Annotated in this window: 39 protein-coding genes, 2 tRNA genes and 3 pseudogenes (1 of these 44 running past the window's edge); 18 read left to right on the forward strand and 26 right to left on the reverse strand. The window is 44.2% G+C overall.

Going from position 1 to position 42,226, the window contains the following annotated elements; translation table 11 throughout:
- Positions 1–1,027, forward strand: partial view of a glycoside hydrolase family 1 protein gene (locus QOS01_RS01440; protein WP_283620771.1) — the 3' portion only. Its footprint begins 449 nt before the window's first position; 1,027 of the gene's 1,476 nt are visible here — the last part of the coding sequence; the start codon falls outside the window, past its left edge; the stop codon is at positions 1,025–1,027.
- 151 nt (positions 1,028–1,178) lie between these two features.
- Here the strand turns inward: QOS01_RS01440 and QOS01_RS01445 are convergent, their stop codons facing one another.
- Entirely contained in the window at positions 1,179–2,546 is a 1,368-nt protein-coding gene (locus QOS01_RS01445) for a sugar porter family MFS transporter (protein ID WP_283620772.1), read from the reverse strand.
- 293 nt (positions 2,547–2,839) lie between these two features.
- Between QOS01_RS01445 and QOS01_RS01450 the strand changes: the two genes are divergently transcribed.
- The 3 genes from QOS01_RS01450 (at position 2,840) to QOS01_RS01460 (ending at position 7,489) form a co-directional block, all read left to right on the forward strand.
- On the forward strand, positions 2,840–3,751 hold the full coding sequence (locus QOS01_RS01450) for an AraC family transcriptional regulator (RefSeq protein ID WP_283620773.1): 912 nt from the start codon (positions 2,840–2,842) through the stop codon (positions 3,749–3,751).
- A 196-nt stretch (positions 3,752–3,947) separates the two neighbouring features.
- Positions 3,948–5,414: an MFS transporter gene (locus QOS01_RS01455; RefSeq protein WP_283620774.1), complete on the forward strand. Its 1,467-nt coding sequence runs from the start codon at positions 3,948–3,950 to the stop codon at positions 5,412–5,414.
- Between the two features lie 32 nt (positions 5,415–5,446).
- The gene (locus tag QOS01_RS01460; protein ID WP_283620775.1) at positions 5,447–7,489 is read left to right on the forward strand and encodes a right-handed parallel beta-helix repeat-containing protein; all 2,043 of its coding nucleotides are present in this window, start codon (positions 5,447–5,449) and stop codon (positions 7,487–7,489) included.
- Between the two features lie 64 nt (positions 7,490–7,553).
- Here QOS01_RS01460 and QOS01_RS01465 read toward each other — a convergent pair whose 3' ends face one another.
- Complete coding sequence (locus QOS01_RS01465) at positions 7,554–8,708, reverse strand: ROK family transcriptional regulator (protein ID WP_283620776.1); 1,155 nt, start codon at positions 8,706–8,708, stop codon at positions 7,554–7,556.
- Positions 8,709–8,924: 216 nt separating this feature from the next.
- On the opposite strand from QOS01_RS01465, the gene xylA reads away from it, so the two are divergent.
- Positions 8,925–10,274: a xylose isomerase gene (gene xylA / locus QOS01_RS01470; protein WP_222259232.1), complete on the forward strand. Its 1,350-nt coding sequence runs from the start codon at positions 8,925–8,927 to the stop codon at positions 10,272–10,274.
- A 177-nt stretch (positions 10,275–10,451) separates the two neighbouring features.
- Positions 10,452–11,960: a xylulokinase gene (gene xylB / locus QOS01_RS01475; protein ID WP_283620777.1), complete on the forward strand. Its 1,509-nt coding sequence runs from the start codon at positions 10,452–10,454 to the stop codon at positions 11,958–11,960.
- A 196-nt stretch (positions 11,961–12,156) separates the two neighbouring features.
- On the opposite strand, the gene QOS01_RS01480 is transcribed toward xylB, so the two are convergent.
- Entirely contained in the window at positions 12,157–12,654 is a 498-nt protein-coding gene (locus QOS01_RS01480) for a DUF1440 domain-containing protein (RefSeq protein WP_283620778.1), read from the reverse strand.
- 148 nt (positions 12,655–12,802) lie between these two features.
- Here QOS01_RS01480 and QOS01_RS01485 point away from each other — a divergent pair, with 148 nt between their 5' ends.
- Complete coding sequence (locus QOS01_RS01485; protein ID WP_283620779.1) at positions 12,803–15,010, forward strand: glycoside hydrolase family 3 C-terminal domain-containing protein; 2,208 nt, start codon at positions 12,803–12,805, stop codon at positions 15,008–15,010.
- A gap of 68 nt (positions 15,011–15,078) precedes the next feature.
- On the opposite strand, the gene QOS01_RS01490 is transcribed toward QOS01_RS01485, so the two are convergent.
- A complete protein-coding gene (locus QOS01_RS01490; protein ID WP_283620780.1) occupies positions 15,079–16,437 on the reverse strand; it encodes an SLC45 family MFS transporter in 1,359 nt (452 codons plus the stop codon).
- Positions 16,438–16,452: 15 nt separating this feature from the next.
- A complete protein-coding gene (locus tag QOS01_RS01495) occupies positions 16,453–18,507 on the reverse strand; it encodes a glycoside hydrolase family 31 protein (RefSeq protein WP_283620781.1) in 2,055 nt (684 codons plus the stop codon).
- 206 nt (positions 18,508–18,713) lie between these two features.
- On the opposite strand from QOS01_RS01495, the gene QOS01_RS01500 reads away from it, so the two are divergent.
- Complete coding sequence (locus QOS01_RS01500) at positions 18,714–19,634, forward strand: helix-turn-helix domain-containing protein (protein WP_283620782.1); 921 nt, start codon at positions 18,714–18,716, stop codon at positions 19,632–19,634.
- A 50-nt stretch (positions 19,635–19,684) separates the two neighbouring features.
- Here the strand turns inward: QOS01_RS01500 and QOS01_RS01505 are convergent, their stop codons facing one another.
- Complete coding sequence (locus QOS01_RS01505) at positions 19,685–20,596, reverse strand: EamA family transporter (RefSeq protein ID WP_283620783.1); 912 nt, start codon at positions 20,594–20,596, stop codon at positions 19,685–19,687.
- A gap of 93 nt (positions 20,597–20,689) precedes the next feature.
- Entirely contained in the window at positions 20,690–21,394 is a 705-nt protein-coding gene (locus tag QOS01_RS01510) for a matrixin family metalloprotease (RefSeq protein ID WP_408612408.1), read from the reverse strand.
- A 168-nt stretch (positions 21,395–21,562) separates the two neighbouring features.
- Between QOS01_RS01510 and QOS01_RS01515 the strand changes: the two genes are divergently transcribed.
- The 5 genes from QOS01_RS01515 (at position 21,563) to QOS01_RS01535 (ending at position 23,695) form a co-directional block, all read left to right on the forward strand.
- Positions 21,563–22,042: a DUF7679 family protein gene (locus QOS01_RS01515; protein WP_283620785.1), complete on the forward strand. Its 480-nt coding sequence runs from the start codon at positions 21,563–21,565 to the stop codon at positions 22,040–22,042.
- Between the two features lie 71 nt (positions 22,043–22,113).
- Positions 22,114–22,186: transfer RNA gene (locus QOS01_RS01520), tRNA-Gln, on the forward strand.
- A 121-nt stretch (positions 22,187–22,307) separates the two neighbouring features.
- Positions 22,308–23,171 carry an NAD(P)-dependent oxidoreductase gene (locus QOS01_RS01525; RefSeq protein ID WP_283620786.1) on the forward strand — a complete coding sequence of 288 codons (864 nt, stop codon included), beginning with the start codon at positions 22,308–22,310 and terminating at the stop codon, positions 23,169–23,171.
- Between the two features lie 57 nt (positions 23,172–23,228).
- Positions 23,229–23,558, forward strand: coding sequence for a hypothetical protein (locus QOS01_RS01530; protein WP_283620787.1), 330 nt, complete (start codon positions 23,229–23,231; stop codon positions 23,556–23,558).
- Between the two features lie 64 nt (positions 23,559–23,622).
- Positions 23,623–23,695, forward strand: a tRNA-Glu gene (locus QOS01_RS01535).
- 394 nt (positions 23,696–24,089) lie between these two features.
- Here QOS01_RS01535 and QOS01_RS01540 read toward each other — a convergent pair.
- The 14 genes from QOS01_RS01540 to QOS01_RS01605 form a co-directional block, all read right to left on the reverse strand.
- Complete coding sequence (locus tag QOS01_RS01540; protein WP_283620788.1) at positions 24,090–24,506, reverse strand: hypothetical protein; 417 nt, start codon at positions 24,504–24,506, stop codon at positions 24,090–24,092.
- A 381-nt stretch (positions 24,507–24,887) separates the two neighbouring features.
- A complete protein-coding gene (locus QOS01_RS01545) occupies positions 24,888–25,190 on the reverse strand; it encodes a head-tail connector protein (protein ID WP_283620789.1) in 303 nt (100 codons plus the stop codon).
- A gap of 84 nt (positions 25,191–25,274) precedes the next feature.
- Positions 25,275–26,834 carry a phage major capsid protein gene (locus tag QOS01_RS01550; protein WP_408612409.1) on the reverse strand — a complete coding sequence of 520 codons (1,560 nt, stop codon included), beginning with the start codon at positions 26,832–26,834 and terminating at the stop codon, positions 25,275–25,277.
- Complete coding sequence (locus QOS01_RS01555) at positions 26,809–27,942, reverse strand: phage portal protein (RefSeq protein ID WP_283620790.1); 1,134 nt, start codon at positions 27,940–27,942, stop codon at positions 26,809–26,811. Before QOS01_RS01555 ends, QOS01_RS01550 begins: the two co-directional genes overlap by 26 nt.
- A 19-nt stretch (positions 27,943–27,961) precedes the next feature.
- On the reverse strand, positions 27,962–29,665 hold the full coding sequence (locus QOS01_RS01560; protein ID WP_283620791.1) for a terminase large subunit: 1,704 nt from the start codon (positions 29,663–29,665) through the stop codon (positions 27,962–27,964).
- The gene (locus QOS01_RS01565) at positions 29,662–30,144 is read right to left on the reverse strand and encodes a phage terminase small subunit P27 family (protein WP_283620792.1); all 483 of its coding nucleotides are present in this window, start codon (positions 30,142–30,144) and stop codon (positions 29,662–29,664) included. The genes QOS01_RS01560 and QOS01_RS01565 overlap by 4 nt, the downstream gene beginning before the upstream one ends.
- A gap of 335 nt (positions 30,145–30,479) precedes the next feature.
- Positions 30,480–30,920 (reverse strand): HNH endonuclease, encoded by a 441-nt coding sequence (locus QOS01_RS01570; RefSeq protein WP_283620793.1) that lies wholly within the window; start codon positions 30,918–30,920, stop codon positions 30,480–30,482.
- Positions 30,921–30,971: 51 nt separating this feature from the next.
- Positions 30,972–31,292 carry a phage head closure protein gene (locus QOS01_RS01575; RefSeq protein ID WP_283620794.1) on the reverse strand — a complete coding sequence of 107 codons (321 nt, stop codon included), beginning with the start codon at positions 31,290–31,292 and terminating at the stop codon, positions 30,972–30,974.
- Positions 31,293–31,315: 23 nt separating this feature from the next.
- Positions 31,316–31,501: a sporulation protein Cse60 gene (locus QOS01_RS01580; RefSeq protein WP_283620795.1), complete on the reverse strand. Its 186-nt coding sequence runs from the start codon at positions 31,499–31,501 to the stop codon at positions 31,316–31,318.
- 275 nt (positions 31,502–31,776) lie between these two features.
- Entirely contained in the window at positions 31,777–33,420 is a 1,644-nt protein-coding gene (locus tag QOS01_RS01585; protein ID WP_283620796.1) for a virulence-associated E family protein, read from the reverse strand.
- On the reverse strand, positions 33,421–34,440 hold the full coding sequence (locus QOS01_RS01590) for a phage NrS-1 polymerase family protein (protein WP_283620797.1): 1,020 nt from the start codon (positions 34,438–34,440) through the stop codon (positions 33,421–33,423).
- Positions 34,433–34,693, reverse strand: coding sequence for a hypothetical protein (locus tag QOS01_RS01595; RefSeq protein WP_283620798.1), 261 nt, complete (start codon positions 34,691–34,693; stop codon positions 34,433–34,435). The genes QOS01_RS01590 and QOS01_RS01595 overlap by 8 nt, the downstream gene beginning before the upstream one ends.
- Positions 34,694–34,910: 217 nt before the next feature.
- Positions 34,911–35,039, reverse strand: a complete 129-nt coding sequence (locus QOS01_RS01600) for a hypothetical protein (protein ID WP_283620799.1) — start codon at positions 35,037–35,039, stop codon at positions 34,911–34,913.
- A 39-nt stretch (positions 35,040–35,078) separates the two neighbouring features.
- A complete protein-coding gene (locus QOS01_RS01605; RefSeq protein ID WP_283620800.1) occupies positions 35,079–35,351 on the reverse strand; it encodes a helix-turn-helix domain-containing protein in 273 nt (90 codons plus the stop codon).
- Positions 35,352–35,516: 165 nt separating this feature from the next.
- Between QOS01_RS01605 and QOS01_RS01610 the strand changes: the two genes are divergently transcribed.
- The 5 genes and pseudogenes from QOS01_RS01610 to QOS01_RS10785 form a co-directional block, all read left to right on the forward strand.
- On the forward strand, positions 35,517–36,164 hold the full coding sequence (locus QOS01_RS01610; RefSeq protein WP_283620801.1) for a helix-turn-helix domain-containing protein: 648 nt from the start codon (positions 35,517–35,519) through the stop codon (positions 36,162–36,164).
- A gap of 307 nt (positions 36,165–36,471) precedes the next feature.
- Positions 36,472–37,563, forward strand: a complete 1,092-nt coding sequence (locus tag QOS01_RS01615; RefSeq protein ID WP_283620802.1) for a tyrosine-type recombinase/integrase — start codon at positions 36,472–36,474, stop codon at positions 37,561–37,563.
- Between the two features lie 947 nt (positions 37,564–38,510).
- Positions 38,511–38,657, forward strand: a pseudogene (locus QOS01_RS01620) (ATP-binding protein); the annotation flags it as partial.
- A 61-nt stretch (positions 38,658–38,718) separates the two neighbouring features.
- Positions 38,719–38,886 (forward strand): annotated as a pseudogene (locus tag QOS01_RS01625) (transposase); the annotation flags it as partial.
- Positions 38,887–38,933: 47 nt separating this feature from the next.
- Positions 38,934–39,044: pseudogene (locus QOS01_RS10785) on the forward strand (IS30 family transposase); the annotation flags it as partial.
- A gap of 30 nt (positions 39,045–39,074) precedes the next feature.
- Here QOS01_RS10785 and QOS01_RS01630 read toward each other — a convergent pair.
- The 5 genes from QOS01_RS01630 to QOS01_RS01650 all read right to left on the reverse strand — a co-directional run bounded on the left by QOS01_RS01630 (position 39,075) and on the right by QOS01_RS01650 (position 42,117).
- On the reverse strand, positions 39,075–40,121 hold the full coding sequence (locus QOS01_RS01630) for a hypothetical protein (RefSeq protein ID WP_283620803.1): 1,047 nt from the start codon (positions 40,119–40,121) through the stop codon (positions 39,075–39,077).
- 361 nt (positions 40,122–40,482) lie between these two features.
- Complete coding sequence (locus QOS01_RS01635) at positions 40,483–40,707, reverse strand: hypothetical protein (RefSeq protein ID WP_283620804.1); 225 nt, start codon at positions 40,705–40,707, stop codon at positions 40,483–40,485.
- 154 nt (positions 40,708–40,861) lie between these two features.
- Positions 40,862–41,293, reverse strand: coding sequence for a hypothetical protein (locus QOS01_RS01640; RefSeq protein WP_283620805.1), 432 nt, complete (start codon positions 41,291–41,293; stop codon positions 40,862–40,864).
- Positions 41,294–41,327: 34 nt separating this feature from the next.
- Positions 41,328–41,903 carry a Fic family protein gene (locus tag QOS01_RS01645; protein ID WP_283620806.1) on the reverse strand — a complete coding sequence of 192 codons (576 nt, stop codon included), beginning with the start codon at positions 41,901–41,903 and terminating at the stop codon, positions 41,328–41,330.
- Entirely contained in the window at positions 41,893–42,117 is a 225-nt protein-coding gene (locus QOS01_RS01650; RefSeq protein ID WP_283620807.1) for a hypothetical protein, read from the reverse strand. The genes QOS01_RS01645 and QOS01_RS01650 overlap by 11 nt, the downstream gene beginning before the upstream one ends.
- Positions 42,118–42,226: the final 109 nt, after the last annotated feature.

Consider the following 42,226-nt stretch of genomic DNA (forward strand, 5'->3'; position numbering starts at 1 on the left):
GCCCGTTGGTCTCACCCTAAAGTACAATGGTTGGGCCAGCCGGGAGGCAATTACCGACTTCACGCGTTATACAGCCACTGTCTTTAAGCGCTACAAGGGTAAGGTTAAATACTGGATGACCTTCAACGAGATCAATACCGGCACCACTGGCTTCCACGCCACCGGAGCCCTTGAAGATGGGTTAAAAACCACTGATGAGAAGCTCCAGTTGCGTTATCAGGCCCTCCATCACCAATTTGTAGCGAGCGCACTAGCAACCAAGCAGCTCCACGAAATTATTCCGGGGGCTAAGATGGGCTGCATGCTGGCCCGGATGCAAACCTATCCGGCAACCTGTAACCCCGCTGACGTGATCATGGCCCAAAAGGTGGACCAGCTCAACCTCTTCTTCACCGACGTTCAGGTGCGGGGAGAATATCCGGAATACATGAATCGCTACTTCGGTGAACACCATATTGTCATTAAGATGCTGGCTGGTGATCAGGAGCTGCTGAAGAGGTACCCAGTTGACTACCTCAGCCTGAGTTACTACATGTCGAGTGCAACGGCTGCCAAGGCAGGTCATGACGCGACAGCAGAGGCTACTGGTAACCAGTACGCAGTGCGGAACAAGTACCTAAAGCAGACACCGTGGGGATGGCAAATCGATCCCCAGGGTCTGCGGGTGGCCCTAAACACCCTCTGGGACCGTTACCGGGTACCATTGTTTGTCGTGGAAAACGGCATGGGCACCTATGATAAGTTTAGTGATGATGGCAAAATTCATGATTCATACCGGGTCGACTACCTGCGGGCCCACATCGAACAGATGAAGGAGGCCGTTAAGGATGGGGTTGACCTGATGGGCTACCTGACCTGGGCACCAATTGATCTAGTTTCCTTCTCCACCTCCCAGATGAGCAAGCGGTACGGCTTCGTCTATGTTGACTTGGACGACAATGGCCAGGGGACCCTGAAGCGGACGCCGAAGGATTCATTCTACTGGTATAAGAAGGTTATTGCCACTAATGGTGAAGACCTCAAATAGTAAAGGATAAGAAAAGATAAATCGACCGCTAGTATTCGGCAAGCCCGGGTACTAGCGGTCGATTTGTGTATATAATTCCTGGAAGGGATAGGTATAAAAAAGCACCGCCATTCATAAGAATGCAGGTGCTTTACTTATTATCGAATTGAATTTAGTTATTAGCCTTTTGCCGCTTAGCAGCTTGGTCACGCAGCCATTGTTCGATACTTTCCAGGGACTTACCTTGGGTTTCGAAGACCTTGGAGTGGACGAACCAGATGGCCAACAGGCAGAAGACACCGTAACCGATGAACAGGGTCCCCTTACCAAAGGCACTTAATAGTGGTGGGAAGGTTAGGGAAACGATCATGTTAGCAGTCCAGTTAACACCGGCGGAGAAGGAATTACCTAAACCACGGATGTTCAGTGGGAACATTTCACCAATCATTGTCCACATGATTGGGCCCCAAGTACCAGAGAATGATGCGATGTAAACAACCATTGAAAGAACGGCAACGTCAGCAGCAAACTTGGACTCGGAGGAGTGCATCAGTCCCCAGCACATGATGAACAGGGTGATGGCCATTAACCAACCACCGACGATTAGCATCTTACGACGGCTGACCCGGTTCATTAACCAGATACCGATAACCGTAACGATAACGTTGAAGATCCCAATCCAGATGTGAGAGAGGAGAGCAAAGTGAACACCAAAACCAGCGTCAGTGAAGATAGTTGGCGCGTAGTAAAGCACGGTGTTACAACCCATGACTTGTTGGAAGATTGCCAGACCAACGGCAGCGACAAGTGCTGGGTGAACGATTGGGCCGAATAATTCGTTCCAACCACCAGACTTAATAGCAGCCTGCTTTTTAATGTCTTCGATATCACCATTAACAACTTGTTCGTCATTGCTGTTCATGGCCATCAGGACTTCACGAGCAACGCTTTCCTTATCGTTACGAACCAGGTAACGTGGTGATTCTGGCAGGATAATAGCACCGCAGAACAGGATAGCAGCTGGAATGGCGGCAAAACCGAGCATCCAACGCCAACCAGTGTAGAGACCTTGCAGCCAGAAGTTAAGCAGGTAAGCTAGCAGCAAACCTGTCATAACCATCAGCTGGAAAAGTCCAGACATCATCCCACGCTTAGCAACAGGTGCTAATTCGGCAAGGTAGGTTGGGATCAAGGCAGAGGCAGCACCAACGGCTAACCCTAAGATGATCCGGGTGATGATCAATGTCCAGAATTCCGGAGCTAATCCAGAACCGAGGGCCCCGATGAAGAATAGGATTGAAGTGAACATCAATAGCTTCCGCCGACCGTAGCGGTCAGAGAAAGGTCCAATTGTGATGGCACCGAGGATGGCACCAAGCAAGACGGCGGATACGACACAACCCTGTTGCCAGGAATTCAATGATAATTGCTTTTCGATAAAGAGGATGGCACCAGAAATTGAACCGGTATCGTAACCAAATAAGAGACCACCAAGGGCGGCGAAGAAGTATATCCACCCGGCAGAAAGTTTATGTTTCATAATTTTGATCTCCTTATATATCAAAACCAAATTAATAGACAGAAACAAGTTAGTTGTTTATGTATATGTTGGTTGTGATAACCAACCAACATCATAACAATAACATAATACCCTTAAAAAGAAAACCCTTTCATGATATATTAATAAACAAATCACAATCATAAAAAGGTAAATATATAATTGCGTTTCAGTCACAAAATGACAAATTAAGGTTACGAATAGAACTAACGAACGGGTAATTTAAATTGGATAATAGGAATGTAAGAGCTTTCAAGAAAATAGAGGTGACAGCGATGCAGAAATTTGTTTCGATTCCCACAATCGAGTCTGGCCTGTATATGTTTGGCGGTCATATGCATACTGTCAATGGTTCCTGGTCGTTTTTTGAGCAACGCCACCAGGTCTTTGAGCTGATGGTCGTAACTGATGGACACCAGATTACCGAGTTTCGTGACCAGGCCGCTGTTAATATGGGGCCGGGGGACGCCCTGATCATTTCTCCGGGGACTTACCATACCAACCGCAACGCCAGTGCCACGGCCAAGATGACGTACATGTGCCTGCACTTTGACTTTGAAGATACACAGATTCGTTCCCGGATGATTGGCCTGATTGCAAATAAACTCTTTAAGGCGGAGACCCCGTTTGCCCAGTTGTCGAATACTACTCTTAATAAGATTGTCGACCTTAGTCGGGATCGTGAGCACCAGAATGAATTCGACACCCAGGTTAACATTGAAATTGTTCTTCTTAAGTACCTCCGTGATTTAAATCAGCTGATGGGGGATGTCGATTACCGCCATGACATGCCTTATAGTAATAAGGAAGCCAAGATTGGTCGGGATATCGTGATGGCAATCGAGAACCGGGTCAACAATGATGACCGCAGCCCATCCTTTAATTTCAGCGACATCTGTAAGGAACTCGCCATTAGTAGTGGTTATGGCCACCGGGTGTTTAAAAAGGTGTACGGAATCACCCCGCTGCACTTCATTGACCGGGAGAAATACAAGAAGGCCCAGCGACTTTTGGAGTATTCAGGGAATTCGATTGAGGAGATTGCTTACATGGTGGGGGCCGCCAATATCTCCATCTTTAGTAAGCAGTTCAAGAAGTGGTCGGGCTATTCACCAAGCGAGTACCGGAAGCAGGTTAGTCATAAGCGCTCGGTCCGTTCCAAGAACAATGTCGGCTACTTCGAATAGAATTTAACAAGAATCAGCCCACATAATAGATCATAATTTGACAAATTTCTGTCAGGTTATGGTCTATTTTTATATTGTGAAACCGCATACAATAAAAAGCGTTGATGAAGTAGTTACTTCGTTCACACAACTAACTTACTTTTATGCTCTGTATTTATTATTTGTATTGTTTATTTTTAAGTAAGGGATGATTTTAATGGAAAAAGCACCTGCTGGAAAAGTAGATGAGTTCGCGAAATTATCATGGCGTGAACGTATTTGTTACGGTGCCGGGGACTTAGCACAAAACTTAATCTTCGGAACCATCGGATCGATGTTACTATTCTATTTGACAACGGTTTTTGGTATTTCTGCCGCTGCCGGGGCAACCATCTTCTTGATTGTCCGTTGGGTCAACGTTTTCTGGGACCCATGGGTAGGGACCGTTGTTGATAAGAGTCACTTCAAGCATGGTGGAAAGTACCGGCCATTTTTGATTTACTTTGGTATTCCACTGACAATCTGCTGTGCCTTAGTGTTCTTGCCAATTCAAGCTGTCCGGGGCAACGTTATTTACGCTTTCGTATCATACCTGGCAACGGCCTTGATTTACTCATTCGTTAACATTCCATACGGTTCTTTGAACGCATCATTGACCCGTGATAACGATGAAGTTTCTACTCTGACGACTGTCCGGATGACCGAAGCCAACATTGGTAACCTGCTGGTTTACACGTTCTTACCACTGTTCGTTCAATTGGCATCACCAGACAAGCAGTTGAAGGGGATCGGTCTGTTTGGCATCAAACTGAACTTAGGTAACTACGCTTCGCCACACGCTGCTGGTGCTTACTTCAAGGTCATGATTATCTACATGATCATTGGTTTCATTATGTTGCTCTGCACTTACTTCGGTGTTAAGGAACGGGTTCTGCCAACCGCCAAGGAAACCGCTTCTGTTAAGTTCTCTGACCTTTGGAACGAATTAATTGACAATAAGCCACTGCAAATCCTAGGCTGGTTCTTCCTGATTGGCTTTACCTTCATGTTCTTTGGAAACACCGTATGGCCGTTCTTCGTTCAATACAACATTGGTCACTCCGAATGGATGGCTTCAATTAACCTGATTGGTTCCATTCCAGGAATCTTCTTGGTATTCTTATGGCCAATCATCCGGAAGAAGATTGGTAAGAAGGGCTTCTTCTACCTCTTCTTAATTCTCTTCATCATCGGTCAACTGATTTTGTGGGTATGGTCATTCCCTGCCTTCAAGAACAGCATTGCCCTTGGTTATATCGGTCGTTTCATCATGCAATGGGGGATTACTGCTGCCACTGGTTACATGTGGTCCCTGGTTCCAGAAGTTATTTCCTACGGTGAATGGCACTCCAAGAAGCGGGTTGCCGGGATCATCAACTCCATCATGGGTCTGTTCTTCAAGATTGGGCTGGCCCTTGGGGGAATCATTCCGGGTTACATTAACGCCTTCTGCCACTTCAATGGTAATAACGCCACCCAACCAAAGTCTGCTTTGACTGGTATTTCGGTTTCCATGATTTGGATTCCAATTATCCTGGCCATTGTCGCAATGTGGATCATGAGCAAGTACCCACTGAGTGACCCAGAAGTTGACAAGATTAACCACGAAATTGAAGACAAGCGGAAGCAACAAGAAGATAAGTAGTTTTTGATGATAATATAGGAAGGAAGATTTCCATGAATATTTACGTTGACATCAACGTGCCGTTTTCGGGGGAAGGTTCAAAAGACTATCCTTTCCGTTCAATTCAAGCCGCTGCCGACATTGCCCAGCCGGGGGACACAGTCTTAGTTGCTCCCGGGACTTACCGGGAAAATGTTGACCCTAAGCATGCCGGAACTAAGGATGCCCGGATTACTTACAAGTCAACTGTTCCATTGGGTGCCGTTATTACTGGTGCCGAAAAGGTGGATAACTGGGAAAACGTTGCCGACGACGTTTGGAAGGTTGCTGTTCCTAACAGCATATTTGGGGACTATAATCCTTACACTACCCGGGTTGCTGGGGACTGGTTCGATGCGCGGATCGTTGCCCACACCGGTGAAGTTTACCTGAATGATGTGGCTTTATACGAAGTTAATAGCTTGGATGAGGTTAAGAAACCGGTCAAGAACGAAAAGTCATGGTACCCAGAGCGGACCCTGTACACCTGGTATGCTGAACAGGACGAAGAAGCCGATACGACCGTCATCTATGCCAATTTCCAGGGTAAGGACCCTAACAAGGAAAACGTTGAAATCAACGTCCGGGAAAACTGCTTCTATCCCCAACAAGAGGGAATCGGCTACATTACCTTAGCTGGCTTTGGGGTAACGAAAGCAGCTACCCAGTGGGCACCGCCGACAGCTTACCAGGAAGGGATGATCGGTCCCCACTGGTCCAAGGGCTGGATCATTGAAGACTGTGATGTTTCCCACTCCAAGTGTTCAGGAATTTCTTTAGGGAAGTACTTACAACCAAATAACAATAATAAGTGGTCTAAGTGGAAGTACAAGGATGGTACCCAAACTGAACGGGACGCCATTTGCCAAGCTTCCTACGAAGGCTGGGACAAGGAGCACGTGGGTTCCCACATCATCCGGCGTAACCACATTCACGACTGTGGTCAAACCGGGATTGTTGGGCACTTGGGTGGTGTCTTCTCCACAATTGAAGATAACGATATCCATGACATTAACGTCCGGCAAAACCTGGCGGGGGCCGAAATCGGTGGAATCAAGATGCACGCTGCCATTGACGTTACCTACCGGCACAACCACATCCACCACTGTACACGGGGGCTATGGCTAGACTGGCAAGCACAGGGGACCCGGGTTACCCAGAATATCTTTGACCACAACAGCCTGCCAAATGACTTCAAGACCACTAAGGATAACCTCAGTGACCTGTTGAGCGGACTGGGTGAAGATATCTGGATTGAAGTATCCTTTGGCCCAACGCTGATTGATAACAACCTCTTCTTATCCGACCGTTCGATTCGTTTTGCTGCCCAAGGGGTTGCTTTTGTCCACAACCTGATTGCTGGTAGCTTTACCGCTACTGGTCGGGGGACCGACAACAACTCAGTCAACCTGCCATCGAACCGGTTCACTCCATACCATGAAATTCACGGTACGAAGGTAATGGGCTTCATGACGATTCAACACGGGGATAACAAGTTCTACAACAATATCTTTGTTCAACAACACCTGCGTCCTGAAATGCAGAAGATTGCTGACGCAATGAAGGACAAGCCAGATGACTGGGACGACTACAACTTTGAAGTCGGGACCAAGCCATTCACCGACTACCCAACCTTCGAAGAATGGGACAAGCAGTTTGATGGTTACTGTGGTATTTACGCACCAAACAGTGACCACTACTACAACCACCTGCCAGTTTGGGCTGCCGGCAATGTTTACCTGAATGGTGCCCAAGCTACGGCGAAGGAAAAGGACCCTTACGTTGACAGTAAGGACCAGGTTGAATTGGCCCTTGAAAAACGGGAGGACGGCCTGTACCTGAAGACCAACCTTTACGACTTTGTTCCTGAAAAGACCGACAGCGTAATCTCCACCAAGAAGATTGCGATGGCCTTTGAACCGGAAGAAAAGTACGAAAACCCAGATGGCACGCCAATTACCTTTAACCACGACTTCTTCGGTAACCACCGCGATGGTGTCAAGGTAACCGCGGGACCATTTGCAAGTGAAAAGGGAGTTAACAATAAGCTATTCTAATTTATGAATAGGAAAAGCCACCGAGCGTGAAAACGCCCAGTGGCTTTTTTCGTGATTTAAATGTTTAACCAATTCCTCGCGACCACTGGAACTGCAGGTTGACCTCCGCCAGGTCGATTACCTTCCTAATCATGAGGGCACCGGCACCAAGGAGGGAGACGTACTTGGAACCGCTGATTGAAGTGATTGGCACTTGCACCTTTCGCTTTTCTGCGGCAACCTTGATTTGTCCTGTCAGGCCGGGGATGTTCTCGGTTAGTGGGGAGTTGATGAAGAGCCTTTCGGGACCATACAGCATCTGGAGGTTGAAGAGGGTTTGGGCAACGATATCGGCAAAACCATCAAGCACCTGCTGGACCACTGCGGTCGGTTCGGTACATGCCTGGTAAAATTCTTCTAATGAAGAAAGCCGGTGCCCAATTGTTTGGCTGACCCGGTTGACCAGGTCATCGACGGAGATGTAGTCGCCGACCTCCTGGAGTTTTCCACGGCTGTTGGGGATGATGACACTGCCGAGTTCGCCGACCATCCCCCGAAAGCCACTGAACAACTTGTGGTTTGCGATGACCCCAATCCCGGGCCCCCGGTGGATACTTAAAACAACCAGGTTGGCGAGACTATCCTGATTGGCGTAGTCCCGCTCATAAATAGCCGCCAGGTTGGCTTCGTTCCCGATCATCACGGGAACCTGGTAACGGTCGGCAAAGTATTGCTGGAGGTCGATCCCTTTGGTGGCATAGTAGGGAGAGTGGATGATCTTGTTCTGGTCGACGACGGCGTGAATTGAAAAGCTGATTCCTAACAGACCGTGCTCGGTATCATTATTTTTGGCTGCCGTAGCGAGTTCACGGTTGATCAGGTCCATTACTTGAAGAATATCATGATTTTGCGCAGGGAAACGTTGGAAGGAGATTTCCTGACCATCGGCGTAGAGAAACATCACAAATAATGAATCATAAGTTATGTTGAAGCAGGCGACATAACCAAAGTGACTATTAATGGTAAAGAGCTCCGGCTTCCGGCCTCCACCTTCAGTTGAATTTCCCCGGCCGAGGTGGGCAACGTAGCCTTGCTGGTCGAGTTCCGCAAAGATTGATGAAATGGTCGACTTATGCAGTCCCGTATTACGGGCGATGTCCGCTCGTGAAATGGCAGCATTGTTAAAGAGCTGCTGTTTAACGCGTTTGATGTTATTTAGTCGGGTAAGGTCCCGCTCCATAGAAAAAACTCCCTATAATTTAATTGATAAAGCTAATGTTTATTTTATATCTGTTCAGGCCCACGAGACAAGGAATTTCTCCCGCAGGACGACCCTAAATTTGGCCCAAAGAAAAATTTCTTTTGAGAAAGGGTTTACAAAGTCGGGTGCGGAGTGTATATTAAGAATTGTAAGTTAGTTGTTTATACAAACTAAATATTTCAGGAGGCTATCGATATGGCTGATTTATGGAAAAATATTGGCGACATTAAGTACGAAGGACCACACAAGAGTGTTAAGTCCGGTTTGTTCTATCAATACTACAACCCAGATGAAGTAATCCTGGGCAAGAAGATGAAGGATTGGCTGCGGTTTGCCGTTGCCTACTGGCACACATTTGACCAACGTCTGGTCGACCCATTTGGTGATGGTACTGCAATGCGTCCTTACGACAAGTACACTGACCCAATGGACCAAGCCTTAGCTAAGGTTGACTACGCATTTGAATTCTACAAGAAGTTAGGTGTTAACTTCCTTTGCTTCCACGACCGTGACCTTGCTCCAGAAGGTGATACCCTTCGTGAAACCAACAAGAACTTGGACAAGATCGTTGACAAGATTGTTGAATATCAAAAGTCCACTGGCATGAAGGTCCTTTGGAACACTTCTAACCTCTTCACTAACCCACGGTTCCTTGAAGGTGCTGGTACTGCTCCATCCGCTAAGATTTACGCTTACGCTTGTGCCCAACTGAAGCACAGCCTGGAAATCGGTAAGCGGGTTGGCTCCGAAAACTATGTCTTCTGGGGTGGCCGTGAAGGTTACGAATCACTTTGGAACACTGAAATGAAGCGTGAACAATCACACATCGCTAAGTTCTTCCACATGGCTAAGGACTACGCTAACGAAATCGGCTTCGATGCCCAAATGCTTCTTGAACCAAAGCCAAAGGAACCAACTACTCACCAATACGACTTTGATGCTGCTACAACCATCAACTTCATGCGTGAATACGGCCTGGACAAGGACTTCAAGCTTAACCTTGAAGGTAACCACGCTAACTTGGCTGGTCACACTTACCAACACGAAATTCGGGTTGCTCGTGAAGCTGGCCTGCTTGGTTCTCTTGACGCTAACCAAGGTGACAAGCTGATTGGTTGGGACATTGATGAATACCCATCCAACCTGTACGAAACTACTGCTGCTATGTGGGAAGTTATCGAAAACGGTAGCATTGGACCTCGTGGTGGTCTGAACTTCGATGCTAAGCCACGGCGGACTTCATTCAAGCCAGAAGACCTGTTCTACGGTCACATTGTTGGTATGGATAGCTTTGCTGCTGGTCTACGGGTTGCCGCTGCAATGAAGGAAGACGGCTTCTTAGATGACATTCTGAAGAAGCGTTACGCTAGCTGGGACGAAGGTCTTGGTAAGCGGATCGAAGAAGGCAAGGAAGACTTCAAGAGCATCGAAAAGACCGTTATCGATACTCCACAATCTGAACTCCGTGCTGCAACTCAATCTGACCACCTTGAAGAAATCAAGGATACTATCAACCACTACATGATTGAAACACTTGCTAAATAATGATTCCCTCTTTTGAACTCAAGTAATTGAGGCTCAAATACTAATAACAGCAACTACCTATCAATTAATCTAAAAATTTCCGTGTAGATCATTATTTATCTGTAGTGTCTTATAATAAAAGGGCCGAGGCAATCAACTTTGCCCCGACCCTTTTGTCATTGAAAGGAATGAAATGAAATGAACGAATACGTAATCGGTGTTGACCTCGGGACTAGTGCGGTCAAGGTTTCCGCAATGGACCCGGAAGGCCAAATTGCCGCCCAGGAAAGCTATGGCTATGAACTCCACCAACCACACCCGGGTTACAGTGAACAGGATCCGCGAGACTGGCTCTACGGAACGACCATTGCCATTGACCGCCTGATCCTCCGGGATGGCCTAAAGGCAGAGGAAATCAAGGGGATTTCCTTCTCCGGACAAATGCACGGCCTGGTATTACTGGATGAGAATGGCCAGGTCCTTCGTCCGGCAATGCTGTGGAACGACACCCGGACCACCAAGCAGTGTGAAGAAATTAAGGAAAAGCTCGGTGATAAGTTTATCGACATCACCGGTAACCGGGCCCTGGAAGGGTTCACCTTACCTAAACTGTTGTGGGTCAAGGAAAACCAGCCGGAGATTTGGGCCAAGGCCAAGAGCTTCCTCTTACCTAAGGACTACGTGCGCTTCATTATGACTGGCAAACAAGCAATTGATTATTCTGACGCAACCGGGACCGTCCTCTACGACATTAAGAAGGGGACCTGGAGCAAGGAAATTTGTGAGGTCTTTGATATCCCGATGTCAATGTGCCCACCATTGATGCGGTCAATTGATGAAGCCGGAACGGTAACGGACTACTACTCGATGTTCTCTGGCCTGAAGAAGTCCACCCGGGTCTTTGGTGGTGGTGGTGACAACGCCTGTGGGGCGGTTGGTGCCGGTATCCTCCAACCAAACATGGTGATGTCCAGTATCGGGACCTCAGGGGTTGTCTTGAAATACGAACCAGACGCTAACGTTAACTACCACGGGGCCCTCCAGTATGAATGCCACGCTATTCCTGATACTTACTACTCCATGGGGGTTACCCTGGCGGCAGGACACTCGCTAAACTGGTTCAAACACACCTTCGCTGCTGACGAGGACTTTACCGCAATGGTTAACAAGGCTGCTGAACGGCCATTGGGCGCTAATGGCCTTCTCTTCACCCCATACGTCGTTGGTGAACGGACCCCGTATGCCGACGCGGATATTCGGGGAAGCTTCATCGGTGTTGACAGCATGCAGAACAAGTATGACTTTGTCCGGGCGGTTATTGAAGGAATTACCTTCAGTTTCCGTGACATTCTCAACATTTATGACCAACACGGCCAGGCCTTCGACACCGTCGTTGCCATCGGTGGGGGTGCCAAGAGTGACTTCTGGCTCCAACTCCAGGCCAATGTCTTCAACAAGAAAGTCGTTTCTCTGACTAACGAGCAAGGACCAGGCCTTGGTGCTGCCATGCTGGCTGCTGTTGGCCTTGGCTGGTACGACTCCCTGCAGGACTGCGCAAAGAAGTTTGTTCACTTTGGCAAGACCTACGAACCACAAGCTGATGCCGTTGCCAAGTACAACGACCTCTACAAGGTTTACCACCAAGTTTATGACCAGACTAAGGGCCTCAGCCACCAGCTGATGAAGCTCCGGAATAACTGGGATTAATTGTAAAAGAAGCTGGGAAAAAAGCTTCAGAGTGCTCCGTATGGCTAGTATAGGACGATTGTTGGCACGGTACGGGCCAATGATTGTCCGTAACTAGACACTAGGAGCACGCTTTTTTTCCGCGATTACTGTGTAATATTCGGAGAACTAAAAGAGGCTGGTGAGAAAACAAAGTTTTCTCCCAGCTTCTTCTTACTTATTCATTTTTTAATTGATGCAAGACTTCACTCGCAATCTCGTGGTTAGTCCACATCCAAATTGCGTGGCCCAAGCCTTCCGATAAGTGTTCTTCCCAGGGTTGGTCATGAACACTAGGGACGGTCTTCATTGCCGGCATAATTACCAGGTGGAAGGCAACCCATACCGCAATTCCGAACGGCACCCCTTCGTCCCGGGTCAAGGCCTTGACCTTTTTGTCCAGGAGGGCGGCGTAGGCCGTTGCAAAACTAACTGAGAAACCGAAGTGGACCAGGTAACTAACCCAGGGAAGACTTTCCCCAGAGTAGTGATAGCTGGCCTGAGTTAACTTTGCTGGAATACCCAACTGTTGGAGTAGTTTTTGAGGTGGGTTAACCTTATTCCGGGCGGCAGTCCGTGGTGGCAAGACGTTTTCCCAGCCCAACTTGACGAGGCCGGAGATCAGGCCCGCTGCACTTCCAGCAATTAAAACGTGTTTCAAATTTAATTTTTGCATATTTGTCACTCCTCTGTGATCTTCCCACTAATTATAGCAGGGAAATATTTCCCAGGAAATAAATATACTCGGTGAAATTGTTCCCCTGTATTCAATCATGATATGCTCTAAGTAAGCGTTTAACTTGTGTGAAAGGAATGAAATGATAATGGTAACAATTGATTTGGACTTTGTTGAGGGCCTAACCCTTGAAGAACGGGCGGCCCTGGTTTCCGGAAAGGACTTTTGGTTCACCGCTAAGGTACCAGGAGTTGACCGGATGATGATGTCTGACGGGCCATCCGGATTACGGAAGCAAAACATCGATGCATCACCAGCCGACATCAATGACTCTGTGGATGCGGTCTGCTTCCCGTCATCGGCTCTCACGGCTAGTTCCTTTGACGATGATATGCTCTATAAGCTTGGTACCCACCTGGGAATTGCCGCCAACGCTGAGCACCTTGGCGTTTTACTGGGCCCCGGTGTTAACATTAAGCGGTCACCACTGGCCGGGCGGAATTTTGAATACTTTTCTGAAGACCCGTTACTTGCCGGCCGGATGGGGGTCGCATATGTAAAGGGGGTTCAGGACCAGGGCGTTGGCGTCAGCGTCAAACACTTTGCCGCCAATAACCGGGAAAACCAACGCTTTACCTCATCCTCAAACATCGACGAGCGGGCTCTCCGGGAAATCTACCTGGCCCAGTTTGAACGAATCGTCAAGCAGGCCCACCCGGCAACCTTGATGTGCTCCTACAACCGCCTTAACGGAACTCTGAACTCCCAGAACCAACGCCTGTTAACCGACATCTTGCGGAACGAGTGGGGATTCCAGGGATTAGTCATGTCTGATTGGGGAGCCGTGGCCGACCAAGTTGCGGCTATTAAGGCCGGACTGGACCTTGAAATGCCTGGTAAGGGTCAGGCGTCGGTTGACGAAATTGTGGCGGCTGTCAAGGATGGCCGCCTCAAGGAATCAACCCTGAACCGGTCTGCCCTCCGTGTCTTGAGAATGGTCGAGAAGTGGGGGAAGAAGGTAACCAAGGCGGATACGTACGATAAAAAGGAACAGCATGAGTTTGCTCGCCAGATGGCCGACGATAGTATTGTCCTCTTAAAGAACGAGCAAAATCAGTTGCCCCTCAATGCGACTGATTCGCTAGCAATCATCGGTGAGCTGGCTGCTAAGCCCCGCTTTGAAGGTGGGGGTAGCTCCCATGTCAACGCCCACCAGGTGGTAACACCCCTGGATGCTGCGCCAGCAGGTGCACAGTATGCTCAAGGCTATTCTTTAAAGGAAACGGCAGCAGATGAGCAGCTGGCGGCAGCGGCAGTTGAACTGGCAAAGAAGAGTGACCAGGTCGTCTTCTTTGCTGGTTTCCCGGAGGAGATGGAAACCGAGGGCTTCGATAAGGACACCATCTCGCTCCCAACTAATCAGAATGACCTGTTAGCCAAGGTTGCTGCGGCCAACAGCCATGTCACCGTTGTCCTAGAAAATGGGTCCGTTCTTGAGATGCCGTGGGCTGACCAGGTACCAGCAATTGTTGAAACCTACCTAGCAGGTGAAGCTGTTGGTGAGGCAACCTGGGATATCCTGACGGGGAAGGTTAACCCGTCGGGGAAATTATCCGAGAGTTTCCCGCTACGCCTGCAGGATAACCCAACCTACGGGACGTTTGGTAAGGACCATGACGAGGAGGACTACCATGAGGGGATCTTCGTTGGTTACCGCTACTATGACCTGCACGAGATGCCCGTCCGCTTCCCGTTTGGCCATGGACTCAGCTACACGAGCTTTGCTTACAACAACCTGACCGTTGAGGAAGGGACCGACACGGTTAAGGTGGGCTTTGACCTCACTAATACTGGTAAGGTTGCCGGAAAGGAAGTTGCCCAGGTCTATGTTGCTAATCAGGTCAGCCGAGTTGAAATGCCGGTCAAGGAGCTGCGTGATTTCACGAAGGTTGCCCTTGAGGCGGGAGAAAGCAAGCACGTGACCCTGACACTCCCCCGGCGGGCATTTGCCTACTACAACGTTGCTAAGCAGCAGTGGGAAGCTGACAATGGTCAATATAAGATCATGGTGGGGTCCTCTTCACGTGATATTCGGCTATCAATGGCCTTCACGTTGACGATTGGGACTAACCCGACAAATGAAGTGACTGGGAATACCTACGTCGGTGACCTCTGGGCTAACCAGGATCCGCATGTTCAAAAAGCCCTCAAGGATTCGGGACTGTACGAAATCCTGGCTCCAATGATGAAGGACGAGAAGTGGGTTGCCATTTCGGCGAACATCCCGCTGCGGTCACTGTCCGCAATGGGTGTTGACGAAAAAATCCGTAAGGCCTTCTTTAAAGCACTGAAGTAGTTTCTAAACTATATCGAAAAGGATGAAGCTGGAAATCCAACTTCATCCTTTTATTCTGCAATCAATTATTATGCCTTTACGGCTACTCCTTCGTGAACTCCGTGAACCGCGATAGCAGCACAGAAAAGAGAAATACCCGCAATCAGCATCATCATTGGCTGGCTATGACCAACCAGTGGGAAGATGAGAAAACTCATTAATGAAGCCACAATCTGCGGCAGGCAAATCCCAATATTAAACAGCCCGATGTATGCCCCTTCGTTTTGCCCGTTCAGCGATGAAGTGAGAAGGGTAAACGGCAGGGTGTGGATGGTGAAGTAGCAGATTCCAAAGAGGATAAATGCAACAACCGTTAGCCACTTGTCGTGAACCATCGAAACCATGATTAGGCCAATTCCACCAAGAGTCAGACCGGTAGCGTACCACTTTTTCCGGGTTGTCGTCTTGGCGTGGTAATAGAGGAATCCCCAACAGATTCCAGCGATACTCAGAATAGCAGTTAAGACCCCGTACCAGTTACCTGCGGCCTGGAAGCCTGCACTGGTTGGGTTGGTTGTGTGCCAAACGTTCTTAGCAAGCGCCCCCGTCGTGTAGGTCCAGACATACATGATACCGACCCAGGAGAAGAATTGAACCAGGCAGAGTTCCCAGAAGGCGCGGGGAGCAACTTTTACCAGGTGGAATAAGCTGACTGATTTCTTGTTAGCCTTCGGATCGATGCCGTGATAGCGGGCGTAGGTTTGTGGATCATACTCCTTAACGTTGAAGACAGTCCACATACTGGTGATTAAGAGGACCACGGCTGCCACGACGTAGGCGTAGATAACCGTGTTGGGAACGACACCCTTCTTGGCGGTGTTCTGCATCCCACAGGCAGTAAAGATAAACGGTAGCAGAGAAGCCAAGATTCCCCCACCATTGAAGAAGATTTGTTGGAGTGACCAGGCAAAGTTCTTCTGCTTATTATTAACCATGTCACCAACAATCATCCGGAATGGCTGCATACAGATGTTATTGAAGAGGTCCATGAAGCAAACGGCAAATGCCGCAAAAATCATGGCAGCCATTGAGCCATAGCCAAATCCTAGGGAGCCGGAGAACGGCAGCATCAGGAGAACGATGGCCGCAATCGGTGCCCCAAAGAGGAGGTAGGGCATCCGCCGACCGAAACGGTTCCAAGTCCGGTCGGAATACTTACCAACCAGTGGTTGAACAATCATCCCCATTAAGCCGGGGAAAATGAAGAAGAATCCCAGGTTGTTCGGGTTAGCACCAATGGACTGAAAGATCCGGCTCATCTGCGAGCTTTGCAGGGAAAATCCCATGTTAATGCCGAGAAAGCCAAAGGTGATGGAGAAGATGACCCACTTCGAGAGGTCTGGTAAGCCCGCATCGAGGTTGACCTGCTTAGTCTTTTTATCATTCATGATTGCCACCCCCTGCTAGTCCTTTTCTGCTGGAACCGTGAAGTCGAGCAGACTCTTTAGTGGGTGCTGGGCGCGGGTAAAGAGGGGAATCGTGTCGATTGGGCACGGTACGGTCACAGTTTGGCCCCCATGGTAGGTCTTCTTTGTTTTAACATCAATCCAGTCCTCGCCAGCTGGTAAGTAGACGTCACGTTCGCTTTGTCCGGCGTGCAGGATTGGTGAAACTAAGACATCCGGTCCGAACATGTACTCGTCTGAAACATCCCATGTGTGATCGTCCTTCGCGAAGTCGTAGAAGAGGGGCCGAATGACGGGGGTTCCTTTCTCATGAGCAGCCTTCATCTGGTCCATAACGTATGGACGAATTGCTTCCCGCATGAAGAGGTACTTCCGGAGAATTTCGTAGGTGGCCTTTGGGTACTTGTAGATTTCGTTGAAGGCCCCGCTGCCGAATGGTTGGTTAAACATCCGGTCAGCGTGTTCAATTGTTTGTTCTGCGGGTTCACGGAAACCGTGCAGGCGCATTACGGGGCAGAAGGTACCAAACTGGAACCACCGGGTCAAAAGCTCGTGGAACTTCGGGTCCTTAACGTTTCCACCGGTAAAGCCACCAATATCGGTTGTCCACCAGGAAATACCAGAGAGTCCGGCATTGAGCCCCGCAACCACTTGCTTCTGGAGGGACTCAAAGGTGGAGTGAACATCACCGGACCATAGGACAACACCATACTTTTGACTGCCGGCCCAGACACACCGGACGAGGTTGACAATCTCCTTTTGTCCCGCGGCTTTTTGCCCTTCATAAAAGGCCTTAGCGTAGTCTAATGGATAAATATTGCTTAACTTGAGGGCCGGGCCTTGGTAGTAGCGGAAATGGTCAAAGTCGTACAGGAAACCATACTCAGGTTCCGCTTCGTCAAGCCAGAACATCCGGATGCCATTGTCATAGTAATGCTGTTTGGCCTTATCCCAAACGTACTTCCGGGCACCCGGATTAGTAGCATCGAAGAAGGTTTCGTTGCCCATGAAGTGGTAGGAATCTTGATACATCCGTTCAGCCCGTACCAAGTAACCCTTGTCGTTCATTTCATCGTAATTTTCACTGTTAACATCGACGGTTGGCCAGATGGAAACCATCAGCTTGATCCCCATCTTATTCAACTCGTCGACCATTGCCTTCAGATTTGGCCAGTACTTAGGATCAAATTTCCATTCACCCTGGTTTGGCCAGTGGAAGAAGTCGATGACAATTACATTGATTGGTAGGCCCTTATCCTTATATTCGTGAGCGACCTTCAACAGTTCATCTTGGGTCTTGTAGCGGAGTTTGCACTGCCAAAAGCCACTGGCAAACTTCGGCATCATTGGTACCCGCCCGGTTGCATTAGTGTATTGTTCAACAATCTTAGCTGGTGAATCAGCGGTGGTTACCCAGAAGTCAAGCTGGTCGGTATCCTTAGCTTCCCACTTGGTTTCATTATTGGCAAAGGTAACTTGGCCAATAGCCGGGTTATTCCACAAAAATCCATAGCCACGATTAGAAAGAACAAATGGCACAGTGGCTTGGGTGTTCCGCTGGGCTAATTCAAGAATGCAGCCCTTGTAGTTGAGTTGCTTTTCTTGTCGTTGCCCCATTCCGTAGATCTTTTCACCATCGAAGGCCTCAAAACGCATCGTTGCCTGGTAGTCACCGCCAATGATGGGTTTCAGTTCCCGGCCGGGGATGCCTAACGGACTCGTCTTTTTACCGCCGGGCTTGACCTGCCACCGTTCTTCTAGCAATACCTTGCCGTCGCTATTAGTGACCGTTAGCCAGCCGAAACGGTTGATTGATGCCGTGATATGGCCGTTTTTAATCTGGCAGGTGTTAGCCTCCTCATCAATGGTGATTTGGTCTGCCGTCCCGGTCTGGTCTTTGGAGTAAGTAAGTGCCCAATCCTGGTTAGGAGTGAAGCCGCTCTTTTTAGTTACCCGAAAACGGAGGCTATCCTTGCCCCAGGGTTGAATAAGTAACTGTTCAGCAGCGTGCTCCCAGTACAAACCATTGTCTTTTTTCTCGATAACTGCCATACAAATACTTCCCTTCAGTCAATCTGTTATAATGTATACGATTAGTTGTCATAAACAACTTACACTTATTGTTATATTATTTCGGGAAAATATATGTAACCGCTTTACTGGCCGAAAAAGTGACCTCTTGTGTCAGAGGCTGGTCGGTAGTGAACAAATATCACGGGAAATGTAAAAAGACGTGGACAGATGTGAGGTGACCCGTCATGGAAGTGGACAAAAGTAATATTCAGGTATACTTATTTAACAGTGACCGTCCGTTTCACCATTATGCTTCCGGACAATTGACGGTGAAGAAGGGGACCCAATACGAAAGCGATGACCGTATTGCCGCATATGAGTTACTAGTTTGTTCAGGCGGAAAGTGCCAGCTGATTACCAATCAGCAGGTGCACCAGCTAAAGCGGGGAAGCTGTCTGGTTGTTGAACCGCAGACCAGCATTCAGGTTATTAGCGAGAGCCCTCAGGTTGACCTCTATTGGTTCCAGTTTTTGCCCAAGGATGACCGAGAGTTAGTTGACTTCCAAGATGTTCAGGCGGCGACCCGCAATCGTCAGCAACTCAGCCGGTTAGTCAATAACGTGATTATTCCGGAAGAGTACCAGGTTCGTGAGTTTAACAGAATCAATACTGCCTGCCTCCAGGCCCTCCTCCTAATTAAAGGAAACTATTATACAGACGCCCTGCCGTCTTACGTAGTCACCGAGTTGATGCTCCAGATTACTAATGACTTTATTGCTAGCCTGAATCACCTAACCCGGACTAACCCGCGTGCGGTCGAGATTATTGATTGGTTGGGTGATCACCTGGATGAGAAACTGACTGTCCGTAAGCTAGCCGACCACTTCGGGATGAATTACCGTTACGTCAGCCGGTTAATCAAAAAAGAGACGGGGGTGACCGCCTCCAACTTAATTATTCAAAAGAAGATTGAGATTGCCTGTGATTTGTTACTCCACTCAAACCTGCCACTGAAGGTTATTGCTGACCGGGCCTACTTTAATGATGAGAAGTATTTCTTGCGGATCTTCAAGAAGCGGGTCGGTCAGACGCCAACCCAGTATCGTCAACAGTACATGAGTGATTTCTTATTAAATGATACGAAAACTCGCGAAGGTAAGAAATGACACAAAGACGCCCCGTTGAACATATTTTTGGTTCAACGGGGCTTTAGTGTTTATTTATTGCTATGCCAGAGTGGAATACGGATGTTGAGGGCGAGGACGGCAACAATGACGAGAATGGACCCGACCACGTCCGCACCAGTCATGTGGAGGTTAAAAATTAGAACAGAACCAATCGTTGCGGAGAGTGGTTCGAAGGCGTCCATCAGGCTAAATGTCGTGGCGTCAATGTACTTGAGGGCGTTGTTGGCCAACTGGAAGGGGATCAGGGTCCCGATAATCAGAACGCCTAGCCAGCAAATCCAGATCACTGGTATGTTAGGAATATGCGGCTGTGCTGGATGAATGGCTAACAAGATAATGCCAGAGAAAAGAAGCCCCCATCCGGTAATGACTAGCGAAGGCACCCGGTTGGTCCGCAGCATGTTTTGGGGGATCAGGGTGTTAGTGGCGACCCCGACCGCAGAGAGGAGTCCCCAGAAAAGAATCATCGGCGTAACCGCCAGTTGGTTGAAGTGCCCGTGGGTGGCGATGGTGAGGACGCCTAGAAAGGCAATTAACGCACAGATGATTTCAATCCGGCGTGGTGGAATATGTCTAAAAAGTGCCTGATAGGCGATGATGAAGAAGGGCCCCACGAACTGTAAGATGGTGGCAATTGATGCGTTTCCGTACTGGACCACCATGAAGTAACAGAACTGGACCGGCAAAAGGCCAAAGATCCCGTACGAAAAGATAACCCAGGCATCATGGGGGTGTTTAAATATCTGGAAGGGATGGTCGCCGTGAAGCTGGCTAAACAGGACCAGAATTATTCCTGCGGCGGTCATCCGACTTTGGGTCAGCCAAAGGGAGGTCACCGAACTGGACGCATTGAAGATTCCCTTGGCAAACAGGCCGGAGATTCCCCAGAATGTACAGGCGGTGATCACCATTGCAATCCCCAAAACTTTTTTGTTTTTCATTGTAAGTCCGCTTTCTACTAAAAATTTCACACAGATATTATTTTAACATACTAAAAAAGCAGCAGGACCCCGAAAAAGGCTTGCTGCGGTTAATTATTGAAAGTTCTTAGTAGTTTCGTTATTGTTTGGTGTTGAGCTTTGTGACTGTGGGCGATTGGAGTAGAGTTTTTTAACTGCCTGCACATCGCGGGGCTGGATTGAGTAGAAGGAGCCCGCTGGTTGCATGACTGAGGCGGCGTCAGAGTGCTGGAGCCCGATGGCATGCCCCAGTTCGTGTTCAGCGGTATTAATGATCCGCTGCTGTGAGTAGCCGTAGGTCGGGTTCAAAAGGTAGCCGGCGTTGAGGTTAACATCCGCATGGAGAATGTAACCGGTCGTGGCGTCCATCTTGGTATTGGTCAGTCCGGCAGCACCGTCGTTTTGTTCATTAATTGCGTCGACGACGATGTCCGCCTCGTTTTTATTATTGGTTTGGTGGAAGGTAAAGGCACCGGTTTGATTCCACTGGCTAATTGCGCTTTCGGTCGCACTACGGAGGACTGGATTTGATAGATCAACGTAGACGGTAGCGCTTGGTTGGGTCCACCGGGCGCCGTTTACCGGGGTACTGCTTTCCTTCTCCCGGTCAATTGGCTTAGTGACGGCGATTGGCTTTTTGCCCATGAGGCGGTTAATGCCATTTTGAATGAAGACCTCAGTCTGCTGGGCACCAATGTTTAACGCCGTTTGAAAAGCGGGACTACTCTGGTAAACGCTAATGATCCAGGTGAAGAGGATCAGGTAGAGCAGGACAAGCAAAAAGTGTGGCCTCTTGATTGTGTTCATCTCCTTAATGCTGATATTTTATGAAATAACTATCAATTAGTCTATCGGTTTGCATAGCTTTTTACAAATAGTTAAAAAAGGTGCAGCATGGAGGGGCAAGCTGCGGTATAATATCACTGGAATTTTAAGGGAGGGTTTGCAATGGCAACCGTGTTTGAAGTCCATGTTAAGTTAAGTTGGGGACCAGAAAAAGATTACTTAGTAGCGAACGATGTTGAGCCGGGATTGGCGCACCGTCTGGCAACACGGGAAAACTGGCAAGAAGTAATGATTGACGCGCTGATTAACGTGCCCGTTGCCCCGTACCTGCCAGATAACGCGGTCCTACCACCGATGGCAACGGCCAAGGTCATTAGTGTGCGGGCCGTTGACGACAGCAATCCAGCGGTCCGTGACCTGCAACGTACCAGGAGCCAGTTCATCATGGCAGCGGTTTGGCAAAAGCAGGACGAGGATGCAGACTATAACTACCTGCGGCACGACTATGTTTCAGAGACCCAGGAACAGATCAAAGCGGACGTTGCTTACTGGAAGAACGGTACGCAAACGCCGGCTGTAGTGGCAAAGACGAAGGCCCGGATTGCCAAGCAGGAGCAAAGATACGCCGCAGCTAAAAAATAAATCTTAAAAAACTATTGACTAGTTCAGTATTTCTTAGTATAGTAATTATTGTTGTTAAGCGACAACGTAATTGGGCATTCGCCAAACTGGTAAGGCAGTGGACTCTGAATCCATAATTTACTGGTTCGAGACCAGTATGCCCAATTTTTTTATTTATCAAGTCTTGTGGGGACAGTGATTGTCCTGACAAGACTTTTTTATTTCCCGGGAAATTTCGAGATGGTGTATGATAGGAAATAAATAGAAGCAGGAAGGGCTGAGAAAAATGAAGATTGGCTTTATCGGTACTGGTGTGATGGGGACCGGAATCATCAACAACCTCTTAAAACATGGTAATGACGTAACGGTTTATAACCGGACCAAGGCGCACGCCCAGGCGGTTCTTGACCGGGGAGCAAAGTGGGCGGCCACGCCGGCGGCAGCAACCACCGGGAACGAAATCGTCTTTACGATGGTAGGTTTTCCCCAGGACGTTGAAGACGTCTACTATGGTCAAGATGGGGTTCTAGCAGTCGCCCAGGCGGGTCAGTACCTGGTCGACATGACCACCAGCCGGCCATCTCTTGCCCAGCGGATTGCAATTGATGGTGAAAAGAAGGGTGCCCACGTCGTTGATGCACCGGTATCCGGTGGTGATGTGGGCGCTAAGAACGGGACCTTGACGGTAATGCTCGGTGGCCAGCGTGCAGACGTTGATGCAATTGCGCCCGTTCTTGAGCAATTCAGTGCGTCATGGCACTACTTCGGTCCGGCGGGGAGTGGCCAACATGCTAAGGCCGCAAACCAGATTATGATTGCCGGGACAATGACGGGGATGACCGAGATGCTGGTTTACGCAAAACAAGCCGGTCTAGATTTAAATGAAGTTATTAAGACCGTTGGTAGCGGGGCCGCAGCAAACTGGAGCCTGAGTAACTATGGGCCCCGGGTTTTGAAGGGTGATTACACCCCAGGATTTTTTGCTAAGCACTTCCTGAAGGACCTGCGGATTGCGTTAGAAGAGGCGGATAAGATGGACCTGAACCTCCCGGCAACAAAGGAGGCCAAGCACCTATATGAAGAGTTAGTAGATGAAGATGGATTAGGCAGTGATGGCACCCAGGCACTAATTAAGCTGTGGTGGAAATAATACCGTTTTACGGGCCTGTTGTTTCCTGATACAATAGGTCGAGTAAGGAGAAAGAAAATGGCTAGTAATTCTGATTCTATCTATTATGTGTTGACAAAACTGAAACACCATCCGGAGCTGATCAAGCTTTGTGAACCACGGTATACTAACACGGTCTTTATCCTCTTTTCGGATAAGCTTAAGATTGCGGACAGCGGCTTTTACTTTCCTGACATGCGCTTGATGGTTAACCGCCTGGCCAACGAGTTCGTGGCCAAGAATGGTGACCTGTTGGATTACTACTTCCAAAAGATTGGCGGGTCCGCAAAGTCCTACCATGATGCCTGGATCACAACGTCGCACCTGCCAGAGAAGCATGTCTACTTGCTGGAACTCTCGTTTGAGTAGTTCTTTTTAGAAAAATTGTTGACAAGGCCGTATTGGATAACGTATAATTCCATTTGTACGTTATTGCCCGCTGGTCAAATTGGTTAAGACGTCGCCCTCTCAAGGCGGAGTTACGGGTTCGATCCCCGTGCGGGTGATTATTGATAGTTTCATCTAATGTTAAATAGTGCTAAACAGTTGATATAAAGGCATTTTCAAAATTAGATAAAACTGATTAAAACCTATTTTTATAAGAAATTGAGCTAAAATTGAGCTAAAATTTCTCATCGGCACGTTGGCCATCACAGTTTCTGTGGTGGTTTTTTTATTTTAAATTTCGCAATAAAAAAGTACATTGGCAGACACCAATGTACTAAGATTACTAAATACAATAATATTATAGCATGGTTTAGCGACTTGAACGACCGTCTAGTATTTTGGCTAGGCGGTTTTTCTGTACAAAAAAAGACGCTCACATGGAGCGCCCTTGAGATAAAAATAACGACAAGATTCATTGTACCAATCATTGGCCTGCTAGTCAACATAAGATAATCAATCATACACCTGGGGCTTTTTCATTTCGTCTAAGAGCTGATCCATACCATAGTTTTTGGCAAATTCCACTAATGCACGGTTTTTCATGGTGTTAAAGCTACGCAAGCCAATATTGTATCGGTCACATAATTCTTTACGGTTGTACTTCTTATTGACTATGTACTTGTTAATAATGAACCGGTACTTAGAATCTTTAATATTGTTGATTGCATCTTCTACCCGGTGCAATTGCCAACTTAGATTGGCATGATTGACGAATTTATTTTCAGTGTGATTGGTATTGCTATGAGAACCAGTACCCTCAAATGAGGGACTGTTAATTAGTGTATTGCGTGCATTAATTAGTGCTAAATCCTTCTTTAATCGTGCATAGTCTTTTAAAACTTGTCGGATTTCTTTAATATCTTTTCGCATATTTGTAACCACCTTTATTAGTGATTACTGGGTATATAAGAAAAGCGTCGCAATTGACGACGCTTTAATAGTTACGTACAACTCTGCCAGTTTCCTGGTGAGCAAAGCTCTGTAACCACAGCTATTTTATTATAAATAAAGAAGAGTTAACAATGAATATCAACAAATTAAACAACCTACGTGAATCGCTAAAACCGTCTACTAAGATTTGAACATTTAACAGTGATTTTCTATACAATTCAAGATAAGTCGAAGTATCAATAAGGTGGAGGCGGTGGATAGACGAACGGATCCGCCACCTTTCTTATTAATATTTGTGCTATTTCTAGCACACTTATATTATACCATGCTTTAAAAGCATGATTAATTGTTTAGTATGCTTTATTGCCATAGTTCTCCTCGCAATTGTTGAATCAACGAACGTACTTGATAAGGGGTCTGCTTAATGTCGATTGTGCGGTTAGTGTACCAGAATTGCACTAGGATAATTACGGCTAGGCGGTACTTACGGTTATCGGTTAATTCTTTTGGTGGTTCACCGTCAACAACTGAGTTAGATACATAATCCTTGGCAGTATCAATATATCCTCGGATTAGAATATCATCTTCGTTCCCGTCAATTCGTAAAGCGTCTTTGATAGTATCTACTGAAATTTCAATCGGGTTATTACTTGGTTCTGTCATTTTATATCACTCCTAACAAAATAAGAGCCTACCCACTCATCACGAATAGGTAGGCTCTTTGAGTTGATTGTAGTTTTAAGTTAGTTACTTACCAGCGCCCTTGCCGTTGGAAAGTGAAATGTTGATAGCAGCATCGCTTGAAATTGGCTTGTAGTCGTTACGAACGATTACAGACAGGCCCTGGGCGAATTGGTCAAACTTATCCCATTGTGCTGTTACTTGGTTGCGGCGGAATACGGCAACGGCTTCGGCCATGTCACCAACGATTAATGGGAATGAACCATCGGAATTGTTAGGCATGACAGCGTCACTAATCATAACCACAGGGGCACCAAACAGTGAGAAACCACTAGCAGCGGTTGGGTTAGGTTGTAGCAGGTAACGTCCTTCGCTGTCCTTCAAAGTATCCAGGTAGTTAAATCCAGACTGGTTGACTAACCACATCTTGTTCAAAGCAGGGTCAAGGTCAACATTGAAAATCTTCTTTAAGTCGTCGGTAGTAGTGGCGGTTTCTTTCTTGAACGTGTCACCAGTCAGCACCTTCATAATGTTTTGGTTATCGGTATTGTCCACCAGCTTTTGAAGTTGGTTCTTAACTTCGGCCACAATATCAACGGCAGAATCATCGACAATCTCATTTGAGAGGGCAATCTTACCAGCACGGGTCTTCACATCGAATGGAACATCTTCAAACATATTAGCGTCAACGTCCGCAATGTCAGCCAATTCTTCCTTGGTTGCCAAAACCGCCTTATCATTACGCTTAGCAATTGGGTAGTGTCCAGAACCAGTTGAAACGCTCTTAACAGTAGCGTATTGAGCTAAGTTGTACTTGCTGTTCTTTAATTCCAGAACAGGCGTTACAACTTCTTGTGGAATTACGGCAGTAGCACCGGAAGTTTTCAAACCGTCTCGCATTTCACCACGTGAACGAATAAAGTCTTCAAAGCTACGGGTTTCAGTCTTTTCGTTGTTATCAATAATAGTCTTTTCAGTCATTTTTTCCTTTTCCCCCTTAATAAATTGTTCATATGAACGGGTGTCTACATTTACATTCTTATTATCAGAGTTATCAGCATTTACATTAGTTGAATCGTACGCCGGAACAGCCACAATTGAACACTCAAACAGGTCTTTAATCTGGTTAATAGTCCGAGTGATATTGCCCTGGTCGTCCTTGTCCCATTCATCGGAACCATCGTCAATGTCAAAGCTAAAAGAACAGCTATCAAGGTTACCAGCTTGTACGTTGGCGAATACATCGTTGGCAGTAGTGGTATCTGGTAGGGTAGCTTCAAAGTGAAGCCCCTTATCATCTGGGGTCAGCTTTAAAGTACCAGCCTTAACACTTGCTAAGACTTGTGTGTAATCATGGTCGTTGAGCATTAAGACATTAGACAGGTCCACACCTTTAAGAGCGTCCGGTGATACAACTTCTTTGAAGCCCCCTAAATCCTTGCTAGGGGTATTCCAAACAATCGCATAACCAGAGAGCTTCTTTGGGCTGTTCTGGGCCGTTTTAGCAGGTTGTGGGTTATTATCCGTCTTATCCTGCTTATCGCTGTCTTGTGGTTCTGTGGGAGCCTGTGGAGTAGGTTCTGCCGCTCGCAATTCAGCATTAATCGTTAATCGGCGATCTTCCATTATTTTCATTCATTCCTTTCTGTGTATTATCGGTAAAGCTGTCACCATCGCTAGTCGGTGGCAACCCTAACTTGCTACGGGCTTCATTCCTGGTCAGCAAGCCATTGTTATAGCCGTCAATTGCCTGTTGTTGAATGGTAGCAGGGTCAAGGCTTAGCAGCTTATCGGTGTTAAAGGTAAAGTCCTTACCAAACTTCTTAGATAGTTCGCTAGTGAAACAATCAAAGTAGTGTTGTAGGGTACTTTGTAAGTATTGCAGGTTACTTTGTTGCTGGTTGCTATGCTCGTTTTCAAGCCCTAACCGCTCAACGGGCAGACCAAACGCCTTGGCAATCTGTCTGGTTGTCCAGTCGTTAGAGTTGACCAGTTTAAGCACATCTGTATTGAGTGACAGGTTGCTAACGTCCATAGAATCATCAACAACAACGGTTTTCATTGAGTTAGGGCCGGAGTTGGCATCATCGAACTTCTTACGAATGTTATTAACGGCGTCGGGGTTTAAATCGGCTTGCTTGACCTTGACCACCGTTGTACCGTGAATCCCGTTATTAAAGAAGTTAAGCAGCAACTTGTTACCAGCATTCTGTACGCCTAATTCATCTTTCAACGCATACAGGGGGCTTAATCCAGATACACCGTCAAGGGTGAAATATTTGAAGTGCAGCACCTTGTTAGGTGGAATCACTCGCTTAATTTTCCCGTCAGGTGAGTAGGTATACTTTAAGCGCCCGGTGATTGTGTCTTGGCTTACGGTCATTTGATTGTTAGGAATAAACCGCAAGTTATGGTTAGGCAAAATCTCAGCAAACGAATTACCGTTGAGTAATAAATTAGCCATTAAAGCGTATTTAAAATGGAAACCGTCCATCGTGTCGTTAGGGGAAACGTTAATCATCTTGTTAATAACGTCCGTGTCGCACAATACCGGGTTTGAAGCTACGTCACTGGCAATAATATTGATTGCCGTAAAAACATCGCTATTACGCAAGTTTGACGGTGATACATAGGCGTAGGGGTCGTCACTTGAAATGCTAACCAACGCATCAAGAAACGGGTCATGATTGGTTGTAGTCGTATTCTTATTAAACCAGTTATTAAACAAACTCATTAATTCATCTCACCACCTTTCATTGCAAAAACTCTGGACTGGAGTAGAAGTCATTTAACGTCTTGCTCTTCTCTTGGTCAGTAAAATAGGTTCGGGCGAAAACATAAGCATTCATAAGGGCCGCCGCCGGGTCAATCCGACTGTTAGAGTTACGGCTTCGCTTTTGTAGTTGCCAGCCGTTGTTATCTTCTTTAATCCGGGCATTAATCATTGAATAGCGAAGCAGTTGGTTATCATCATGAATGATCTTCTTTTGGAATAGATTGTCTCTAAACTCACGGGTCGGAACATTGAGAGTTAAAGTCCCTTGTCGTACTTCAATTAGTGGAATATCTGGCAGCTCTCTTTCACACTTGGCTAGAATGTTATTGAAATTCCACGGGTCATAGCAGATAGCTTTCACATTCCAATGGTTTTGGCGAATGACGTTTTGCAGATAAGCGAACACATCGTCAATATCAATCACACCAGAAGCTAAGGTAGTGATAGAACATTCACCACGTTTTTCACCAGCCCGATAGTTAAAGCCGTCTAGTTTAATTTTGCGGTCTAGGCCGTATTTAGTACCTACCCAGGAATGAGAATCCACGTAAAAACGGCCATCAATTGGAACTACCCAACTAATCGCCGTTAAGTCGTTTGTCTTACTCATATCAAAGCCAATATAAACGTCACGCCCGGTAGTGTCGGGGGTGTCTATTTCGGTTTTATCCCAGTCGTCCACACTAATATAGGAATTATCGGCAGCTTGAAGCCACATATTAAAATTCTTTGTTAGCACCGGAATTAAATCGTCCTGTGCGATACCTAGGTTTACATCATCTTGAATCTTTGGTTGCATACGCTTCTTAATCGCTGGTATTTCAAAGATAGGGTTAGCCTTAATCCACGTCTTAGGCTTAGTGACTTCTTTACGGTCGTCCAGCTCCCAGATAGCAATAAAATAGCGATCTGCTTGCTTCTTACCAGCTAACACATCGCTTAACATCTTATATTCAGCATACATTGGAACGTTAAGGTCCAGGCCACTCGTAGAAATAATGAGTAGCAGGCTATTTGGTTCCTGTGCTTGCCCGGACTTCAAAACATCATATACCTTGCGGTCTTTGGCTGCTGCGTACTCATCAAGAATTATCGTTGTCCCGGCGTAACCATCAAGGGTATTAGTGTCACTAGCTAGGGCCGTAGCAAAGCTATCGGTAGGTAGGTCGGTGATACGTTCCTTTTGCACCTTTACCCGGTGACGGACTAATCGACTAGTCTTTTGTACCTGTCTGAGACTACTTGAAAGCATATCGTAACCCAACTTCGCTTGTTTCAAGGCGTTAGAGACGAAAAGGACTTGGCGGTTCTTAGCTGGTTTGTTTTCCATCATCAAACCAATAGCGGCCAGGGAAGCGGCTAGATAGGTTTTACCAGACTTACGGGCCATTGATACCATACCCTGTGTGTAACGCCGTTCACCGGTTTCTTTTACTCGCCAGCCGTATAACTCGCTTACTATCCATTCTTGGTATTCGGCTAGGTGAAACTTACCACCATCGGTTAATGGCAGCATCTGGACAAACTGGCAGGCTTTACGGGCCATCTTTTCATCATAGTAGTAGGGGAAGTCGTCACTCTTTGAACGCTCTAAATCACGTTTATAACGCTCACAGGCAAGGCGTATCTTCTTCCCGGCTACGATCTTACCAGACAATACATCATCAACGTATTTAATCAACTTGCATCATCTGCCAAGAAGTCAGCAAACGGGTCTTCCGGGTCTTGTTGCTTTACCTTTTGGTTTTCTAACTTGGCCCGGCTACTAATATTCAAGCCAAAGTCACTGGCAATTGCTCGCATATTCTTAATGGCCTTGTCTTGCATATTGAAGTATGGATTGATCTTCTTAGTGCCTTGCGAAGTCATGACACACAAACCATCTTGAAGGATATATTTCTGGCAGGTGTGAACCGTCTGTGCTAGGACACAGTAATTAATTAATTGGCTACGGTCTAGGTTGCTTGCTGGTGTTTCCTTTTTGAGTAGGGGCACGATCTTTTGCCATTCCTTACGGGCGTAACCGTGTAACTCTTCGGGAACCGTTTCATCAATTGCTTCATAGTTTTCTTTAAGGTTATTCTGGACTTCTTCACGATCAGCTAACTGGTCTTTTGTCCAGTGACCTCTCAACTTTTCTACTGGTTTAATGTTTGCCATACAATTCACCACCTTAACATAGCAAAAATAGCCAATAGACGAATATCTAATGGCTATTTATACCCAGTAATCTTTATTATACGAATATTATACCCTTTTTAAGTGAAAAAGGCAAACAATTGTTCGTGATTATTACGGGTTACTTAATCAATTTACCCCCTAATAATAGCGATTTACATTTCTATTAATAATATGTATAAAAAGCTGTATATTATGTGTTTTATACATAGGAATAATGGAAAACCAGGCAAATTGGACCTTTATTGAAGCGAAAGTCCCTGCCCCGCTCCCCTCTGGCAAGCATAGGCCCGGGGGTAAAATGACGAACAATAATTTTATTTTTCATTTATTGTTCGTGTTTTAGCCATACGCTTATGCTTTTCTTTCCATGTCTTTCGGTTATGGCATGAATAGCAAAGACTTTGAAGGTTGTCTTTGTCTAGTCGCTTACTCCAGTCGTCTCTTAGCTCAATCACATGGTCCACAAGGTCAGCCTTGCGATAGATACCATGTGCTTCACAGGACACGCATAAAGGGTGCATCATTAACCAACGGTGACTTAGTTTCTTCCATGCTGCCGAACGATAGAAGTGTTGGTACTTGCCTTCGTGTTGGCTAGTTATCCGCTTATGGTAGACAGCCTTATTAATCATGTGTCGTTCTTGTTTGTCTGCTTGGTCAATTGGCTTGTGGTATTCGTGCTTACTACAATAGCGTTGGTCATAGGGAATCAGCTTAGAACAACCAGGATAATTACATAGGTGAATTGGTTTCATGTTATTACCTCCAATACAAAAGGGAGCAGTAACTAGCTACTCCCTCAATGCTTACTTTCTTGTTGTATGTCCCTTAGCTTGTCTCAATGTTACTAAGTCAAAGGCATTCAATCGTTCGTCACTGTTAATGTTAACAATATCATAATGCTGTCCTTTGTACTTGGCCTTGTAATTCTTCTTGATACTTGGGTTGTGCCTGATAACTAGCACCAGGTCAACGTTAATGTTAGTACCCAGGTTAGAATATGTCTGGGTCATGGTGTTATTGTATTCGCCAGACCATACGGTAGCTACTTCGACAGGTGAGGTAACATTAACTCCCATTTTATTCTGGTGACTCTTTACCGTTTCAAACGTCACTTTACTTTTCATTCTAGTAATGTCATAGTTCAACATTATTTATCACCGTCCTTGTAAATCACCAGTGCATAACGGCTTAAGAAATCTTCATCTTCGTTAACTTGATATTTAATATCAATTAATTCTTTGTCTTTGATAAACTCATTAATCTGTTCTTCTAAAGTGTGCTTCTTCTTACTCTCTAATCCACTGTAATGTACAAATTCTTTTGTTTTAATCATGATTATCCTTCTTCCTTCTCTGTGTGAGCGCCCACAATGACACGCTTCATTTATGCTACCGTGTCGCCTTGAATTGCCGTCATAGCAATGTTTGTGACAATAACTACACGGTACGGTAAAAACTAAAAACATTTACTAGGTAACTTACTCTTACAACCCTTACTAGGTTACTCTTTATATAGTGTGTAACCGTGTTGAATATGTATCTATCCTTACGGCACCAAGGGGTAAAGGCATACACGGTAGAAACTTTTAACTGTGTATAACCGTGTTATCTAAACACGTTTATATCCTTTTCTTCTGTGACCAAACAACTTACAATTGTCACTTTTTTTCCATTCGGGGTCGTTATCGAATACCATCGCTATCTTAGCGGTTAGTGTATTCTGGCCACCTCTAGCAATTTCTTTATTGGTTTGATTAAAGGCAACCTGTAATAATTCTGAATTAGTAAATGACTTCATCTTGTGTAAATCCTCTTTAGCAATAATTGTTCTAACGTTATCGCTATTTTTACTTTGAGTAGTAACATAAGCATATACGCCTTCATCTCTAACTCGTTTCCAATATTCCCTCCGTTGAAAAATTGAGAATTTGTCCCAGTCAATTGGAACCAGCAGGTTAGCATATTCCTTCATAAGGTTAGCTTGCATATCAAGAGTATTAGCTTCGGTCTGTTTTTGCTTAGCTATTACTTGCATTGACTTGCTTAACATTAACGGGTGCCCGTTGTCATACAAAGTCTTAGCTTCGGCTAGTACCTGAAAAATTTCTGAATTGTTGTAATCATTAGGCCGTGGTAACTTCTTGGTAGCTCGCTTAATTTCACAGTGAATAGGGAAGAAACGGCGGTTCCCGGTTAGATCGTGTAAATACTCTGTCCGGTTGACAGTACCAATAAATACATTCTTCCGTGGGTGATCTTCATTGATAGTGCCGTACGGGGAACGATAGCTGTCGCTTGTAGCGGTAATAAAGGCTTTCGTTCTGGAAATGGAAGTCTCATTCATTGCTTCTAGTTCGCCAATTTCAATTAACCATTTTGTGTGTACCTTGATTAAATCGTCTTTACGTACACCCATGGTCATAAGCGAATCATCAAAGTATTTTGGCTCTGACAATAAAGAAATAAGAGAACTCTTACCAATTCCCTGGGCACCATCAATTACCGGTACCATGTCAAATTTGACACCTGGATTATAAGCACGGGCAACCAGTCCAGTTAGCCACGTCTCTGTGACCGCTTTAACATATTCGTTATTGTCAGCGCCTAGGTAGTCAATAAAGAAGGTTGCTGCCCGTTTTTTACCGTCCCATTTAACACTTTCAATCCGTTGCTTTACTGGATTATACGAATTATCAAGGGCTGCTAGTTTGATACCAGCTAGAACAGTTTGAGTTGAAGGGGTGTAACGATAGTAACGTTCAATATTATCAGTTAGTTGGTTAGTAAATTTATCGTTAACTGGTACATAGCTATTAGTTTTAGAATCTTTTCGATATTCAGCTTGTTCAGTAAATTGGTTCCAACGAAGCAATCCGCTGTAATGGCTATCCCTAGTTAGGATTAAACGGACGTTTTCTCGTGACTTTGCATTGATAGCGCCATTCTTTGAAGTCAGCATATTGTCCATTACTTCTTGCCTAGAATCCGGCCGAATGCCTAATGCTATTTGATCGGTTAGTCCTAGAATTAGCAGGGCTTTATAATCTGAATTAGACATTTCAAGGCTTTTAACTTTTTTGAGAACGTCAGCGCCGAACATAGCTGCTTCTTTCTTTGAATACTCGTCTAGCAGCATATCTTCAATTTTGTTCGCAAGCTCTACGCTTTTTGAATTAGAAGAGAATCGGTAACTAAATGCTTTAATTTCTTTTTTTAGTGCTTGAAGTTGTTTTTCAATATTTTCATCACTCATTTATTCAATAACCCCCTTTACGATAATCTTTGGCTGACGTTTCTTCCAACTGTTAAACTGTGCAGATTTATAGTTAATTGCGTTTTGAATAGTTATATCGCCATACGTAAAACCGCCAGTTTGTCGGTCCCACTTGGGCCTGTATAGTTGTGTCTGTCGGAAAATCTCGTCCATTAACTGGGGGTCGCATTTGGTCCAGTAGGCCAGCATATTGCAACAGCTCTGATCTTCGGCACTGTGGTCGAAGTCAAATACCTTGTGGGCTTGCGCTTCTCTTGTACTGTCAAAAACTGGTACATCAAGCCAATTGCGAAGACGCTTATCATCTCCAGTATTACTATTTAGGATTGCTTGCATTATTTTTTTAGCAGTAGGTGAAAGCTGTTGACGATGTTTAATCTGGACAGGCTTAGCGTCCACATTGGTGTTCTGTTCTAATTCTTGGCCGAATACCAGTTGGTAGAGTTGTGACCACCTTTCCTGGCCAATTGTGGTTATATGTGACGTTTCATCGTTTAGACAGTTACCAGTTAAGGCTACGAATCTTTTATCATGGTAAAGTTCACGGCTCTTGTTGTTGGTGTATTCATCTTTAACCTTTTTGTATTGACCGAAGTTAGTTACGGAACTTTCTACTCGGAAAATAAAATGCAATCCAGATTGTGACGTAGATACTTCACAGTAGGTGTCGTCTAGTAAAAAGAGAATCTGGTCAATCAGATTGACTTCGCCTAGATTATGTTCGGCGATTGTGTCGGTAATATCGTCTAGGTCCAGTAAGCACCAACTATCACCTAGGTAGAATGATGGTCCGCCGAATACAGCAGGGGCTTCGTGGTAATATTGCCGTGCTTGTTGGTAACTACACCAAGTTACCGGGTCATTACTTTTGCCAGGCTGATTGCGAAGTGGGTCCCAGGGAATTTTATTTATGTGGCCGCTTACCTCAATATCACGCTTCCACAGTCCCCAGCGGTTAGCGTGGGCCATTTTTGCAGGGAAGGCTATTGTTTTAGGCATTGTCGCCACCGCCTTTCACTTCGTTATATGCACTAAGTTGTTTAGTTGAATCAATTACATTGCTCTTGGCTATCGCTAGTAATGTTTCAATAGCGCTCTGGTCACGTTGAATTTCATATGCAATTGCCCGTGCTTCTTCTGTGGTAAGGTTTCTCGTTCCAACGTGATCTAGTGTTAGGTCTAGCTCATCATCTAGGGCCTGAAGTAGATCAGTAGTCTGGTATAGCTTTGTTAAAATATCATCAAAATTCATTCTTCCAAATCCTTTCATCTGTGTTAAAATGAAAGGGTAAAGATATTTATGTTTCACGTCCTCAAAGCCAGCCAGCTCAAGGACTTTTTTTGTTTCACAAATATTCTTTACCCTAAAAGCGTTAGTCGTTGTCAGTGTCTGAATTGGCGTTCTCACTGTCAGCGGCTTTTTCGTTTTCTAGTTGATCTTTAGTCTTAGTCATTCTCAATCGTCCTTTCTATAAGTAGTTAATGATTGAAGCAATTAAAGCTAACAAGGGAAGTAGTGTCATACCGTAGGCCCAGGCCCGGTCGTCCGGGCTAGTGAACCAAAAGTTCAGTATGGCCTGGTCAATCTTAGCTAACATTGAATCACCTCCTAACATATCCCCCGTGCCGGTAGTTGATTACTTTGTAGCCATAAACTTGTCTAAGTCATTGCGATTGAAGCGGTAGGTCTTACCAATATGTTTGTAAGGAATATCGCTAGTATCAATCCAATCGTTTAATGTTCCAAGCGAAATGTGAAGATAGTCAGCCGCTTCTTTTTTACTCATGTATAATGGGTATTCACTTTTAAGCGCCTGGTCTTTGGCTTGAAGAATTGCTTGAATTGCAACTTCTTTAATGTCGTTTGCAAAATTATCAGAAATTTTGGTTTCGGTAGTTATCGTTGCCATTATTTCACCTTCTCTCTCAACATTAACTCAACCTAATCTCAAAAATAAACTCAGTTAGGCTCAACTAATACTCAACTAACTGATTGACTTAATCATATAGCACTATTAAAATAAAGTCAACAACATTAACTCAACTTTTTCGAGGACAAATGGTGATGATACTTAGTGAATAAAAAAGAAATCGGCAAAAGAATTAAAGCTATAAGAATGAGATTAGGAGAAAACCAAACACAGTTTGGTGAGCGCTTTTCACCACCAATTGGGAAAGGTGGTGTTTCCAGGTGGGAAAGTGGCGATACAAAGCCCAACGCCAAAAGATTAGAAAAAATAGCTGAACTTGGCGGTGTTTCTGTTGAGTATCTTATTAACGGTGAACATTTGAATACCAAGGAAACTATAAAGCTTATTGAAAAAGTAAGAAATTATAATGCAATTAAAGAACTTAAATTAAGTGAAGAAGACAAGAAGCAGGTCAATGCAATTCGATTAGAGGGAGCTATTCTTGTTAATGACGCAATTGAGAAAACTAGAAGAAAAAATATAGAACTTCTCAATAGGGCAAAGAAAATTATAGAGAAAGAACCATTAAATGCCGCAGAACTAGGAATATATAACGGGTTTATTTCACTATTTGAGTTGCTTAGAAATTATGGTTCCCCAGACCAACAAATTAATTTTGAATCTGTTATCATTTCTATGTGGCAAATTGCCAATGGGAACATGGAATATAATAAAGACGATATTCTTCCCAATGTTGATAAGTTACTATCTAGTTTTCCTATTAAGAAAGATGATAGTGACGAATCAAAGTAGGGTACCATTTCCACACTAATTTGATTATGGTACCGTCGAAACCATTATGGTACCGATTGAGCCTTACAGCCACAAGGGATTAGGCCATGCGGTACCATTTTTACCCGGAATTGATTATGATACCGTCTTTTATGTAGAGAAAATGTAGTCTACATTCTACATAAGTCTCTACACGGTTGAGCCTTACTCTCCCAAGGGGTTAGGACACTATGTAGAGATGTAGAGTTTTGTTTTGCTTATTATGTATTTTCACCTCTTAACATATCCCCCGTGTCGATGAGCTGAGCGAATCGAAAGGGTGAAGTTAATGAGCATTACAATTTCAAAGGTTAAGAATGGTTATCAAGGCTACGCTTATTATTATGATGGAAACAATAAGCGCCACAAAAAGTCGGCTGGCCGTCACAAATTACGAAGGCAAGCTAAAGAAGCAGCACTGGAACTTGAAGCTAAGCTAAAAGAAAATAATTCAGCTAGTAAAGATATTAGTTTTTACGATTACTATAATCGTTGGTTTGATCTTTATAAGAAGAATAAAGCCCAAAGTCACAGTGCTAGTTATCAATATGAGTTGTTTGGTAAATTGATAAAGAAGTATTTCAAGAAAACCAAGTTAAAAGATATTGTCCGTTCTGATTATCAAGCATTTATTAATTGGTATGGTGAACACCATGCTTATGAATCTGTAAGGAAACTAAAAGGTGCTTGTGACACTTGTATTTCTTATGCGATTGATGATGGAATCATTAATCGGAATTTTACAAGAAATGTTGAAATAGCCTATAACAAAGATAATTCTCGTAAGACTGAGTATCTTAGCAACGAGGAACTACATCGGTTAAAAGAATTTATTGTTAGTAAGCTTGAGCGATATAACACTAGTCGTTATATGATACTTACGGCAATCTACACCGGAATGAGGAAAGCAGAAATACAAGCGTTAACGTGGAATGATATTGATTTCTTGCATTCTACAATTTCAATAAGTAAATCGTGGGACGAAAGAGAAAAAGCCTTCAAACCCACAAAGACAAAATCAAGCAACCGGGTCATTAGAGTTAACCGTAAGTTGCTAAAATATCTTGAAGATTTGAAGGCCAATGGTTCTACAATGGTTTTTAAGAATGTGTTCGGAACAATACCGACTTCTAATGCTTTAAATAGCTGTCTCCATTCAATAATGAAAGAAGCTAAGTTGAGTAAAAAAGATTTTACCTTTCACTCATTACGGCATGTTCATGTTGCCTATTTGATTGGTCAAGGTGTCGATATAAATGCAATCAGTAAGCGACTAGGGCACTCAAACATAAATATTACTCTGGGTGTTTATTCTTACTTGATTGAAGAATACAAAAATAAAAACGATAATCTAATCGTTAAAAAGCTGGAAAGCATTTAATTGAGCTAAAATTGAGCTAAAAACGTTATAAATCGCTCTACACCGGCATTTAAAAATGCCGTGCGGGTGATTTTTTTATTTTATGCTGATTATCAATAGCGCTAAAACGTTGATATATCAGCATTTTTATTTTCCTAAAAATCTATAAAAACGTATTTTTTAGCAAGTCCACGACAAACTCACGACAAAATTTTATTTCTTGCCGGCGTTGATAGGTCACCAATTAGGCGGCCTTTTTATTTTGCCCTGCGGAAAAGGGTGCGGAAAAATCATCCCCTAATTGCTGGCGATTGCTTTTAGGGTGTCGGGATTGTCAGCATGATGGTATACTCAAAGAAAAAATAGTGGTCGTTGGGGACACCGTGTGTTTAACCATCAACCCGGACACCACAACCCGCTAGAATTTTCAGCCCATGCAATCCATAAAACCGATTGAGGGCTTTTTTAGTTGCTGGGGGATGTTAATAACCTGCCATGCTATAATTAACGAGTATTGGGTTTGTTGTGAGTTCAATTTTTGAACATTAAAGGGCGGCTATGTGATGGCTGCCTTTTTTGTTGCTAAAACGGGGATGTTTTTCTAATGGTCATCCCCGATAAATACCGGTTTGATAACATTTAACCAGTACTACCCCCCCTAGGGGTAAAATTTTTAAAATTAACGCTTGCGTGCAGGCCGACGGCATTGTGTGCCGCTCTCTTCTGAGTGGTAACGGGGGCGGGGTGTTTTAGTGCAATCAATTCGTTATCGGTGCAAAGCGTGGATAAATTGCACCGGTAAATAAAAAGGACAGCTAACCCGCTTGGCTAGTTGTCCTGGTCGTTTAGTTCTTGCTACCGTTTCTTGATATAATCTGCCAGTATTGCTAGGTCGTCCTTTTGCTGTATATTGAAATGCTGAATAACTTATGTAACATATATAACTTGTACAGATATATGAATCTGACATAACGACCAATGTGCCATTATCAAGTTGGGGAACCGTCCTCCAGAGTACTGCGACTGCAGAGGCGATTTTGGACCGCCTTGTCTATCATTCACACGTGATTAAGATCAAGGGGAAGTCATACCGTTTGGCATCGGTCAATTCTTAAACCGCCCGAATCATACATTTTTAAACCGCCATAAAACGACAATTCAAAACCGCCCTTGACAGAAGGGACAAATAACAAGATTAAAGTTATTAAACGAACCGCTTATGGTTTTCGTAACTTCTTCAATCTTCGGGCTCGTATCCTGCTCGCCCTACCTAATTCATATATTGCCATCAACTGGAACCATAAAAGAACAGCTCATGCCAAATTCCAGACACGAGCTACTTAAAACTTATTCTATTTTCTCATCAGTACTTCTTGACGAAGAGCCATAATACAGAAAAGGACGTTGAACACTGCCAAAAGCAAAATCAACGTCCTCACAAAGTGTTAAGTTATGAAACCCCATATGAAGTATTTTTTGACAAACCGTTGCACTTAGTTTGACAATTCGCCGTACTTATTTAAGGTCAGTACTCAGTTATAAAATTTATCAGAGTGGTGGAATCCAGCATAAGTGTAGCCATACCTATCGTAACCATCTTTATCATAGCCATAAGGATTGTACCCATATCTGTCATAGCCATTAATATATTCCGGTGGGTACTCGTTACTTGAATTTATCGTCGTTACATAATAGTACGAGAAAGGAATAATTCGTGGCATTTCAGTCCAAGCATAGCCATCCCTATCATGATGACTTTTGTCAAAACCTGCTCTGTCATAGCCTTCTCTGTCATAGCCATTTTTGTCATAGCCATTTTTGTCATAGCCATCTTTATCGTAACCGAATGGGTCATAGCCATCTTTATCATAGCCATTGATATAGGACGATTTGGGTAACCCTGTTTCTGACATTTTAATTTTATTAAAGCCATCCCTGTCGTAGCCATATTTGTCATAGCCATCTCTGTTATAGCCTTCCCTATCGTAAGCGTAGTAACTAAAAACATTGTCACCAGTATAACCATCTCTATCATATCTTTGTTTATCATAGCCTTCTCTGTTATAGCCTTCCCTATCGTAACCTTGTTTATCATAACCATCTCTGTCATAGCCATTTTTACCATAGCCATTTTTATCATAGCCATCTTTATCGTAACCGAATGGGTCATAGCTATCTTTATCATAGCCATTGATATAGGACGATTTGGGCAACCCTGTTTCTGACATTTTATTTTTATTAAAACCGTCCCTGTCGTAGCCATCTTTGTCATAGCCTTCTCTGTTATAGCCAAATCTATCGTAGCCTAAATCAGTATAACCGTCTCTATCGTAACCTTGTTTGTCATAGCCATATCTGTTATAACCGTCTTCATCATAACCTCGTCGATCATAGCCTTCTCTGTTATAGCCATTTCTATCATAGCCAGATCTTTCGTAGCCATCTTTGTTAAATCCTTCTCTATCATAGCCATATTTGTCATAGCCATCTTTATCGTAACCGAACTGGTCATAGCCACTTTCATCATATCTAACTCCTCTAATAAGGTAATCCCAGTCTCTGTTTTTGTAATCTTTCATATTATCTACCCCAACATTAATATATTCACAACTTAATTATAATACATATTTATTATTTTGATTTTGAAATTATAGGCACGAATAAAAGCTTCCCTATTTTTTGCTGTGCTTTTTCCGGCCGACTAATATTCTCGTATGTTGTTACTACTAGAATTATTTTTTAATATCAATAGTAAAGGGAGTATTAGCATGGATAACTTGTGCTAATAACTTCATTGTTCTTAAAAATAAACAAACAGCTCATATCTTTTCATAGGGACAAGCTACTTGATTTAAATTTATTTATCGGAACTTATTGATGAAGAACCAAATCATTAAACTTTTGTCTAATATTTGTTATTAGGTACTTTAAGTTAAAAAATTACTTAAAAAATAAATAAAGTATCATTATTAAGACACAAACATTGCCAATAGTCTCTCCAAAGAGAGCATACATAATAACTCCAAGTATTCCAAAAACTAATATGGCACTAAAACATCCTGTACCCTCAAAAATATGGTTGCCATATATATACCAACCCCCTGTACCAAAAATCATACATCCTATAACTCCAATTACTAATGCTAGCGCAACAATTGCTCCCATTAAATAACCTCCAGATATAAGTTAAGTAGCCTTGTTATTTTTAAGTACATACTTAAAATGTAAACATTATCATTAAAACTTATTCAATAGCCTTAGTATTGTACCATACCTAAAAAGTTTGTGACTTCAATAGTTATTCAAACTCTATACTTTCTTATTTAATTTCTTCAAATTTTGGATTGTGAATATTAATAACGAGAGTATTTTGTTCTTTTACACTATATGACTTTTGCCATCTATTGTCTTCATTGCCGTTCCAAGGCAAGTAAATACTTTCTATAGTATGATCATTAAAAATAACATCAACGTTCACAATGTCATTCCAGTAATTTATTCTTTGTTTTAAGGTGTAGCCACTGAATGTCCTGATTTTATCATTCATTAAATATTCTCTATCTAATTGAATTTCACAATATTCGGCATTATATTCAATAATAAGTCCACTACTATCATTTTTCTTATTATACTTCAATCTTTGCTGGGTTAATCCTCTAAAATCAATTGATTTAATTGCACTTTTAGGAACAGTCATACTTTCCATATTTTCAAAATCCAATTTGATTGATACAAAATCGCCTTTTAACATTTCAATATCCTCTCAAAAATAAATTAATTAACCTTTATCTATTTACTACTTTAATAATACGACTAACCTCTTCAAAATCCACATTGTTCATTGCCTTAACTAACTCTCCTTGATACCGTGGAAACCAAAGTTCTTGTTTATGTTGTCCTGCAATGGTCTGTAAAAATATTTTAGTAGTTCTACCATTACCCTCTCTAAATGGATGGAGCTCATTTATATCAATCAATAAATTTGCATAATCTATAGCTAGCGGTTTTACCTTGGCATTAGTGTCAGCTAGTTCTCGATTAATCCATTTTTCTGCCATGTCCATACTTGACCAAGGTTGAAACTGATGTCCATTTTTTGATAGATCATAAGGCGGTCTGTGCTCATGACGATCTTGTCCTGCCCAAGAATAAATTCGCCCGAAAAGAAACCTATGCATTAGCTTAAAGTCACTGATACTATTAACCTTAAATTTATTTGGATTCAATTTAATAGCTTTAATTCGTTGACTTACCGTATTAAATTCCATAGAACTTAAAAATTCAGATTGAGTAATTCCTAGTTTATTTCGCAAGGTGCCGTTTGAGTACTTAAATTCTTGCTCAAGAGTATCATTTTTCATAGTAACCACCATAGATTCTTTGATAATCATGTAACATCTTTTTATCATTAGAAGGAGAATATTCTATTAGTTTTTCGATATCCTTTTTTGTTGGTTTCCATCCTTCATAAACATTAAATAGAGTTGCATCTTTAACCGCATGATATTCACAACATTCTTCAATATGAATACCCATAATGGTTTGTTCCATATCATTAAAAACAAATTCTTCCATAGCTTACGACCTCAAAATACAGATTTTATTTTGGCAGATTGTAAAATTTAAGTTGAACATTTAAGTGGACAGAAAAAACCATCAAGGTCTTTAATGGTGTTACCACACA

Source organism: Limosilactobacillus avium, assembly GCF_947381485.1.
Classification (GTDB): Bacteria; Bacillota; Bacilli; order Lactobacillales; family Lactobacillaceae; genus Limosilactobacillus; species Limosilactobacillus avium.

Bases quoted from the DNA above. Each gene is read 5' to 3' on its own strand.
- QOS01_RS01445 (WP_283620772.1), bottom strand. From the start codon at position 2,546: ATGAAACATAAACTTTCTGCCGGGTGGATATACTTCTTCGCCGCCCTT.
- QOS01_RS01450 (WP_283620773.1), top strand. From the start codon at position 2,840: ATGCAGAAATTTGTTTCGATTCCCACAATCGAGTCTGGCCTGTATATG.
- QOS01_RS01455 (WP_283620774.1), top strand. From the start codon at position 3,948: ATGGAAAAAGCACCTGCTGGAAAAGTAGATGAGTTCGCGAAATTATCA.
- QOS01_RS01460 (WP_283620775.1), top strand. From the start codon at position 5,447: ATGAATATTTACGTTGACATCAACGTGCCGTTTTCGGGGGAAGGTTCA.
- QOS01_RS01465 (WP_283620776.1), bottom strand. From the start codon at position 8,708: ATGGAGCGGGACCTTACCCGACTAAATAACATCAAACGCGTTAAACAG.
- xylA (WP_222259232.1), top strand. From the start codon at position 8,925: ATGGCTGATTTATGGAAAAATATTGGCGACATTAAGTACGAAGGACCA.
- xylB (WP_283620777.1), top strand. From the start codon at position 10,452: ATGAACGAATACGTAATCGGTGTTGACCTCGGGACTAGTGCGGTCAAG.
- QOS01_RS01480 (WP_283620778.1), bottom strand. From the start codon at position 12,654: ATGCAAAAATTAAATTTGAAACACGTTTTAATTGCTGGAAGTGCAGCG.
- QOS01_RS01485 (WP_283620779.1), top strand. From the start codon at position 12,803: ATGGTAACAATTGATTTGGACTTTGTTGAGGGCCTAACCCTTGAAGAA.
- QOS01_RS01490 (WP_283620780.1), bottom strand. From the start codon at position 16,437: ATGAATGATAAAAAGACTAAGCAGGTCAACCTCGATGCGGGCTTACCA.
- QOS01_RS01495 (WP_283620781.1), bottom strand. From the start codon at position 18,507: ATGGCAGTTATCGAGAAAAAAGACAATGGTTTGTACTGGGAGCACGCT.
- QOS01_RS01500 (WP_283620782.1), top strand. From the start codon at position 18,714: ATGGAAGTGGACAAAAGTAATATTCAGGTATACTTATTTAACAGTGAC.
- QOS01_RS01505 (WP_283620783.1), bottom strand. From the start codon at position 20,596: ATGAAAAACAAAAAAGTTTTGGGGATTGCAATGGTGATCACCGCCTGT.
- QOS01_RS01515 (WP_283620785.1), top strand. From the start codon at position 21,563: ATGGCAACCGTGTTTGAAGTCCATGTTAAGTTAAGTTGGGGACCAGAA.
- QOS01_RS01525 (WP_283620786.1), top strand. From the start codon at position 22,308: ATGAAGATTGGCTTTATCGGTACTGGTGTGATGGGGACCGGAATCATC.
- QOS01_RS01530 (WP_283620787.1), top strand. From the start codon at position 23,229: ATGGCTAGTAATTCTGATTCTATCTATTATGTGTTGACAAAACTGAAA.
- QOS01_RS01540 (WP_283620788.1), bottom strand. From the start codon at position 24,506: ATGCGAAAAGATATTAAAGAAATCCGACAAGTTTTAAAAGACTATGCA.
- QOS01_RS01545 (WP_283620789.1), bottom strand. From the start codon at position 25,190: ATGACAGAACCAAGTAATAACCCGATTGAAATTTCAGTAGATACTATC.
- QOS01_RS01550 (WP_408612409.1), bottom strand. From the start codon at position 26,834: ATGGAAGATCGCCGATTAACGATTAATGCTGAATTGCGAGCGGCAGAA.
- QOS01_RS01555 (WP_283620790.1), bottom strand. From the start codon at position 27,942: ATGAGTTTGTTTAATAACTGGTTTAATAAGAATACGACTACAACCAAT.
- QOS01_RS01565 (WP_283620792.1), bottom strand. From the start codon at position 30,144: ATGGCAAACATTAAACCAGTAGAAAAGTTGAGAGGTCACTGGACAAAA.
- QOS01_RS01570 (WP_283620793.1), bottom strand. From the start codon at position 30,920: ATGAAACCAATTCACCTATGTAATTATCCTGGTTGTTCTAAGCTGATT.
- QOS01_RS01575 (WP_283620794.1), bottom strand. From the start codon at position 31,292: ATGAAAAGTAAAGTGACGTTTGAAACGGTAAAGAGTCACCAGAATAAA.
- QOS01_RS01580 (WP_283620795.1), bottom strand. From the start codon at position 31,501: ATGATTAAAACAAAAGAATTTGTACATTACAGTGGATTAGAGAGTAAG.
- QOS01_RS01585 (WP_283620796.1), bottom strand. From the start codon at position 33,420: ATGAGTGATGAAAATATTGAAAAACAACTTCAAGCACTAAAAAAAGAA.
- QOS01_RS01590 (WP_283620797.1), bottom strand. From the start codon at position 34,440: ATGCCTAAAACAATAGCCTTCCCTGCAAAAATGGCCCACGCTAACCGC.
- QOS01_RS01595 (WP_283620798.1), bottom strand. From the start codon at position 34,693: ATGAATTTTGATGATATTTTAACAAAGCTATACCAGACTACTGATCTA.
- QOS01_RS01600 (WP_283620799.1), bottom strand. From the start codon at position 35,039: ATGTTAGCTAAGATTGACCAGGCCATACTGAACTTTTGGTTCACTAGC.
- QOS01_RS01605 (WP_283620800.1), bottom strand. From the start codon at position 35,351: ATGGCAACGATAACTACCGAAACCAAAATTTCTGATAATTTTGCAAAC.
- QOS01_RS01615 (WP_283620802.1), top strand. From the start codon at position 36,472: ATGAGCATTACAATTTCAAAGGTTAAGAATGGTTATCAAGGCTACGCT.
- QOS01_RS01630 (WP_283620803.1), bottom strand. From the start codon at position 40,121: ATGAAAGATTACAAAAACAGAGACTGGGATTACCTTATTAGAGGAGTT.
- QOS01_RS01635 (WP_283620804.1), bottom strand. From the start codon at position 40,707: ATGGGAGCAATTGTTGCGCTAGCATTAGTAATTGGAGTTATAGGATGT.
- QOS01_RS01640 (WP_283620805.1), bottom strand. From the start codon at position 41,293: ATGTTAAAAGGCGATTTTGTATCAATCAAATTGGATTTTGAAAATATG.
- QOS01_RS01645 (WP_283620806.1), bottom strand. From the start codon at position 41,903: ATGAAAAATGATACTCTTGAGCAAGAATTTAAGTACTCAAACGGCACC.
- QOS01_RS01650 (WP_283620807.1), bottom strand. From the start codon at position 42,117: ATGGAAGAATTTGTTTTTAATGATATGGAACAAACCATTATGGGTATT.